The organism is Micromonospora sp. URMC 103 (assembly GCF_051386435.1).
Taxonomy (GTDB): Bacteria; Actinomycetota; Actinomycetes; order Mycobacteriales; family Micromonosporaceae; genus Micromonospora.
Map to the genome: position 1 here is coordinate 1,019,463 of NZ_JBPQTR010000006.1, position 56,800 is coordinate 1,076,262.

The window sequence follows — 56,800 nt, forward strand, 5'->3', positions numbered from 1 at the left end:
CCGGGGTGGCGCCGGTGGGCGGCAGCTCGACGAGCCGGCCCGGCGACCACGGCCGGGTCCAGCCGCCCATATCGAGGAGGGCGCTCAACACCCCGGCCGTGAAGCCCCACACGAGCATGCCGCGCACCGCAAACGCCGGGCCGACCCAACCGCTCGGATGGCGTACGCGTACCCGGTTGGCCGGGTCGACCAGCTCGGCGATCGGCAGCCGCGCCACGTGCGCCACCTCGGCCGGCTGGCAGGGGTGGACGGGGTGCGGCGCGTGCCACCACGCGAGCACCGGCGTCACCACGAAGTCGCTCACCGGGATCCAGAGCTTCGGAAGCTCGGCCAGGACGGTCACGCTGGCCGGGTCAAGACCCACCTCCTCGTTCGCCTCGCGCAGCGCGGTCGCCGGGGCGTCCGCGTCCTCCGGGTCGGCCGCGCCGCCGGGAAAGGCCGGCTGGCCGGCGTGGTTGCGCAGGTTGGCCGCCCGCTGCAGGACCAGTACGTCCGGGCCGGTGCCCGGTTGCTCGCCGAGCAGCACCAGGACGGCGCTCTCCCGACCGCCGCTCTCCGGCGTGGCCAGGCGGGTGAAGTCCTCGGTGCGGGCGGTGTCGAGCCGACCCAGCAGCGGCCGCATCCACTCCGGTGGCCTCATGGTCACGCCGGCACCGCCACCCCGAGATGCTCGTCGACGAGTGCCTCGAGACGGGCGTCGTCCAGGGCGCCGGAGACGTCGGTGTGCCGGACCCGCCCCTGCCCGTCGACGAAGAGGGTGAGCGGGAACGCGTTGCGGTTCAGCGCCCGTTGCAGCGCCTCGCCCTGGTCGACCAGCATCGGGAAGCGGACACCGAAGTCCTCACCGATGGACTGGGCCGCGCTGCGGGTGTCCCGGCTGTTCACGCCGATCACCCGGAGGCGGCCGTCGGCCCGCTCGCTGAGCCGTTGGAAGGCGGGCAACTCCTTGCGGCAGGGCGCGCACCAGGACGCCCAGATGTTGACGACGGCCGGCCCGCGTACGTCCCGGAGGGCGACGGGGCCCCCGCCCGTGAAACAGGAGAGGGTCAACTCGGGCAACCGGTCGCCCGCCGTGGCGTCCGCGTCTGCGGCCGGTGCCGCGGGGGGACTCGACGGCGCGGTGGTGAGCGCCGCGCAGTCGCCGAACGGCGAGGGGCGTTCGGCCCGGGGCCCGGCGGGCGCCGGCCCGTCGGCGCCCGTGGCCGTGCAGCCCGCCGCCGTGGCGAGCAGCAGCGGAAGGACCAGTGCGGCGAGGCGGCGGATCACGGCACCTCCGCGGCGACGGCCTGGGCTGGCACCAGCTCCGGGTCGATCCCGGCGGCGACGGCCAGGTCGCGGGCCCGGGGCCCCTTGAGCAGCTTCACGGCGACGGTCGGGTCGGTCGGCCCGGTGCCGTACGCCGGGCAGAGCTTGGCCAGCGTGCACGCGCCGCAGGCCGGCTTGCGGGCGTGGCAGACCCGCCGGCCGTGGAAGATCACCCGGTGCGAGAGCATCGTCCAGTCACGCTTCTCGTAGAGCGCGCCGACCGCGTGCTCGATCTTCACCGGGTCGGTCTCGGCGGTCAGCCGCCAGCGGTGCACGAGGCGCTGGAAGTGGGTGTCGACCGTGATGCCGGGCACGTCGAAGGCGTTGCCGAGGATGACGTTGGCGGTCTTGCGGCCGATCCCGGGCAGCGTCACGAGGTCGGCCATCCGGCCGGGGACCTGCCCGTCGTAGCGCTCGACGAGCGCCTGGCCGAGCTTGATCAGCGAGTCGGTCTTGTTCCGGAAGAACCCGGTCGGCCGCAGCAGCTCTTCCAACTCGGCCCGGTCGGCGCCCGCGTAGTCGGCCGGGGTCCGGTAGCGCGCGAAGAGCTTCGGGGTGACCTCGTTGACCCGCTTGTCGGTGGTCTGGGCCGAGAGGATCGTCGCGACGGCCAGCTCCAGGGCATTGGAGTGGTCCAGCTCACAGTGCGCGTCGGGGTGGGTCTCGGCCAGCACCCGGCCGATCCGCCGGGCGCGGCGCTTGCGTCCGAGGTCGGTCTCGGTGGCGCCGGGGGAGCTACTGGTCACGCCGGCCAGCCTACGTCGCCGCACCGACTCCTTTCGGAGCCGATGCCGTACGCGCCCGCGGCCGGTCAGGCGGCGGGCGGGCTGATCTTTCCGGCGTCGTCGAACCGGGCCCCCGTCCGCGGGAAGTCGCTGCGCGTGAGCTGCTTGACGAGCCCGAGGCCCCGGTCGGCGGAATCCATGGTCGGCCTGCCGGCCCCGTCCATGTACGTCGAGGTGAACGAGCCGCCCGCCCAACTTCCGTCGGGCCGCAGCGACACCTTGAGCACGCCGCCCCAGCCGAGCCGGCCGGCGTTGCTCAACGAGTTGCCCCCGCCGGCGAAGTTCCCCAGGCTGTACGCGATCAGCCGGCCCTTGTAGAACTCCATCCCGCGCAGCACGTGCGGGCCGTGCCCCACGATCAGGTCCGCCCCGGCGTCGATCATCGCCTTGGCGAACCCCACCGGATCGCCGCGGTTCTCACCGAGGAACATCTCGGTGCCCGGCCGGACCCGCGTCTTGTCGGCGCCCTCACCACCCATGTGCACCTGCACCACGACCAGGTCGGCCATGGTGGCGGCCCTGGCCACCACCCGCTTCGCGGCGGCGATGTCGACGAGGCTGTTGGACCACACGTACGACGAGAAGCCGGCCACCGCCACCTTGACGCCCTCGACCTCGACCACGGTGATCTCGTCGGGGGCGCCGGTGTGCGCCAGGTCGTAGCGCTCCAGCGCCTTCTGGGTGTTCTCGTAGCCCTTCGGGCCGTAGTCGTACCCGTGGTTGTTGGCCTGGTTGAGCAGGTCGAAGCCGGCGTCGCGCAGGTGTGCCGCGTACTCCGGCGGCGCGCGGAACTGGAAGCAGCGGGTGGAGTTCGCCCCGCACTTGCCGGTGCCCGTGTCCACCGTGAGCGGCTCCTCGAGGTTGCCCATCACGAGGTCGGCCGCGAGCGCCTTGGTCACCGAGTCGAAGAAGCCCTTGCCGCCGTTGGCCGGGAGCCGGCTCGGCGCGTTGCCCATGATGATGTCGCCGGTCGCGGAGAGCGAGATGGTCTTCCCGCCGGCCGCGGAGGAACCGCCCGCCGACGGCGCGGCGCTGGTCACCGGGTCGCCCGTGCCGCCACCACCCGCGCCGGTCTGCCACACCGGGCCGCCACCGGGCTGCCCGCAGCCGGCGAGGAGCACGGCGAGCAGCGCGCCGAGCGCGAGGGCGAGGCGGCGGCGAGGCTGGGCGGGGGCGGCAGCGTACATCGCCCGCGACCCTACCGGGACGGAATCGGCCCGACGAGGGCCGATCGGCTGGAAGTTCAGCCGGTCAGCCGGTCCGACCAGGGCACCACGGGAGCGGTCCCGCCGGCGAGCACGGCCGCGTGCACCGCCCGGGCCAGCGGCGCGCCCCACGTCGAGCGCGGCCCGCCGTACGCGGATTCCGGCCCGTCGACCGGGCAGAGCACGGTCACCGCGTCCGTCGGGGTGCCGGTCGCCGCGAGCCCCAGCTCCGTGATCGCCTGCGCCTTCGCCTCGGTGGCGGTGGCCACGGCGTTCACCAGGGCGGCATCGCCGAGCCGCACCGGCACGTGGACCACGATGTTCACCGTGCCGAGCCGCTCCACGAGGGCGGCCGGCGCGGGCTCGGCGGCCAGGACCGGGGTGCCGAGGCCGACGGTGGCCCAGGCCCGCACGCCCGCGTCGGTCCGGGTGATCACCTCGGCCACGTCGACCCCGGTCAGCAGGCCCACCCCGGGCCCGTCGAGGCCGAGGTCGGCGGCGAGCGCGGCCAGGTGGTCGGCCGGGTCGTCCCGGTCGTACGACATCGGCACGGTCGCGTTCACGACCCAGTGCCGTACGCCGATCCCGCCGCCCAGCGGGGCGGAGCTCACGGCGCGCAGCGGCGCGGCGGAGCGCCACACGAGCGTCGGGACGTCCCGCCCGCCCTCGCGGCGACTGGTCAGCAGCGGCTCGCTCAGCACGCCGGTGACCCTACGGCCCGCCCGGTCCCCGGCGGCGGTGGCCCGCGGAGAGGCCGCCGCCGGCCCGGGGAGGCGCGATTTTACTGGTCACGAGGACCGGAGGTGTTACGCCCAACGATCAAGTTTCCAGGGGTGCAGCTCTGATTCCCGCTCACGTGCGCCTAGACTTGGCGGCGCGCGAGGGGACCAGCGGACGGCGGACCCGGCCGAGGGACGGCGACGCGCAACCGGAGGTGCGCGATGGACGAGGTACTGGCCCGCAGCGGGATCTTCCAGGGTGTCGACCCGGAGGCTGCCGAGGCGCTCGCCAAGGAGATGGAGACGATCGAGGTCCGCAAGGGCGAGGTCGTCTTCAACGAGGGCGAGCCCGGCGACAGTCTTTACATCCTGCTGTCCGGCAAGATCAAGGTCGGCCGCCGTGCGGCGGACGGCCGGCAGAACCTGATCGCGGTGATGGGCCCGTCGGACATGGTCGGCGAGCTGTCACTCTTCGACCCGGGTCCCCGGACGGCGACGGCCACCGCGGTGACCGACACCCGCCTGGTGCGGCTGCGGAAGCAGGCGCTGCGACCGTGGCTGAACAACCGGCCGGAGATCGCCGAGCAGCTGCTGCGGGTGCTCGCCCGGAGGCTGCGCCGGACCAACGACTCGCTGGCCGACCTGATCTTCACCGACGTGCCGGGTCGCGTGGCGAAGAACCTGCTCCAGATGGCCGGCCGCTTCGGCACCCGCGACGGCGGCGTGCTGCGCGTGACCCACGACCTGACCCAGGAGGAGATCGCCCAGCTCGTCGGCGCCTCCCGGGAGACCGTCAACAAGGCGCTGGCCGACTTCGCGTCGCGGGGCTGGCTGCGGCTGGACGGCAAGAGCATCATCATCCTCGACCCGGAGCGCCTGGCCCGCCGCGCCCGCGTCTGACCCGGCCGGGGCTCGTCCCCGTCCCCGAGCTGCCCGGCCCGGACCGCGCCGTCGGTCCGGGCCGGTTCGGTTCCGCGCCCTGTCTGCCCGGCGCAGAATTCCTGGACCGGTGGCTGGCGGACGGGCAGGCTGAGGCGATGCTGAACCGCGTCGCCGTCCTCTCCGACATCCACGGCGTGCTGCCCGCGCTGGAGGCGGTGCTGGCCGAACCGGACGTGGCCGCCGCCGATCTCATCGTGCTCACCGGCGACATCGCGGCCGGCCCGCAGCCGGTCGAGGTGCTCGACCTGCTCGCCGGCCTGGGTGACCGGGTGTGCTGGGTGGGCGGCAACGCCGACCGGGAGCTGGTCGAGGCCCGGGCCGGCCGGAAGCTGCCCATCGAGGTCTCCAACTGGGCCGCCCAGCAGCTCCGGGCCGACCACCTCGACCGGCTGGCCGCCCTGCCGCTCTCGGTGACCCTGGAGGTCGACGGGCTGGGCCCGGTGCTCTTCTGCCACGCCACTCCGCGCGACGACGAGGAGGTCGTGCTCGTCGACACCCGCATGTCCCGCTGGGCGGAGGTCCTCGCCGACGTGCCGGCGGAGGTGCGCACCATCGTGTGCGGGCACACGCACATGCCGTTCACGAGGCTGGCGGACCGGCGTCTGGTGGTCAACGCGGGCAGCGTCGGGATGCCGTACGGCGGGCAGGGCGCGTACTGGGTGCTGCTCGGGCCGGGTGTGCAGCTGCGCCGGACCGACTTCGACGTGGACGCCGCCTGCGCCCGGGTGACCGCCGAGTCGACCTTCCCGGACGCTGCCGGCTTCGCCGACGAGTACGTGCGCTCCCCGCACAGCGACGCCGAGGCGCTGGCCGTCTTCGCCCCGCGCGACGGCCGCTGACCCGGCTCTCCCGGCCACTTTCGAGCGCCGACCACAACGACTGGCCCGGAAGCGGGCGGCCCGGAGACACCCCTCACGCCCTGTCGAGCTGCCCCAGACATGGGGCGGGCCCAGTCGGCGGGGCCGGACGGGGTGGAGACGCAGAACCGCCGCGCCCCAGATATGGGGCAGGTCGACAGGGCACGAGGGAAGCCGTCCCGGCCGCACCGCCCTCGACCGCCGGCCCGAACCGCCGGGGTAGCCGCCCCGCGTCGCTCTGCGGCAAGAAAAAGTCAGGCTTGACTGTTTGTTTCGTGGGCGGCACGCTGTCCCCGTGCCCGCCGCATCGACCCGCGTCCCTCAACAGGAGCGCAGTCGCGTCACCCAGGCCCGCCTGCTGGAGGCGACCGTCGACTGCCTGGTCGAGCACGGCTGGGCGGGCACCACGACCACCCTCGTGGCCGCCCGTGCCGGGGTCTCGCGCGGGGCGCAGTTGCACCACTATCCGACCAAGGCCGCCCTCGTCACGGCGGCCGTCGACCATCTCGCCGAGCGCCGGGCCGCCGAGCTGCGCTCCGAGGCGGAGGCCCTGCCGGCCGGCCCGCAGCGGCTCGACGGGGTGGTCGACCTGCTCGCCGCCGCCTTCACCGGCCCGCTCTTCGTCGCGGCTCTCGAACTGTGGGTCGCCGCCCGCACCGACCCGGAACTCCGGGAGGCGTTGGTGCCGCTCGAGGCCCGTGTGGGCCGGGAGATGCACCGGCTGACCGTCGCGCTCCTCGGCGTCGACGAGCGGCGTCCCAACGTCCGCGAGGCGGTCCAGGCGACCCTCGACCTGCTGCGCGGCCTGGGCGTCGCCAACCTGCTGACCGACGACTCGTCGCGTCGGGCCGCGCTGCTCAACACCTGGAAACGCCAGCTTTCCACGCTCCTCACGCCCTGACCGGCCCCGCTCCCCGGGGGCTCGACCAGACCGGAGGCACCATGGTCGACCTGACGGACCTGCTCGCGGACCTGGCCGACGAGTCCGAGGCACTGGACGTCCTGGTACGCCCGCTGCCGCCGGCGGCGTGGGCCCGACCGACCCCGGCGCCGGGCTGGACCATCGCCCACCAGATCGCCCACCTCGCCTGGACCGACCACGTGGCGCTGCTCGCCGCGACCGACGCCGACGCCTTCCTCTCCTCGGTCACCTCGGCCCCCGACCCGGCCCGGCTGGTCGACCACGGCACCGAGGAGTTCCTCGCGCCGCCGGCCGAGCTGCTTACCCGGTGGCGGGCCGGCCGGGCGTCCCTCGCCGCCGCCCTCGCCGCCGTCCCGCCCGGGCGGAAGATCCCCTGGTACGGCACCCGGATGTCGGCGGCGTCGATGGTCACCGCGCGGATCATGGAGACCTGGGCGCACGGGGAGGACGTCGCCGACGCGCTCGGCGTCCGCCGGCCCGCCACGAACCGGCTCCGGCACGTCGCGCATCTCGGCGTGCGTACGCTCGGCCACGGCTTCGCGGCCTCCGGCCGGGCCGTGCCGACGGCGCCCGTGCGCGTGGACCTGACCGGGCCCGACGGCGACACCTGGAGCTGGGGCCCGCCGGACGCCGCCGACCGGCTCGCGGGGCCGGCCCGGGATTTCTGCCTGCTCGTCACCCAGCGGCGGCACCGCGCCGACCTGGCGCTGACGGTCACCGGGCCGGTGGCCGACGAGTGGTTGGACGTGGCCCAGGCGTTCGCCGGGCCGCCCGGCGCCGGTCGCGAGCCACAGGCGGACGGGGTGTCGGCGTGATCCGCATCGGCAACGCGTCCGGCTTCTACGGCGACCGGTTCTCCGCCTGGGGGGAGATGCTCGACGGCGGCGAGCTGGACGTGCTGACCGGCGACTACCTGGCCGAGCTGACCATGCTGATCCTCGGCCGGGACCGGTTGCGCGACCCGGCGCTGGGCTACGCGAAGACGTTCCTCCGGCAGCTCGAGACCTGCCTCGGCACGGCGTTGGACCGCGGGGTGACGCTCGTGACCAACGCCGGCGGGTTGAACCCCTCCGGGCTGGCCACCGCGATCGGCGCGCTCGCCGACCGGCTCGGCCTGACCGCCCGGGTCGGGTACGTCGAGGGCGACGCGCTCCAGCGGCCGGACGCGCTCACCGCGAACGCGTACCTCGGCGGGTTCGGCATCGCGGCCTGCCTCGACGCCGGCGCCGACGTGGTGGTCACCGGCCGGGTCACCGACGCCTCGCTGGTGGTCGGGCCGGCGATCGCGCGGTACGGCTGGGGGCGCGACGACCTCGACGCACTCGCGGGCGCCACGGTCGCCGGGCACCTCGTGGAGTGCGGAGCGCAGGTCACCGGAGGCAACTACAGCTTCTTCACGGAGCTGCCCGACGGCGGGCACCGGCCGGGCTTCCCGATCGTCGAGGTGCACCCGGACGGTTCCTGCCTGGTCACGAAGCACCCCGGCACCGGTGGCGCCGTGACCGTGGAGACCGTGACGGCCCAACTGCTGTACGAGGTGAGCGGGCCCGCGTACCTCGGGCCGGACGTGGTGACCCGCCTCGACACCGTCACCCTGCACGCCGACGGGCCGGACCGGGTCCGGGTCGCCGGCGTCCGGGGAACCCCGCCACCGGACACGCTGAAGGTGGGCGTCACCAACCTCGGCGGCTTCCGCAACTCGATGACGTTCGTTCTCTGCGGGCTGGACGTCCCCGCGAAGGCGGCCCTGGTCCGGGGCCAGATCGAGGAGGCGGTGGGCAAGGACGGGCTGGAGTTCACGCTCGCCCGCACCGACCATCCGGACTCGGCCGACACCGAGACGGCGAGCGCGCTGCTGCACGTACACCTGCGCGACCGCGACCGGGCGCGGGCCGGGCGGGCCTTCTCGGCGGCCGCCGTGGAGCTGGCGCTCGCCTCCTACCCCGGCTGCACCCTGACCACTCCGCCGGGGGACGCCACCCCGTACGGCGTGTTCCGCGCGGACGCCGTACCGCAGGACGCCGTCGCGCACGTCGCCGTGCTGCCGGACGGGACGCGCGTGCCGGTCCCGCCGCCGGCCCGGACCATGCCCGTGCCCGCGGTCGTACCGGTCGCGGCGCCACCGCCGGCTCCGGACGGCGACCGGCCGACCCGGCGTGGCCCGCTCGGCGAGCTGGTCGGCGCCCGGTCCGGCGACAAGGGCGGCGACGCGAACCTCGGCGTCTGGGCCCGGACCGACGCGACCTGGGCGTGGCTGCGCGGCTGGCTCACCGTCGAACGGCTCGCCGAGCTGCTGCCGGAGACCGCGCCGCTGGCCGTGGAGCGGTACGAGCTGCCGAACCTGCGCGCCGTCAACTTCGTGATCCGGGGGCTGCTCGGCCCGGGGGCGGCCGCCTCCACCCGCTTCGACCCGCAGGCCAAGGCGCTCGGGGAGCTGCTCCGTTCCCGCGTGGTGGACCTGCCGATCCCGGGGGACGCCGTATGACGATCCTGGACACGCCGGAGCGGCGCCAGCTCCGCGAGCTGACCCGGGCGTTCGTGACCCGGGAGGTGCTGCCGCACCTCGACGACTGGGAGCGGGCCGGTGAGGTGCCCCGGTCGCTGCACGAGACGGCCGCGAAGCTCGGCCTGCTCGGCATCGGCTTCCCCGAGTCCGTCGGCGGCAGCGGCGGCGACCTGCTCGACTCGATCATCGTGACCGAGGAGATCATCCGTTCCGGCGGCTCCTCGGGGCTGGTGGCGGCGCTCTTCACCCACGGGATCGCGCTGCCGCACATGGTGGCCGCGGCCGGCGCGCGCAGCGGCGGCACGCTGGGCGGGCGGTTGCCCGCCGACCGGAACGCGGCCGCCGACCCCCTGGTGGAGCGGTACGTCCGCCCGACGCTGGCCGGCACGATGATCGGCGCGCTGGCTATCACCGAACCGGACGTCGGCTCCGACGTGGCGGCCATCCGCACGTGTGCCCGCCGCGACGGCGACCACTACGTGGTGAACGGGTCGAAGACCTACATCACGAGTGGGATCCGGGCGGATTTCGTGACCACGGCGGTGTGCACGGACTTCCCCGGCTCCGGTTCGCTCAGCCTGCTGGTCGTCGACAAGGGCACGCCCGGCTTCACGGTGGGCCGGCGGCTGGAGAAGCTCGGCTGGCACTGCTCGGACACGGCCGAGCTGTCCTTCTCCGACGTCCGGGTGCCGGTGGAGAACCGGATCGGCGAGGAGAGCACCGCCTTCCTGGCGATCATGCAGCACTTCGCCACCGAACGGCTCTCCCTCGCCACGCAGGCGTACGCCACCGCGCAGCGCTGCGTCGACCTGGCCGTCCGGTGGTGCCGGGACCGGTCCACCTTCGGCCGACCGCTGGCGAGCCGGCAGCTCGTCCGGCACCGGCTGGCGGAGATGCACACGCGGGCCGAGGCGGCCCGGGCGTACGTGCACGAGGTGGCCGCACGGGTGGCGGCGGGCGAGCCGGTGGTAACCGAGGTGGCGATGGCCAAGAACGTGGCGGTGGCCGCCTGCGACCAGGTCGTCGACCAGGCGCTCCAGTTGCACGGCGGCTTCGGCTACCTCCGCGACGCCGAGGTGGAGCGGCACTACCGGGACGCCCGCATCCTCGGCATCGGCGGCGGCACCACGGAGATCATGAACGAGATCGTCGCGAAGGGCTTGGGGCTGTGACCGTACTGGGCAGCGCGATCGACCCGGCCGCACCGGGCTTCGCCGAGAACCGCGCGGCGCTGCTGGACCGGCTCGCGGAGCTGGAGGCGGCGCTGGACCAGGCCCGGGCCGGGGGCGGTGAGAAGTACGTGACCCGGCACCACGCCCGCGGCAAGCTGCTCCCCCGCGAGCGGATCGAGCTGCTGCTCGACAGGGACAGCCCGTTCCTGGAGCTGTCGCCGGTGGCGGCGTACGGCACCGACTTCCCGGTCGGGGCGAGCGTGGTGACCGGCATCGGCGTGGTCGAGGGCGTCGAGTGCCTGATCGTGGCGAACGACCCGACGGTACGCGGCGGCGCCGTGAACCCGTGGTCGCTCGCGAAGACGCGGCGGGCCGGCGAGATCGCCCTCGCGAACCGGCTGCCCATGGTGAACCTCGTGGAGTCGGCGGGCGCCGACCTGCCCACCCAGGCGGAGATCTTCATCCCGGGCGGGCGGGTCTTCCGCGATCTGACCCGGCTCTCCGCGGCGCGGATCCCCACGGTCAGCGTGGTGTTCGGCAACGCCACGGCCGGCGGGGCGTACGTGCCGGGAATGTCCGACCACGTGATCATGATCCGGGACCGGTCGCAGGTGTACCTGGCCGGGCCACCGCTGGTGCGGATGGCCACCGGCGAGGTCACCGACGACGAGTCGCTGGGCGGCGCGGCCATGCACGCCACGACGTCGGGGCTCGCGGACTTCCTCGCCGAGGACGAGCGGGACGGCATCCGGCTGGCCCGTCGGTGCGTACGCCGGTTGAACTGGCGCAAGCAGGGTCCGCCGCCGCGCACCCCGGTGCCGCAGCCGCCGAAGTACGACCCGGAGGAGCTGCTCGGCATCGCGAGCGCCGACCTGAAGGTGCCGTTCGACCCGCGCGAGGTGCTGGCCCGGATCCTGGACGGCAGCGAGTTCGACGAGTTCAAGCCCGGCTACGGCAGCGCGCTGGTCACCGGCTGGGGCGAGCTGCACGGGTACCCGATCGGTGTGCTGGCCAACGCCCGGGGGGTGCTGTTCAGCGAGGAGGCGCAGAAGGCGGCGCAGTTCATCCAGCTCGCCAACGCCCGGGACACTCCGCTGCTGTTCCTGCAGAACACGACGGGCTACATGGTCGGCACCGAGTACGAGCAGCGCGGCATCATCAAGCACGGCGCCATCATGATCAACGCGGTGTCGAACTCGACGGTGCCGCACCTGACCGTCAACCTCGGCGCCTCCTACGGCGCGGGCAACTACGGCATGTGCGGCCGCGCGTACGAGCCCCGGTTCCTGTTCACCTGGCCCAACGCGAAGTCGGCGGTCATGGGGCCCGCGCAGTTGGCCGGCGTGCTCTCGATCGTGGCCCGGCAGGCCGCCGCGGCGCGGGGCCGGGAGTACGACGAGGACTCCGACGCCGCGATGCGGGCCATGGTCGAGCAGCAGATCGAGTCCCAGTCCGGGGCGCTCTTCCTCTCCGGCCGGCTGTACGACGACGGTGTGATCGACCCCCGCGACACCCGCACCGTCCTCGGGCTCTGCCTGTCGGCGATCCACAACGGACCGGTCGAGGGCGCCGGTGGTTTCGGCGTCTTCCGGATGTGAGAAGGCAGGTCATGATCAGTCGGCTGCTGGTTGCCAACCGGGGGGAGATCGCCCGCCGGATCTTCGCCACCTGCCGGGCGCTCGGCGTCGAGACGGTCGCCGTGCACTCGGACGCGGACGCCGGCGCGCCCTTCGTGGCCGAGGCGGACCTGGCCGTACGCCTGCCGGGGAACGCGCCGGCCGGGACGTACCTGCGGATCGACGCGATCCTGGACGCGGCCCGCCGGTCGGGCGCGGACGCCGTGCACCCGGGCTACGGCTTCCTCGCGGAGAACGCTGAGTTCGCGGCGGCGGTGGCCGACGCGGGGCTGACGTGGGTGGGTCCGCCGGCGAAGGCGATCGCCGCCATGGGCGACAAGATGGCCGCGAAGGCGTTGCTCGCCGACGCGGGAGTGCCCATGCTGCCCACGTGGACGGACGCCGACCAGGTCACCGACTTCCCGGTGCTCGTGAAGGCGGCGGCGGGTGGCGGCGGGCGCGGGATGCGCGTGGTACGCGACGCGTCCGGGCTCGCCGACGCCGTGGCCTCGGCGCGCCGCGAGGCAGCCGCGGCGTTCGGCGACGGCACGGTCTTCCTGGAGCGGTACGTCGAGCGCGGCCGGCACGTCGAGGTGCAGATCCTCGGCGACACCCACGGCGCTGTGGCCGCCCTCGGTGTGCGGGAATGCTCGATCCAGCGCCGCCACCAGAAGATCGTCGAGGAGTCGCCCGGTGTCCTGCCCGGCGAGGTGCGGCAGCGGCTGCACGAGGCGGCGGCGGCCGCCGGCCGGGCGGTGGAGTACGTGGGCGCCGGCACTGTCGAGTTCCTGCTCGCGCCCGACGGGGCCATCCACTTCCTGGAGATGAACACCCGCCTCCAGGTCGAACACCCCGTCACCGAGCTCTGCACGGGGTTGGACCTGGTCCGGCTGCAACTGCGGATCGCCGAGGGCGAGCCGCTGCCGGAGGAGGCGCTGGCGCCGCGGGCGCGCGGCCACGCCATCGAGGTACGCCTCTGCGCCGAGGACCCCGCCGAGGATCACCGGCCGGCCACCGGCACCCTGCACCGGTTCGCCGTGCCCGGCGTGGACCGGGAGTTCGGCAACCTCACGCGGGCGGGGCTGCGACTGGACTCGGGCGTGGTGAACGGTTCGGTGGTGAGCGTGCACTACGACTCGATGCTCGCCAAGGTGATCGCGTGGGCGCCCACCCGCGCCGAGGCCGCCCGTACGCTGGCCGGCGCGCTGGCCCGGGCCGAGCTGCACGGCGTGACGACCAACCGGGACCTGCTCGTCCGCGTCCTGCGCAGCCCGGAGTTCGCCGCCGCCGAGATCGACACCGGGTTCCTCGACCGGCACCCCGAGGTGTTCGCCCCGCTCGTGCCGGCCGAGCGCGTGCCGCTGTTCGCGCTGGCCGCGGCGCTGGCCTCGGCGGCCGCCCGCCGGGCGGACGCCCCGGTGCTCGCCGGGCTTCCGTCCGGCTGGCGGAACGTGCCCGCGTTCCCGCAGGTCAGCCGCTTCTCCGGCCCGGCCGGCGAGGTCGAGGTCCGCTACCGCCACGACCGGGGTGGCGCACTCGCGGAATGGTCCACCGACCTGTCGAGCGACGCCGCCGTGTCGCTGGTCGAGGCGACGCCGGCCCGCGTGGTGCTCGACGTCGACGGGGTGCGGGAGTCGTACCGGGTCCACCAGGTGGGGCCGGCGGTCTTCGTCGACGGCCCGGGCGGCTCGGTGACCTTCGCCGAGCTGCCGCGTTTCCCGGAGCCGACGGCCGAGCTGGCCGCCGGCTCGCTCGTGGCGCCGCTGCCCGGCACGGTGGCCCGGCTGCACGTCGCCACCGGCCAACGGGTCGCCGCCGGTGACCTGCTGCTCACCCTCGAGGCCATGAAGCTGGAACACCCGGTGGTCGCCCCGATCGACGGCATGGTCGCCGAGCTGCCCGTGCCGGCCGGCGGGCAGGCCGACACCGGCGCCGTGCTGGCCGTCGTCAACCCCCTGGAGGACGCACGATGAACTTCGACCTCACCGACGAGCAGGAGCAGCTCCGCGACGCCGTACGGGCGCTGGGCCGCCGGTACGGGCACGACTACTTCGTGGCGAAGGCCAAGGCCGGCGAGCACACCACCGAGCTGTGGTCGGAGGCCGGCCGGCTCGGCTACCTCGGCGTCAACATCCCCACCGAGTACGGCGGCGGGGGCGGGGGCATCACGGAGCTGGCCATCGTCTGCGAGGAGTTGGCCGCCGCGGGCTGCCCGCTGCTGCTGCTCGTGGTCTCCCCCGCCATCGCCGCCACGGTGATCAACCGGCACGGCACCGAGGCCCAGCGCAAGCGGTTCCTGCCCGGGTTCGCGGACGGGTCGTTGACGGTGGTCTTCGCCATCACCGAGCCGGAGGCCGGGTCGAACTTCCACCGGCTCGGCACGGTGGCCCGCCGCGACGGCGACGATTGGCTGATCTCCGGCCGCAAGTGCTACATCTCGGGTGTCGACGAGGCGCGGTACGTGCTCGTGGTGGCCCGGACGGAGGACGCCTCGACCGGCCGGCTGAAGCCCGCGCTGTTCGTGGTGCCCACGGACGCGCCCGGCCTCACCCGCTCCAAACTGGACATGGAGATCGTCTCGCCGGAGAACCAGTTCCTGCTCTACCTCGACGACGTCCGGGTGCCCGCCGACGCGCTCGTGGGCGAGTCGGTGGACGCCGGGCTCCCAGCCCTGTTCGCGGGGCTCAACCCGGAGCGCATCACGGTGGCCGCCATGGGCGCCGGCACGGGCCGGTACGCGATCGAGCGGGCGTCGGCGTACACGGCGAGCCGGACGGTGTGGGGCGGCCGGAGCATCGGCTCGCACCAGGGCGTGTCCCACCCGCTCGCGCACGCCGCCGTGCAGGTCGAGCTGGCCCGTCTCATGATCTACAAGGCGGCGACCCTCTACGACGCGGGCCGGGACCTGGAGGCCGGGATGGCCGGCAACATGGCGAAGTACGCGGCCGGCGAGGCCGCGGCGCTCGCCGTGGACACGGCCGTCCAGGCGCACGGGGGCGCCGGCATGACCACCGAGTACGGGGTGGCCACGCTGCTCGGCGCCGTCCGGGCCGGCCGGATCGCCCCGGTGAGCCGGGAGATGATCCTGAACTTCGTGGCCCAGCATCTCCTCGGTCAGGAGAAGTCGTACTGATCGCGATCGGTTCGGGGCGGGCCGGGGGGCGACATCGCCTGGAGCGTGATGCCTCTGAGTCATAAATATGCCTCTGAGGCATCAACCTCATCCGCGATGGTAGGCCTTCCCCGTGCCCTCACCAGCGCGCTTCGAGGCGAGTCCGAGGACGGCGGAGCCGGGTGCGGCGGGCGCCCGATCGCCCGCCGCACCCCGGGGTCGCAGCGGACGATGGGAACGCCCACCGCCATGCTCGACCCCCCGTCACTCTAGGGATCACACGCCACGCACGCGGCCCGCAAAACGCCTACGAAACGGACAATCGCCCGACGCATGTAACGTTTTCGTCTTCACCGACGCTCCCGAGGCTCGCGCGTGGGACGGTTGACACCCACCCGGGCCACGACATGCTGAACGGGTGAACCGGTTGACCAGATTGGACATACGGGTGCTGGCGGCGGTCTCGGCGCTCGCGGCACTCGCCCTGCTGGTTACGCTCGCCGTCTGGCGGCGGCAGGACTTCCTGGGCGTCGCGCTGGCCCTGCTCGGTCTCCTGCTCGCCATCGTGGCCGGGGTGTCGCTGTCCGCGGCGCGGCAGGCGGCCGAGCGGACGGCGGAGAACGGCGCGCGGATGGCGCCGGTGCCGCCGCTGCCCGAGCCGCCGGGGATCGACGCCGACACCCTCGACGCGCTCGACAGCCGGGACGCGCTGCGCGCGGTCCGCGACCGGCGCGGCCCGGGCGGGCCTTCAGTGACCGGTGAGCGTGGGCCCCACCAGCGCGTCGACCCCGCGCCCGGCCAGGCACCGGAACGTCCGGTCGACGTCGCCCTCGACGGGCGGCAGCACCTCGAGGTGCCACCCCGCGACTGAGCCCATGCGGGTCGTGAGCCGGAACGTGGTCGGGCTGCACACCTTCTGGACGGCCGGATGGGCGGCCACGTCGGGGTAGCCGGCCCCCACCAGCTCCACCGGCAGCACGCCCTCGGCGTACGTCTCCCAGGTGTGCCGGCCGCTGCAGGAGACCTGGGTCGCCTCGGCCCGGACCCCCCGCACCCGCACCGGCCCGAAGCACTCGAGGTCGGGGAGGCACCGGGCGCCGTCGGGCAGCACGGCCGCCGCGCCGGACTCCGTGTAGCAGCCGGGAAGCATTCCCTCGGCCGGGGCGGCCACCCGGCTCACGGACGGCGACGGGGCGGGCGGGCCGCCCGCGTCCGCGACCCAGGCGCCGAGGCTGGCCGCCGCGGCCACGGCGAGGACGCCCGCCCCACCGAGGAACCAGCGTCGGCGCCACCGCCGGCCACCGACCGGGGCGGGCCCGGGAAGGGTGGGGTGCGCGTCCTCCGCGGGTGGGCGGGGCAGCGGCTGCGCGGCACGGCCGGTGGCGTACGGGTCGGAGGAGCGGGAACCGCCGCTCACGGGCACGCCGGTCGGGGTGCCGCTGACGGGCGCCACGGTCGGCTCGATGGGCAGCGCCGAGAGCATGGCCCGCAGATCGACCGCCGAGGGGCGGTCGGCGGGGTCGTTCGCCATGCCGGCGCGCAGCACGTCGACCAGTTCGTCGGGCACACCGGGCAGCCCGGGGATCGGCTGGTTGAACATCTCCAGCACGGTCACGAGGCTCGGGTTGCGCTCGGACTGCCAGCGCGGCGGCCGGCCGTGCATCACCGCGTAGAGGGTCGCGCAGAGCGCGTAGACGTCCACGGCGGGGGACGGCGGGCTGTGGTTGAACATCTCCGGCGGCGCGTACGCCGGGGTCAGCACCTCGAGGGTGACCGTGGGGTCGCGCACCTCGGCGAGGACGGCCAGCCCGAAGTCGGCGAGCACGGCGGGGTTGAAGTGCGAGAAGAGGATGTTCGCGGGTTTCACGTCCCGGTGCAGCACGCCGGCGGCGTGCGAGTGGGCGAGCGCGTCCGCGATCTTGATGCCGAGGTCGCGTGCCTCGGCGGCGTCCAGCGGGGAGGTGCGCATCCGCTCCGCGTACGACCCGTCGCACAGCTCCATGATCAGATAGGGGTGCTGGTCGACGGTGACGCCGACGTCGAAGAGGTCGACGACGTGCGGGTGGGACGACATCCGGCCGGCCGCGCGGGCCTCGCGGAGGAACCGGGCCTGGTCGCGTTCGCTGTCGAGCGTGCGGTTCTCCACCTTGACGGCGACCTCGCGGCCCACCGAGATCTGGGTGGCCTGGTAGACGGTGGCGTAGCCACCCCGGGCAAAAACCCGCAAATCAGTCAGACCGGGCACGACGGGTACCGGCAGGCTGCCGGACGGGGTGTCGGTCACAGCTTCGAAAATACCCAACCGGACGGACGACTCAGCGGACCGCGTCGGCCGCGGGTGCCTCGCCGGTCGCTTCCGACCCGCCACCACCTGCGCCGACGCCCGGCCGGACGGCCTCGGATCCCGAGGCCGGACCGGCGGCGCGGCGGGCGTCCCACCACAGGCCGACAGCCGTCGCCACGGCGCCCAGGCCCTCCCAGGCGGCCACCCCGAAGAACCGGCCCGGCGCGATGTCGGCCAGCACCGCGATGCTGAACACGGTGAAGGTGACGAGCCGGAACACGACCGTGAACCGGTAGAAGGAACGCCACTCGGTGGCCGTGGCGAGCAGGTAGTAGACGCCCATGTTGAACGAGGCCATCGACGACGCCATGAGGAAGGTGCCGGTGTGGTCGCCGGCAGCCCGGCTGGGCGGCACCTCGAAGCCGAGCGAGCGCAGCATGGCCTCCGGCCAGATCAGCCCGACCGCGCCCATGACGAGTGCCAGCACGCCGAACACGGCGATCGTCCAGCCGGCCACGGAACGTGGCAGCTTCATGTCGGTCCTCCCCAGGTACCGGTACGGCCGCCACAGTGGACGGCGCGTCGACGCCGCCACGCTAGCCGCCGCCCGACCGGGACACCATCGGCGAAACCGGCAGACCGTGCGCGGCTCAGCCGCTGGCGAGGCGCGCCCGGAGGGCCTCGGCGGCGCACCGCTCGCTGCGCTGCTCGGTCGCGTACGCCAGGCGCACCGCCTCGTCGGCGCAGGCCAGCGCGTCGGCGCGGCGACCGCAGGCGGCGAGCGCCTCGGCCAGCACGCTCGCGCCGATCACCTGGCTGCGGACGTCCTCGGCCGGCGCCGCCACCGCACGTCGCGCCCAGTCCAGCGCCTGCTCGCGCTGGCCGTGGGCGAGCAGGGCCGCGGCGTACCGGGCCATCGTCTGGCGGCGGGAGAAGAGCAGGGAGGGCGTGTCGCCGGCCGCCGACGTGGCCACCGGGGCGAGCAGCCCCACGGCGGTGCCCGGGTCACCGGCGGCGAGCCGGGCGGTGGCCAGCAGCACCCGCGGGCCCACCTGGGCGGGGGCCTGCGGATTGTGCGGCTCGACCGAGGTGAGCACCGCCCGGGCGTCCCGCTCGGCGGCCGCCACGTCGCCCATCTCGAGCGCCACGAAGCCGCGCAGCGTGCCCGCCATCCCGGTGAGCAACGGGTGAGCCGTCCGGGCCGCGTACGACAGCGCGTCGGTGAGCAGGTCGGCCGCGTGCTCCGGCTCGCCCAGCCCGCGCGCCACCACGCCCCGCACCACCAGCGCGAACCCGCGCCCCCAGTCGTCCGAGGCGGCCGCGAACTCCCGGTACGCCCGCCGGGCCTCCCGGTCCGCCTCGGCCAGCTCGCCGAGCTCGGCCGTCGCGAACGCCTCGACGGCGCGCAGCGTGCCGACCGCCCACGCCTCACCGACGCGCTCCCCGAACGGCAGGAAGACCCGGGCCATCCGGCACGCCTCGCCCAGCCGCCCGGCCAGCAGCCGCGCGTACGCCGTGGTGCCGCGCAGCCAGGCGCGCCCGTACGGGTCCCTCAGCTCGGCGAAAAGCCGCGCGGCGCGGCCCAGCACGGCGTCCGTTCCGCCGAAGTCGCCCCGGGTCGTGGTGACCCAGGCCAGGTTCTGCAGGGACCACGCCTGGCCACGCCGGTCCTCGGCCGCGAGGCTCACCTGGTAGGCGGCCGCGAGCCGGCTGCTCGCCTGGCTCAGCCGTCCGGCCACGAAGTCGGCCATGCCGAGCCGGCGCATCGCCGAGGCGCGCAGCGTGGGCAGCTGGCCGGCGGTGGCCACCTGCAGGGCCTCCTGCCACGCGGCGACCGCGCGGGTCTGGTCGCCGAGCGTCTGGTGGGCCTGCCCCGCGAGCAGCAGGGCGCTGGCCCGGGTGGTCTCCTCGCCCGCGTTGGCGGCGATCTTCTCGGCCGAGGCGAGCGCGTCGGCCACCCGGCCGATCTGGAGCAGGGCCCGGGCGTGCACCACCCGGTCGGCGGCCGGCACCTCGTCGGGGGCCAGCTCGGCGGCGCGCTCGGCGTACTCGACGGCCAGCTCCGGCTCGCCCGCGGAGAGCGAGCGGCGGGCGGCCCGGCCCAGCGCGGCGATCCCGAGCGGCACCACGGCGCGTGCCGGCGCGTCCGGGCGCAGCTTCACGGCGTCGGCGAGCGCGGCGGCCCGCTCGACGTGCGACGCCACGAAGAGGTCCCGGTCCGGGTCCGTGAAGGTGCCGGCCGGAATCGGCGCCGGCTCGTCCCCGGCCGGGCCGGGCGCCGCCCAGCGGGCCAGGGCCGCGTGCCGCTCGGCCAGCTCGGCCTTGCTCACCCCCGTGTACGCGGCCTCCCGCATGAGCGGGGTGGCGAAGGCGTACCCGGTGCGGGTGCGGTGCAGCATGCGCCGTTGCAGCAGCTCGTCGACGGCCCGCTCGAACTCCACGGTCACCACGGCGGCCGGCCGTCCGTCCCGTCCGGCACGCTGGTCGCGCAGCGCCTCCAGGGCGCCGGCCGGCACCGTGTCGCCGATGACCGCGGCGTCTCGCAGCACCGACCGTGCCTCGGCGGGCAGGGCGTCGATGCGGGCCGCGAGCACGGCCGCGAGGTCCCGCGAGAGCAGCCGGCTGCCCAGCGAGCCGGGCACCAGCCGCCAGGTCGCGCCGGAGGAGCCGTCGCGGTCGCCGATTTCGGTGAGCGCGCCCCGCTCCCTGAGCAGGGTGACCAGTTCGGCCAGGTAGAACGGGTTGCCCTGGGCGGTGGCGAGCAGCCGGTCGGCGTCGGCCTGGGGCAGCTTGCCGCCGCCGAGGTAGGTGGTCAGCAGTCGGGCCGCGTCGGCGCCGCGCAGCGGCGGCAGCCCGTGCACCTCGGCGTCCGCGACGCGGGTGAGCGCACCGGCGGTGCGGACCAGCTCGGGCCGGCCCAGCAGCAGCACGAGCACCGGGCCGGTGAGCCGGGACAGGGCCGTGCCGAGCGCCCGGATGGTCTCAGCCGTCGCGTCGTGCAGGTCGTCCACGATCATGACGAGCGGCGCCTCGACGGCGAGCGCGCTCAGCAGGTCGGCGACCGCGTTCGGCACCGTCTCGGCGTCGGCGGGCGGCGCGGCGGCGCTCCACTCGCCCTGGTCGGTCGGGCCGCCGGCCGGCAGCTCCGCGTAGCCGAGCAGCGCGAGGAGGTGGTCGGTGGCGATCGGGGCCGCATCGCCGCCGCGGGAGAGCCGCTGGCCGAGCCGGCGCAACCGCTCCTCGACGGCCGGCCGCGTGAGGGCGGTCGCCGGGTCGTTGGGCAGGCCGACCGCGGCGCGGACCAGGTCGGCGAGGGGAGCGAGCCGGCGCCGCTCGCCGAACGCGGCGCAGCGCACGGACAGGACCCGGGCGCCGGTGTGCGCCGCGAACCGGCCGGCGCCCACGTCGTAGCCGGCCGCGAGGCGCTCCACCTCGGCGGCGAACCGGGACTTGCCGATGCCGGCCTCCGCGGTCATCAGCAGCACCCGCGGCTCGCCGCGGTCGATCACCTCGGCGAGCCGGCCGGCGACCCGCCCGATCTCCGTCTCCCGCCCCACGAACGGGGCCTCGTCGCCGAGGCCGGACCGGGTGCCGGGGGCGTCGAGGAGGCCGAGCAGCTCGTACGCCTCGACCGGCTCGCGCTTGCCCTTGAGCCGCAGCGGCCGCAGCGCCCGCCAGGAGGCGACGTGCCGGGTGGCGGCCGCGGTGCGGGCGCCGGCGTAGACGGCGCCCACGGCGGCGGCGTCGGCGAGGCGGGCCGCGGTGTTCACCGTGTCGCCGATGACCGTGTACTCGATGGCGGCCTGGATGCCGGCGATGACGTCGCCGGTGTTCAGGCCGACCCGCAGGCCGAGCGGCGCCCCGCCGCCGCGCTCGTCGTCGAGCACGCGGCGCACCGCGCGCTGCATCGACAGCGCGGCGCGTACGGCCCGCTCGGCGTCGTCCTCGTGCGCCACCGGCGCGCCGAACACCGCCATGATCCCGTCGCCGGTCAGCTTGTCGACGTGCCCGCCGAACGTCTTCACCGCGCCCGCGAGCGCGGCGAGCACCCGGTCGGTCACCGCGCCGACCCGTTCCGGGTCGAGGTCCTCGGACCAGGAGGTGAAGTCTGAGAGGTCGCCGAAGAGCACGGTGACCACCCGACGCTCGGCGGCCGGCAACGTGGCGGCGGCCGGCAGCGCGGCGCCGCAGTTGTGGCAGAACCGGGCGCCGGGGACGGCGACGGTTCCGCACACCGGGCAGGTCACGGCTTCTCCAACTCCGTGTCCCCCGTCACGCATTCCCCGATCTCGGGTGCGAGGTACTCGAGCTGCGCCCGCACCGACCACTCGGCCGCCCACCAGAGCGACCGGTCCACGTCCGCGTACACCGCGGCCACCACCTCGGCCGGGGTGCGGGCGCCGGCGGCCACCGCCGCCCGGACCTGATCGAGCCGCGCCCGCCGGTGGGCCAGGTAGAACTCGGCCGCCGCGCCGCAGTCGGCCAGCGCCGGGCCGTGCCCCGGCAGCGCCGGGACGCCGCGGTACGCCGAGAGCAGCTCCAGGCTCGCCAGGTAGTCCCCGAGGTGGCCGTCCGGGTGGGCGACCACCGTGGTGCCCCGCCCCAGGATCGTGTCGCCCGTGAACACCGCCCGCTCGCCGGCGTGCTCGACCAGGAAGCAGACCGAGTCGGCCGTGTGCCCCGGCGTCGGCACGACCCGTACGGTCAGCCCCGGCACGTCCGGCACGGCGCCGGAGGCGAGGGGCTCGCCGGCGACGGTGTGCGCCGCGTCGGCCGCGCGCACCGGCGCCCCGCCGAGCAGCTCGCTGAGCCGGCGGGAGCCCTCGGTGTGGTCCGGGTGGCCATGGGTGATCAACACCAACCCCACGGGCCCGCGTGCCGCGATCGCGGCGAGGTGCTCCTCGTCGAGGGGACCCGGGTCGACGACGACGGCGTGCGCGGCCCCGGGCGCGCGCAGCACCCAGGTGTTCGTGCCGTCGAGCGTCATCGGCCCCGGATTCGGGGCGCGCAGCAGCGTCACCCAACCCGGCAACCGATCGGCGAGCGCCGCCGCCGGCGCGGTCACGTGCCCGGTCATGGCTGCGATCGTACGGCCCCGCCCGCCACTCCCCACGATCTCGTGGGCGTCACCTCCCGGTTCGTGCCCGTACACGGCGTTCGTCGCCGAACGGCCGCACGAGGGAAGCGGCGGGCGGGACCGGTCAGGTCAGCTGACCTCGACGATGACCTCGACCTCGACCGGCGCGTCGAGGGGCAGCTCGGCCACGCCGACGGCGCTGCGGGCGTGCCTCCCGGCCTCGCCGAAGACGGCGCCGAACAGGTCGGACGCGCCGTTGATCACGCCCGGCTGCCCGGTGAAGCCCGGCGCGGACGCCACGAAGCCGGTCAGCTTGACCACCTTCACCACGTTCTCCAGGCCGACCAGCGAGTCGATCGCGGCGAGCGCGTTGAGCGCGCACCGCTGGGCGAGGTCCTTGGCCTGCTCGGCCGAGACGCCGGCGCCGACCTTGCCGGTGGCGAGCAGCTTCCCCTCGGCCAGCGGCAGCTGACCGGAGACGTAGACGTGCTTGCCGGACTGCACGGCCGGCACGTAGCTCCCCGCCGGGGTCGCCACCTCGGGCAGCTCGTGCCCGAGTTCGGCGAGCTTGGTGTGTGGGCCGTTGCTCATGCCTTGGGCCGCTTCAGGTAGGCGACGAGCTGGTCCGGGTTAGGACCGGGCACCACGGACACGAGTTCCCACCCGTCCTCGCCCCAGTTGTCGAGAATCTGCTTGGTCGCGTGGACCAGCAGGGGGACCGTGGCGTACTCCCACTTCTGCATCGGTGCAGGGCTCCCTCGATACGCGGATCGTTCGAGGGACAGCCTACGGGCCGGCGGACGGGCGGGGTGCGGGACGCTGCTCGGGCGTAGACGGCACCTCGCCGCAGGGTCCGCCGTGCTCGTACCGCTGGGGGCAGCGGGAGCGGTCGGGCAGCAGCAGGTCGCAGAAGACCCGGTACCGGTTGTTCTGGTCGTCGGCCTTGGACACGGTGGTCTCCCCGGCGTCCAGCTCCGGAAGGAAGCCGAGGGAGACCGCGATCCGCCCGGCGAGGGCGGTGGCCGAGGCGAGGTCGGGAACCCGGATCGGCAGGTGGATCACGTAACCGGGCTCCTCGTCCTCCCGGCCCTGCTCGGACGGGCGGGTCAGCGTCCGCACCACCTCGACCGGCTCCGGGATCCTGCGGTACGACCGCTCGTTGACCGGCAGGCTCCCGACCGCCGTCCCCCCGCCCTCGCCGGCGTCGTTCCGGCGCGACCGATCGTTCGCCGGGAACGGGGCTCGAGGGATGTTGTCCGCGTCGCGCATGCACTGCCTCCGGGCGTCGTACCTGGTCGAGTCCCTGCCACGCCGGTCCGGGAACTGCACGCCCGGCCGGGTTCCCCCGCGCCGGCACGACCGTAGGTCCCCGCCGGAGTCCCGCCAACAGGACGCGCGCGCGTCGCCGCGCCCCAGTCACATATGTGACAGATGCCGCGTACTCGTCGCGCCTGGCCGCGCTCCCAAAACGGCCGGGCGCCACGGGACACAGCATCGTCCGGATCGACCGCTACCCTTCCGGTCGGGCGGCACGCGGCGCCGCCCGCTCGACTTCACGCTCGGCGCCGGGTGGCGCGAGCGACGCACCCTCGGGGGAAGAGATGACCCAGCCACCCAGCGGCGACCCGACCGGCTCGCCGGCGGTGCCACCGTCCCGCCCCGACGCCGCCGGGCAGTCCCCCGCACCGGCCGCGCCGGGTCAGCCGGCCGCCGCGCCGCCGGCGGGCGAACCGGGCGGTCCCCCCTCGCCGGCCGCACCGCCGCCGGCCGGCCCTCCACCGGCCGGCCCTCCACCGGCCGACCCGCCGCAGTTCGTGCCGCCGCACGTCGGCCCCCCGGTCGTCGGGGCGCCACCGCACGCCGGGCCGCCGCCGGTGGCCGACCAGGCGGCGGTTCCGGCGCCACCGCCGGGCCAGCCGCCCCTCGCGCCGCCCGCCGCGCCGCGGAAGAAGCGCGGCGCGTTGATCGCGGCGATCGCGCTCGTGGTGGTCCTCGTGCTCTGCGTCGGCGGTGGGGTCATCGCGTTCCTCACCCTGCGGAACGTGGAGACCGGCGAGGGCGCGAAGGAGCCCGCGGTGGCCGTCGACGAGTTCCTCACGGCCGTGTACAAGGAGCGGGACGCGGCGAAGGCCGCCACGCTCGTGTGCGCCTCGGCGCGGGACGACGACAAGATCGCCGCCAAGGTCGCCGAGGTGCAGAAGTACGCCTCCACCTACCAGAACCCCCGCTTCCGCTGGACCACCCCGAAGGTGGAGAACCAGACCGGCGACCGGGCCACCGTCACCACGAAGGTGACGATGACCACCACCGACGAGAAGGTGGCCGACCAGGATCTGCGCGTCACCGTGGTGCGGAAGACGGGTTGGTGGGTCTGCGAGGTCGCCTGACGGCCGTGGCTGGATAGGCTCGACGGGTGCGAGCAGCTGAGCGGCCGGCCGACCCGGCCAGCACCGCGTGGCCGTCCCGACTGCACGTGGTGACCGGCAAGGGCGGCACCGGCAAGACGAGCGTGGCGGCGGCGCTGGCGTTGGCGCTGGCCGCCGGCGGCCGGCGCACCCTGCTGGTCGAGGTCGAGGGACGGCAGGGCATCGCCCAGCTCTTCGGCACCGACCCGCTGCCGTACGAGGAGCGGCACCTCACCGACGCCCCGGGCGGCGGCGAGGTGCGGGCCCTCGCGGTGGACGCCGAGGAGGCGCTCCTCGAGTACCTGGACATGTTCTACAAGCTCGGCGCGGCCGGGCGGGCGCTGCGCAAGTTCGGTGCCATCGACTTCGCGACCACCATCGCCCCCGGGCTGCGGGACGTCCTGCTCACCGGGAAGGTGAAGGAGGCCACCACCCGGACGGTCGACCAGCGCCGGGTGTACGACGCGGTGGTGCTCGACGCGCCGCCGACCGGCCGCATCGGCCGCTTCCTCAACGTGACCACGGAAACCGCCCGGCTGGCCAAGGTGGGCCCCATCAAGACGCAGAGCGAGGGCGTCTCGGCGCTGCTCCGCTCGCCGATGACGGCGGTGCACGTGGTCACCCTGCTCGAGGAGATGCCGGTCCAGGAGACGGTGGACGCCATCGCGGAGCTGACCTCCCACGGCTTCCCGGTGGGCCGGATCATCGTGAACGGCACCCGGCCGCCGCTCCCGGCCGGGCGGGCGGTGACCGTCGCCGAGTTGCGCCGTGGGCTGGTCGCCGCGGGGCTGCCGGCCGACCGGGAGATCGTGGCGGGCCTGCACGACGAGGCACGCGACCAGGTCATCCGCCGGGAGCTGGAGGATTCGCTCCGCGCCGACCTGGTCGAGTTGGGGCTGCCGTTGACGGAGTTGCCGCTGTTGCCGGACGGGGTCGATCGGGCGGGGCTCGCCACCCTCGCCGACGCGCTGCTGCGCGCCGATTGACTCACACCTGCCGTCGGCACGGCGCGCGGACCGGGTCGGCCCGATACGCTCGATTGGTGCCTTCCGAAGACGCGGCGCCCCGGCTGGACGTCGACCAGATCCTCGCCGATCCGGGCGTCCGGATCGTGGTGTGCTGCGGCGCCGGCGGGGTCGGGAAGACGACCACGGCAGCCGCGCTGGCACTGCGGGCCGCCGAGCAGCACGGCCGCCGGACGGTGGTGCTCACCATCGACCCGGCCCGCCGGCTGGCCCAGTCGCTCGGCCTCACCGAACTGGACAACACGCCGCGCCAGGTGAAGGGCATCGACGTCGAGGCCAGCGGCGGTGAGCTGCACGCCATGATGCTCGACATGAAGCGCACCTTCGACGACGTGGTGCTCCAGCACACCGACCCGGCGAAGGCGGCGGAGATCTTCGCCAACCCCTTCTACCAGGCGATGAGTTCCACCTTCGCCGGTACGCAGGAGTACATGGCCATGGAGAAGCTGGGCCAGCTGCACGCCCGGGGCGAGTGGGACCTCATCGTGGTCGACACCCCGCCGTCCCGCTCGGCGCTGGACTTCCTCGACGCGCCCGCCCGGCTCTCCCGGTTCCTCGACGGCCGGATGCTGCGGCTGCTGCTCGCGCCGGCCCGCAGCGGCGGGCGGAGCATGTTCAGCCTGGTCACCGCGTCCTTCGGGATGTTCTCGAAGGTCGTGCAGAAGGTGCTGGGCGCCCAGCTGCTCACCGACCTGTCCGGGTTCGTGGCCGCGCTCGACTCCATGTTCGGCGGCTTCCGGCAGCGCGCCGAGCAGACGTACCGCATCCTCCAGGCCCGGGAGACGGCGTTCCTGCTCGTCGCGGCGCCGGAGTCGGACGCGGTCCGGGAGGCCGCCTACTTCGCGGGCCGGCTGCGCGAGGAGCGGATGCCGCTGGCCGGCCTGGTGCTCAACCGGGTGCACCGGCCGGCCGTGCCCCAGCTCGACGCGGCGGGCAGTCGCGCCGCCGCGGACCAGCTGGCCGAGCTGGGTGGGCACGAGGCCACCGTCGACGTGCTGCGGGCGCATGCCGCGCTGGTCCGGCAGGCGGGGCGCGAGCAGCAGGTGGCCGCACGGTTCACCGAGGCGTTCCCCGAGGTGCCGACGGTGTCGGTGACGGCGCAGCCCGCCGACGTCCACGACGTCGACGGGCTGCGAACGATCGGCGCGGCGATCAGCCGGTCGTGACCAGGATCTTGTCCTTCCCGGTCTTGTCCTTGGCGTTCTTCTTCATGGCCGCCTCGAACATCTTGCGCCAGCTCGTCACCTGCGGGTGACGGCGCAGCAGCGCCCGCCGCTCGCGTTCGGTCATGCCACCCCACACACCGAACTCGATACGGTTGTCGAGCGCGTCGGCGAGGCACTCGTACCGAACTGGGCAGCTCCGGCAGATCCGCTTCGCCACGTTCTGTTCGGCGCCCTGGACGAACAGCGCGTCCGGGTCCCCGTTCTGACACGCCGCCAGCGACGGCCAGTCGGCAATCATGCCCATGTGTAGTCGTCCCCCCTTGCAGTACCTACCGACCCCGTTACGCGTCAGCCGGCAATCCCCCCGATCGCCCGCACGGCCTTCCCCCAGGCGGCACGGACGACATGTGGCGCTGTCGCCGCCCCCCATCATGCTCTGTAGTCACCCGATTACGCAACGTTGTCGGCCAAATCCATCATTCCGGACAGTCCCGGCTTCTCGGGCCGTCGATCGCCGCTTACCCCGCCCCAGTACGTGAAAACGCTGCGGGGGCCGCTCCCGCCAGGGAGACTTCGCACCGGGTCAGACGCAACCACACACCGGGGGTCGTGCGTTTAGCACAACGAGGGCAACCCGCGCAGGAAATGGGGAAAGAACGCCCCAGCGCCCCTCGTTCCCTGTACGCGTACCCTGTCGAGGTGACCTGGATGCGGAAACGTGACCACAATGTGCTGACCAACACCGCATCGCTACTCATATGTGGCCTCTTGGCCGGCGTGGTGGTTGCAGCGGCGGCCTTCCCCGCGGTGGCGATGTCGGGACTGGCCGCGAAGGCCGGCGCCGAGACATTCGGCGCACTCCCCAAGGAGCTGACGGTGGCCCGCGCCCCGCAGATCAGCTACCTGCTCGCCTCGGACGGCAAGACACCCCTCGCCACCATGTACGACGAGAACCGCCGCGACGTGAAGCTGGCCGACGTCTCGCCGTACATGCAGAAGGCGATCATCGCCGCCGAGGACCACGACTTCTACAAGCACAACGGCGTCGACTTCAACGGTGTCGCCCGCGCGTTCGTCAACAACCAGAGCGATGGCGCCGGCCGGCAGGGCGCCTCGACGCTCACCATGCAGTACGTGCGGCTGGCCATCGCGTACTCGGCCACGCACCCGGCCGACGTGGTCGCCGCGACCGAGGACACCAGCGCCCGCAAGCTCCGCGAGATGCGCTACGCGATCCAGATCGACAAGGAGCTCTCGAAGGACGAGATCCTCGAGCGCTACCTGAACATCGCCTCCTTCGGCAACGGCGCGTACGGCATCTACGCCGCCAGCCAGGTCTACTTCGGAAAGTCACCGAAGAACCTCAAGATCGAAGAGGCGGCGCTGCTCGCCGGCATGGTGAAGGCCCCCACCACCAACGACCCCACGACCAAGGGCGGCAAGCCGCTCGCCCTCAACCGGCGCAACTACGTCATCGACAACATGGTCGAGATCGGCGCCATCAACAAACAGGAGGCCGAGGCGGCCAAGGCCACCAAGATGGAGGTCAAGGGCAAGCGGGCGCCCAACGGCTGCGTGGCCACCAACGTGCGCGAGTGGGGCTTCTTCTGCGACTACTTCTACCGCTGGTGGCTCCAGCAGGAGACGTTCGGGTCGACCTCGTACGACCGGGAGCGGCGGCTCAAGAGCGGCGGCTACACCATCGTGACGACCCTCGACGCGCAGGCCCAGCGGGGCGCCGACAAGGCCGTCCGCAAGGCGAAGAGCGTGAACAGCAAGGAAGCCGCCATGGTGGCCGTGGTCGAGCCCGGCAGCGGCCGCGTGCGGGCGCTCTCGGTCAACCGGGTCTTCAAGCTGGACGACCCGGAGCACCCGCAGAACAAGCCGCACAGCGACCCGAGGCAACGTCGGAACGGCAAGCTCGGCAACTACCCCAACACCGTGAACCCGCTGCTCAGCGGCGGTGACGGCATCGCCGGCTACCAGGCCGGCTCGACCTTCAAGATCTTCACGATCGTCGCGGCGCTCGAGAAGGGCATTCCGCTCAGCTACACCATCAACGCGCCGCAGACGTTCAAGTCCGAGTACATCATCGACAGCCGCAGCCCGGCCGCCTGCCCGGGCACGCACTTCTACTGCCCGAAGAACTCCGGCGGCAAGGCCGGCGGCCCGCAGAACATGTGGAGCGCGTTCGCCGCGTCCATCAACACCTACTTCGTGCCGCTGCAGCAGCAGGTCGGCGCGGAGAACGTGGTCGACGTGGCCAAGCGGCTCGGCATCCAGTTCCGGGCCAGCAACGACGCCGACTTCGCGAGCACCAAGGACAAGGCGCACCAGTGGGGCGCGTTCACGCTCGGCGTCTCGGCGACCACCCCGCTCGAGCTGGCCAATGCCTACGCCACCCTCGCGGCGGACGGAAAGTACTGCGAGCCGATTCCCGTGCAGGAGATCCGCGACCCGGACGGCAAGAAGCTCGACATCGCCAACCCGCGCTGCGAGAAGCGGATCAGCACCGATGTGGCCCGGGCCGCCGTCGATGCCGCCCGCTGCCCGGTCGGTGACAACTCGAGCACCAGCCACTGCGGCAGCAGCCGCACCGCCCGGAACGTGCGGGGCATCGTCGACGCGCCGGTGGCCGGCAAGTCCGGCACCACCGACTCCGAGAAGACGTCCGCCCTGGTCGCGATGACCAAGCAGTACTCGGTCGCCGGCATCATGGCCGACCCGGACTGGGCGCAGACCAACGTGAAGATGGGCCACGACGTCCCGAACGGCATCAACCCGCCGGTGTACGAGACGCTCCGCGACGCCATGAAGAACAAGCCGCGGATCAACTTCGAGCCGCCCGGCCAGAAGATCTCCGAGGGTGACCAGCGGTCCATCCCCGACGTGAAGTGCCAGCCGCTCGACACCGCGAGGTCCCGGATCCAGGGCGCCGGGTTCGAAGCGGTCGTCTCCGACGCGAGGGTGGCGTCGAGCTGCCCGCCGGGCACGGCGGCCGGCACCAGCCCGAACGGCCGCACCATCAAGGGCGGCGTGGTGACCATCCAGGTCAGCAGCGGGGGCGCCAAGCCGCCGGCCAACAACACGCCGGGGGCTCCCCCCGGTGGTGACCAGCCCGGCCGGCGCGGCGGCGGTCGCCCCAACCGCTGAGCCACCCGGGCCCGACGAGCGAACGGGCGGGCACCCACGAGGGGTGCCCGCCCGTTTCATGTCCGGCGCAGGTCGTGCGGCACTACCGAAGGGACGCCGTTCACCGCGAAGCCGACCGCCGTGAGAGGTATCGGACGGCCGCCCGGCCGAGTTCGGCGGCGACGGTCAGGACCGCCAGGGCGGCGCAGGTCAGCATCCCCAGCAGGCCGTTCAGCCACCAGTCGACCGCCGTAATGGAGAAGCAGCGGATGTCCGGCGTGCATCCCGGGTCGTCCACCTCGGCGCTCCCGGCCATCGCGCCGATCGGAAAGCACAGGATCGCCAGGCAGAGGGCCAGGACGGGAAACCAGAGCGGGACCCGACGACGGACCGCCCACAGGGAAAGCCAGGCCACCACGAGCAGCGCGGGGAGGATCCAGCCGACCGGCGTCGCGTCAGTCAGGCCCACGGGCGGATCCGATCGTTGTGCACACCGGCATGCGTCAGATGGACAGCTGCCGGCGTACCTCGGCGGCCACCCGGCCCCCCTCGGCCCGGCCGGCCACCGCGGCCTGCGCCGCCTTCATGGCCGGGCCCATCTGCGCCTTCCCCGTGAACCCGCCTCCGGCGAGCGCCTGCGACACCAGCTCGGTCAACTCGGCGTCGGAGAGCTGCTGCGGCAGGTACCGCTCCAGCACCTCCCCCTCGGCGGTCTCCTTGGCGGCCTGCTCGCCGCGACCGGCGTCGGCGAACGCGGTCGCCGCCTCCCGGCGCTTCTTCGCCTCCTTGGTCAGCACCGCGAGCACCTCGTCGTCGGTGAGCTCGCGCTTCGCCTTGCCAGCGACCTCGGCGTTGCCCACGGCGGCCAGGGCCATCCGCAGGGTGGACGTGGTCAACTCGTCACGCGCCTTCAGCGCGTTGCGCATGTCCGCGGTGAGGCGGTCCTTCAGCGTGCTCATGGAGGGTGAAACTACCCTGAACGGCATGCGAAAGCGCACAGTATTGCGGCTCGCGGCCGCCACCGCCGCGGTGGGCGGCGCCACCCTGGCGTACGCGTCGCTCGTCGAGCGCAACATGTTCACGCTGCGCCGGTACGACGTGCCGGTGCTGCCGACCGACGCGGAGCCGCTGCGCGTCCTGCACCTGTCGGACCTGCACATGACCCCCGACCAGGCGCGCAAGCAACGCTGGGTGGCGTCGCTGGCCGCCCTCGACCCCGATCTCGTCGTGGTGACGGGCGACAACATGGCACACCCGGACGCCGTGCCGGGGGTGCTGCGCGCCGTGCAGCCTCTGCTCGACTACCCGGGCGTCTTCGTCTTCGGCTCCAACGACTACACCGGGCCGGTGTGGAAGAACCCGTTCACCTACTTCCTCCCCGACCGGGAGTACGTCGAGGGCGTCGAGCTGCCGTACGAGGAGCTGCGCGAGGTGTTCACCGGCGCCGGCTGGATCGACCTCAACAACGCCCGGACCACGCTCAAGGCGGGTGGCCGGACCATCGAGGTGGTGGGCGTCGACGATCCGCACGTCGAGCGGGACGACTACCCCTCGGTGTCCGGCCCCGTCCCCCCGTCGGCCGACCTGTCGATCGCGCTGACCCACTCCCCGGAGCCGCGCGTGCTCGACCAGATGGCCGCGGACGGCTTCGACGTGCTGCTGGCCGGGCACACCCACGGGGGTCAGGTGTGCGTGCCGGGGGTCGGCGCGCTGGTCACCAACTGCGGGCTGCCCCGGTCGATGGCCCGCGGGCTGCACCGCTGGCCGGGGTCGGACTCCTGGCTGCACGTCTCCGCCGGTCTGGGCACCCACCCGACCGCGCCGGTCCGGTTCGCGTGCCCCCCGGAGGCGAGCATCCTGACGCTCATCGCCCGCTGACGGGCTGCACGGGCGCCAAGATCTCGCAACTTCCCGGAAGTAGTGGTCTCCGCGGCCGTCGAGACCGCTACTTCCCGGATGCTGTCTGGATCTTGGGTGTGAGGCGCCCGACGGCAGGCCGTCGCGCCCGCACGGTCCCTCGTGACCGGCGGGGGTACCGAGTTTGACCGTCGGGGCGGGTGGGCTACTATTTGTCGGCACGCCACGGGGTGTGGCGCAGCTTGGTAGCGCGCTTCGTTCGGGACGAAGAGGTCGTCGGTTCGAATCCGGCCACCCCGACCAGTGGTAGCAACGAATCAAGGCCCCTCACACGAGGGGCCTTGATTCGTTTCCGGCATCACTGCATTCCCTGAGGCGGCCGATCAGCTGAGGGGCTCGTCTACCGCTACCGACGTGAAGAGTGAAGCGACGACTGCCCCGCCCGACCGGTGCGGATCCATCAGGAGCACCCGCCTTCGCTAGCATCCGACGGCATGCTGCGGAATTGGTGGCTCGCCGGCCTGATGCTGCTGTGTGGCGTGTTCCTCTTGTTCGCCCAGACACGGCCGGGCCTCGGCGCCGTCTGGCTCGTGATCTTCGCGGTGCTGGCGCTCCTCGTGTCTCCGGTGGCCTTCCCTCGCTCGGTGACGGCCGAGCAGGCGCAGGCGCGCAGCGCGTCGGACGGCCGGCCCGTCGTCTACTGGCGGCCCGGCTGCCCCTACTGCATCCGGCTGCGGCTCCGGCTCGGTCTCGGCGCCCGGCGAGCGTACTGGGTCAACATCTGGCGTGACCCGGCCGGAGCGGCAGCGGTCCGCGCCGTCACCGGTGGCGACGAGACGGTGCCCACCGTGACGGCGGGCGGCGAGTCGGCCGTGAACCCCGCCCCGGAGTGGGTCCGGCAGCGGTTGACGCGGTAGCGGGCGGCGGAGCGCCTCGTTCGTCAATCCGGCGGAACGCGTATCGGGCGGGACAACGGCGGCCCGGTCGGCCGCATACCGTACTCGTCATGATCTGTGTCGAACTCGCCTTCAGCGACGATCCGCGGCGCCTCGAAGCCCGCCCAGCACACCGGGAACGGTTGCAGGCGCTGTACGCGGCCGGCGAGGTGCTGGCCGCCGGCCCCTGGGCCGACGACTCGGGCGCCCTGCTCATCTTCACCGGCGACCGGGCTCGGGTGGACCAGATCCTCGGCGAGGACCCGTACTACACCGCGCCGGGCGTCACGGTGGTGTCGGTACGCGAGTGGTCGCCGGTCGTCGGCCGGGGCCAGCCGACGGCAGCCTGAGTCAACCCGACGGTTCCCCTCCGGGCCCGTCGACCCCCGGTGCGCCGTCGGTCAGGTCGCCGGCTGGCTGTCGCGCACGGCCGGCCGGCGTACCTCCACCGCGACCTGCACGGCGAGCGCCGTCACCAGGAGCGCGAGCGCCGCGAGCGCCGGCAGGAGGCCGGCCACCGGCAGGAGCAGCAGGAGCAGGCCCGCCCCGACGAGCGGTGGCAGCGTGACCCGGCCCGTCGAGAGCCGCGCGACCAGCGCCCGGCCCGCGAGGTACGTGGCGGCTCCGGCGTAGAGCGCGACCACCCCCGGCATTCCCAGGGTCCCGTGCGCGTTCACCGGGGCCGCGTGGCTGAGCGCGGCGAGCGCCTGCTCGATGCCGAGCGCCACGTACATGATGCCGGCGATCAGGGGGAAGTGCGCGAGGCTGTAGGTGTCACTGGCGACCGTGCCCCGGCGTGGGGTCGGCGTCCCCGCCAGCGCGTCCTCGAGCGCGGGCGCGAGCCGGTCGAAGTAGAGCCGCCACAGGCCGACCGCCGTGGCGAAGCCGAGCAGTGCCGCCGCGAGCACCGCCCAGGTCGTCATCCGGGCGCCCGCCCCGGCACCGATGGAGATCAGCGCTTCCCCGATGGCGATGATGAGGACCAGGCGGTGCCGCTCGGCGAAGTGACTGGCACTCCGCAACAGCCAGGGGCTGTAGCGGTTGGCGAAGCGGCCGCCGCCGACGTCGACCACGAAGGCCAGCGCCCAGAGCGCGGTCTGCGTGGACCCGTCGCCGGCCAGCGCACCGACCACCAGCAGGAGCCACCCCAGCACCCCCGGAATGGCGCTCTGCCGCAGCGTACGGGTGAGTTGCGGGCTGTGGGAGACGTGCAGGTAAAGCAGGAGGTGCAGCAGCCGGACCGCCGCGTAGGAGAGGGCGAGGACCAGCGGCGCGGGTACGCCGCCCGTCGAGTCGCGCTGCCACGCGTCGGGGATGACGAGGGCCGCCACGAACATGGCCGTCATGGCGGCCAGGGTGCCGGTGCGGACCACGCCGACGTCCGCCCGGACCTCGTTGCCCAACCAGGCGTACGCGGACCAGGAGAACCAGAGCAGCAGGAACAGCAGCAGCCCGCGGCCCATGGTGACGGCCGTGGCCGGCTCCGCCATGAACGCGACGATCCGGGTGAGGGCGAACACGAACACGAGATCGAAGAAGATCTCGAAGCTCGTCGTACGGTGCGTCTCCCCGGTCTGCTCGTACCTGGACCGGAGGATGCGCATGCCGCCATCTTCCTGCCGCGACGTGGCACGCCACGCCCGTTCCGCGAACCGGCCGGCGCGGCACGGCCCGCCGGCGGTCAGTCCTGCCGTTCGGCGCGCTCGATCTCGGCGAACGCCGCCGTGAGGTAGCCGTCGAGCGGCCGGCCCGTGGCGGCGAGCAGGTCGGCGACGAGCAGCGGAGCGTGCGCGGCGAGCGCCGGCGGCCCCGGCGGGGACTCGTCGCCGTCCGGGTCGTACACCCCCAGAGCGCCGGCGAGCAGCACCAGCAGCACGTGGGGGTCGACGTCGGGACGCCACTGCGCGGCCCCGCGGACGCAGCGTTCCAGGACGCCGCGCACGTCGTCACCGTCCAGGCCGTCCGGGTGGCTCTCCTCGAGCAGCAGCCGGACCACCGCGCCGAGGACCAGACCGGACCGGTCGGCCGCCGCGAGCCGGGCCACGGCCTCGTCGTACGCCGGCACGTCCCGTCGCCCGGCGGCGCCCACGGCGTCGGCGGCGCTCACGGCGATCTCGCGGGCGGAGGCGGGCAGATGGCGCCAGGTGGTGGTCACGGGGTCAGCATCGCAGGCCGCACCGACACCGACCGGCGTGGGCTTCGTCACGCGCTGCGTGCCACCCCGGAGCGGAGGACGGTAAACCGTTCGCACATCGTCGTACCCGCCGAAGAGAATCGCCCCATGCTGCGCCGCGCCCTACCCCGCCGCCCGGAAGCCCGCCGGATCCTCGTCGGCACACTGCTCTCCGCGGTCGGGCGCGGCCTCACCCTGCCGTTCCTGTTCATCTATCTCACCGACGTGCGGGGGCTCACCGACGCCCGCGCCGGCCTGGTGATCGGCTGGTACGGCGCCGTCACCCTCGTCCTGTCGCCGCTGGGCGGCACCCTCATCGACCGGTTCGGCGCCCGCCGGGTGGTGCTTCCCTGCCTGGTGGTCGAGGCCGTGGGCACCGGCGCGCTGGGGCTCGTCCACTCGACCGCGTCGGCCTTCCTCGTGATGACCGTGATCGCGATCGGCAGCTCGGCCATCTGGTCGGGGCAGAACACCATCCTCGCCTCGCTGACCGACGACGGCGAACGGCAGCGGGTCTTCGGGCTGAACTTCGCCCTGCTCAACCTCGGCATCGGTGTCGGCGGTCTGATCTCGGGCGCGGTCGTCGACACCACCCGGCCGGTGACCTTCCAGATGATCTACCTGCTGGACGCGGTGAGCTACCTGATGCCGGCGCTCATCCTGCTCACGCTCCCCACCGTCGGCCACCGGCTCACCGCCGGCCCGTCGGAGGGCCAGTCGTCGAGCGGGGGCTACTTCACGGTGCTGCGGGACCGCCCGTTCCGTCGCCTCGTGATCTTCGGCTTGGTGCTCACGACCTGCGGCTATGCGCAGATCGAGGTGGGCTTCACGGCGTACGCCGTGCGGGTCGCCGAGGTGAGCCCCCGGATCGTGGCGTGGGCTCTCGCCGCCAACACCGTGATGATCGTGCTCGCCCAGCTCGTGGTGATCCGTCGTCTGGAGGGGCGCAGCCGCACCCGTGCGCTCGCCGCCGTGGGTGCCGTCTTCGCCGCCGCCTGGCTGGTCCTCGGCGCCGCCGGCCTCGTGGGCACCCGCAACGCGCTGGTCGCCGCCCTCTGCGTGGTGGCCTGTTCCGCGATCTTCGGGTTCGGCGAGACCATGCTGTCCCCCATGATGCCGGCGCTGACCAACGCGCTCGCCACCGACGAGTTGCGTGGCCGCTACAACGCCATGAGCTCCATGATCTTCGGCATCAGCGGGGTGGTCGGCCCCGTGACCGCCGGCCCGCTGATCGGCGCTGCCGACGGAAAGGTGTGGGTGGCGGCCGTCGTCGGTGGGTGCCTGGTCGCCTCGCTGGTCGCGCTCTCCCTGCGCCGGCTGCTGAATCCGAGCCAGGACGGGCTGCGCCCGCTCGTCGCGCCGTCCACCGAACCCCAGCCCGCGCACGCCTGACCCACGAAGCGGGGCGGCCACGGCCGCAGGCCCTGTCGCCCCGCCGCGCCCCGCCGCATGCGCTGCTGCATGCGCTGCTGCATGCCCCGCCGCAAGCGCTGCCGCATGCGCTGCTGCAAGATCCGAGCACTTTCCCGGAAAGTGCTGCCTCCCTGGCCTCCGAGGCAGCACTTTCCGGGAAGTTGCTCGGATCATTGTGCCCACGCCCACCGCCCGCGAGGCACTCCCGCTCCCGCCGCGCCCTCGCCCGCACCCGCACCCGCAGCCGCACCCGCACCCGCACCCGCACCCGCACCCGCAGCCTGCCGCACTCACATGCGCGCGCACGGATGCGCGTCACAGCCACAGCCACAGCCGCGGCCTCAGCAAGATCGTGCTCGATCCTGGTAGTAGTGGCCTCGGAGCGGGCAGAAGGCCACTACTTCCGGGATCGAGCACGATCATGACGGGCCCAGGTCGACAAAGGAGCCCGGTTGCCCGGTCGAGAGGGGCCCAGGTCGACACAGGAGCCCGGGTGCCGGTCGAGACGGGCCCAGGCCGAGAGGAGCCCGGGGTGCCCGGTCGAGACGGGCCCAGGTCGACACGGGAGCCCGGGTGCCCTGTCGAGACGGGAGCCCGGGACCCCGTCGACATGGGAGCCCGGGCGGAGGGTCGGCAACAGAGCCCGTACACGAATCGGGCCCCGGAGCGTGTGCTCCGGGGCCCGTTCGGTTGCGGGGGCCGGCCGTCAGGCGGGCTCGGCGGTGGTGCGGATCCGGTCCAGCGCCGGGGCGGAGACCGGGGACTCGGCGGTCAGGTACGCCACGAAGGCGTCCAGGTCGATCATGCCGGTGACCAGGTTCGTCCCGGCGGTGAGGGCGCTGAAGCCGTCGCCGCCGCCGGCCAGGAAGTTGTTGACCGTCACCCGGTAGGTGGCGGCCGGGTCGACGACCGTCCCGCCCAGGGTCAGGCTGCCCCGGACCACGCGGGTGCCGGCGCACGGGTCGGTTGCGGGAGCGGTGGTGCCGTTGACGTCGACGACGTAGCGCACCGTCGACGACGGGTAGAGGATGCGGCCCGTGACGAACTGCTGCTCGAGCACGCAGTAGAGCTGCGCGCCGGTCAGGTCGAGCGTCACGAGGTTGTTGGCGAACGGCTGGACCGTGAACGCCTCCTCGTAGGTGACGGGACCGGCGTCGAGGTTGGCCCGGACACCACCGGGGTTCATGAAGGCGGCGACCGCGTTCTGCTCGTCGTCGGTGGCCGCGAGCTGTGCGTCGGCGATGAGGTTGCCCAGCGGCGACTCACCGCAGGAGGCGGGCACCTGGACCGAGCACGGGCCGAGGAGGCCCTCCTGGTCCTTGGTGATCGCCGTGGTGGTCTCGCCGACCTCCCGGTCGGCCACCGGGCCGAGGACCGTCGTGTAGCGGTCGATCAGCGCGGTCTGCGCCGGGTCCTTGGCGACGTCCCGGGTGACGACGACGTTCTCGGCCTGTGCGCTGAGCACGTCGCCGCTGCGCCGGTCGATCTTCAGGTCGATGTCGGTGACGAGGCGGCCGAACGAGCTGGCGCTCGTGACCAACTTGTTGTTGATTTTGCAGTTGTACGCCTGGTGGGTGTGCCCGCTGACCACCACGTCGATCGACGGGTCCATCCGGTTGGCGATGTCGACGATCGGGCCGGTCATGCCGACGCAGTCGTTGATGCCACCGGTGGCCGCCTGCGCGCCGCCCTCGTGCAGCAGGACGACGATCGTCTGGACGCCCTTGCGGCGCAGCTCGCGCGCGTACCGGTTGGCGGTCTCCGCCTCGTCGGCGAAGCTCAGCCCGGCCACGCCCTCCTGGCTGACGATCTGCGGGGTGCCCTCGAGCGTCATCCCGATGAAGCCGACCTTCACACCGTCCACCTTGTGGATGGCGTACGGCGGCAGCAGCGGCCGGCCCGTCGCGGTCTTGAACGCATTGGCCGACAGGTACTGGAACCCGGCGCCCTTGTACGGGGTGCCGTCCGCGCAGCCGTCCACCGGGTGGCAGCCGCCGTTCTGGATCCGCAGCAGCTCGTCGGCGCCCTCGTCGAACTCGTGGTTGCCGACGCTCGCGTAGTCCAGCCCGGCCATCGAGAGCGCCTCGATGGTGGGCTCGTCGTGGAACGCGGCGGAGAGCAGGGGCGACGCGCCGATCAGGTCACCGGCGGCCACCGTGATGGTGTTCTTCTTCTTCGTGGCCGCCTCGCGCAGCTCGGCGAGGTGGGTGGCGAGGTACTCGACCCCACCCGCGGTCTGCCCGGCGATGGTGCCGCTGGAGCCGGCCGGGGGTTCGAGGTTGCCGTGGAAGTCGTTGAGCGCGAGCAGGGTGACGTCGACGGGCTTGGGGCCCGCCTCGGCCTGGTCGGGGGTGCTGGTGACCGCACCGAACGCGGCCACCGCCAGTGCGGTCAGGCCGACGGCGGCCCGACGCATCCCGGGGATGGACATGGAACTCCTCATGGGACTCGGCGCGTACGGTGCCCGGACGATGGGTCGACCGGGCGCCGACCGGCACCGTCGGAAGGATCGGTCTCGGCGGCAGCGTGCGGGGGTTGCTGCTCCGTCCGGGGACAGCCTCTCATCTTCCCGGTCGCCGGTCGACTCAGGGAAGCACATCAGACCTGCGGATACGCCGATCAACCGGCGCCGCACGGCGGGGCGGGCCCGGCGTGGCCGCCGGGTTACGGGACGCCACGCCGGCCTCCACAGGGGAGGGCGGAACGGCGAGCGCCTCGGCGACCAACGCCTCGACGTCGCCGCGTTCCCAGGCGTCGGCCACCCCGGGACGCCCGCCGAGGTAGTCGGCGACGCGTGCGGCCGGCCAGCCGTGCGCCTCGTGCAGGCCACGGGCGATCGTCCCGAGGTAGTGCCGTGCCGGCGCTGTCCAGGGCACCGCGGACGCCGGGCCGGGTGCGGTGAACGTGAGCAGCGGCAGGTCGTCCCGCCGGCCGGGGCAGACCAGCGTCTCGTAGCGGCCCGGCCCGAGCGTGGCGCGGCCGGTCGTCACCGCCTCGCCGAGAAGGTCGAGGTCGGCGCCGGGCGGCCGGTGCATCTCCTGTGCGGCGACGTCGGCGAACTGCCCGGCCGTCAGCAGGTACGCACGGGCCGCCGCCCGGCCGGGCAGGTCGGGGTCGTAAAAGGCCATGCCGCCGGTCCACGCCCGGGACTCGCCCGCGAAGTAGACGCCGCCGGGCAGCCAGACCGGTGTGGTGCGCCGGGGTGGTCGCGGGTCGCGGCAGCCCGGGTACGTCCGCCGGGCGCCGGGCGGGCAGCCGCCCGCGAGGTACGTGGTGAGCCGCGCGGCGAGCATGTTGGACCCGTACGCGACGTACCAGACCTGCGTGGGCGGACGCACGGCGTGGCGCCTTTCCTAGAAGCCGCAGGTCTGCCCGGCGGCGTGGCTGACCTGGATGGTGTGGGTCACGCAGCCGCCGCCGTCGACGAGGTGCAGGAGGAACGCGGTGGGCTCGGCCACCCAGCCGATCTCCTCGTCGGGACGCATGTCGAAGGACACCTGCCGCCAGGTGCTGGGCGCGGTGGTGAGGACGGTGCCGGCGAACGCCGCGGTGACCGCCCGGTGCAGGTGACCGGCACCCACCCGGACCACGTGCCGGTGCCGGCCGACGACCTCGGCGAGCGCGTCGGCGTCCGCGAGCCCGAGCGCGTCCATGGCCGGTACGCCCACCACCACCGGCGGATGGTGCAGGAACACCAGCGCCGGCGCGTCCGGCCGGCCGGCGAGTACCCCGTCGAGCCAGCCGAGCTGCTCCTCGCCGAGCCGCCCGCCGTCGGAGCCCGGGACCAGGGTGTCCAGCACGACGACGGTCGCCGCCGCGTGGTCGACGTGGTAGTACGCCGAGAAGCCGCCGCCGAGCCAGGGCGTCCCGCCGAAGGTGTCGAGCAGCGACTCGCGGTCGTCGTGGTTGCCGGACACGAGGTGCACGGGCAGCGGGAAGCGGCCGATCACGTCGCGCAGCGCGAGGTACTCGTCGGGGCGGCCGTTGGCGACCAGGTCGCCGGTGATCACCACGCAGTCGGGGCGGGGTCGCAGCGCGAGCACGCGGCCGAGCGCCCGGTGCAGGCCCGCCGCGGGCTCGGCGGCGAGCGGGCCGGTGGTCAGGTGCGGATCACTGAGCTGGGCGATCAGCATGGGGCCTCCTCGCGGGCGTGGACTTCACGCTATCGCCGCGCCGGCCGCCGGTGGGCCCGCGCTGTCCACCGGTGGTGTCCACAGCCTGTGGATAGAACATGTGTACGAACATCCTGCGCGATCATGAGTGGGCCGGCAACGCTCACGCCATGAGTACGCTTGATCGCAGGTTCGGTACCGGCCGACCCCCACCCCTACCTGGACGACGAGCGAGTGGATCACCAGCGGATCATCCGTGACGTCACGGCAAGCCTGCCCGCGGCCTCGACCGCCATCGAGGCGTGCCAGCGGACGGTCGCCGCGCTCGCCCGGCACACCCCCGCCACCGTCTCCGTGCTGCTCCTGGCCCAGGACCGCCTGCGCTGCGTCGCGGCCACCGGCGCCTGGCAGGTCTTCGCGACCGTTCCGCCCAAGACCGGGATCGTCGGCCGGGTGTACGCCTCCGGCGAGACCGCCGTCGTGCCGGACGTCTCGGCCGACCCCGACTACCTTCCGGTCCGCCCGGACGTGACCGCCGAGATCTGCGTACCGATGCGGGACCCGGCCGGACGGCCGATCGGGGTGCTCGACCTCCAGTGGGGCACGGCCGTCGACGTCACGCCCTGGCGGGCCACCGCCGAGCGGCTGGCCGACCGGCTGGGCGCGTGGATCGTGGCGCTCGGCGGCCCACCCGCCGAGAGCCGGAGCGAGAAGCTGCTGCGGCACGCCACCGCGCTCTCCGCCGCGCCGACCGAACGGGACCTGCTCACCGCGGTCATCTGCGCGGCGCGGGACGTCTCGACGCTCTCGGCGGCCGTGCTGGTGCTCGCCGACAGCGACGGAACCCGCCTCGGCGCGCCGCCGCGCGCACCGGGTGAGTTGGAGGGCCGCATCCGTGCCGAGCTGGCGGAGGCGGGTCCGGCGGCGCTCGGGCGCATCGTGGGCCGGGTCCACCGCTACGGCGCCGGCTACACGCTCGGCGAGGCGGGCCACCGGCCGACCGAGGAGTACGCCCCGCTGGCCCGCGCCGGTGTGCGCACGCTCGTCGCGGTCCCGTTCGGCCCGCCGGACGGCGGTGGCGTGCTGCTCGTCGCCGACGAGCGGCTGCTGCGGCCCGACCCGACCACGGTCAGCCTCATGGAGCTGCTCGCGGGGCAGACCTGGAACAGCCTGGACCGGCTGCGCACGCTTCACCAACTGCGGAAGCAGGCCAGCTCGGACCCGCTCACGGGGCTGCGGCACACGGGGCCGTTCGGCAAGCGGATCGCGGCGGCCACCCCGGGGCGTACGGCCCTGCTCGCCATCGACGTGGACGGCTTCAAGACGGTCAACGACACGTACGGCCACCAGGCCGGTGACCGCCTGCTCATCGGCCTGGCCCGAGCGCTGGAGGGGGCGCTGCGGCACGGCGACGAGCTGTACCGGATCGGCGGCGACGAGTTCGTGGCGGTGATCGAGGTGAACCGCCCGGAGGAGGCGGTCCGGATCGCCGAACGGCTGACCGAGGCGGCGCGGCGTACCGGCCGCACCATCAGCGTGGGGGTGGCGCTTCCCCGTCCCGGCGAGTCCGCCGACCTCACGCTCCGCCGCGCCGACAAGGCTCTCTACACCGTGAAGCGCCAGGGCCGCGACGGCGTCCACCTAGCCCCCGCCTGACCCGCCCGGGGGTCAGCGGGTCAGTTCGGCGGCGAGGAGTTCGGCGATCTGGGCGGTGTTCAGCGCGGCGCCCTTGCGGAGGTTGTCACCGGTCACGAAGAAGTCGAGGGCGCGCGGGTCGTCGACGGCCCGGCGGATCCGGCCCACCCAGGACGGGTCGGTGCCCACCGCGTCGATCGGCATCGGGAACTCGCCGGCGGCCGGGTCGTCGACCACGATCACGCCGGGGGCGTTGCGCAGCACCTCACGGGCGCCCTCGGCGTCCACCTCGGTGGCGAACACCGCGTGCACGGCCACCGAGTGGCCGGTCACGACCGGCACCCGTACGCAGGTGGCGGAGACCTTCAGGTCGGGCAGGCCGAGGATCTTCCGCGACTCGTTGCGGACCTTCATCTCCTCGGACGACCAGCCGCCGTCGGCGGGTGAGCCGGCCCAGGGCACCACGTTGAGCGCCAGCGGGGCCGGGAACGGGCCCAACTCGTCGCCGACCGCCTGGCGGACGTCGCCGGGCCGGGAGCCGAGCACCCGGTCGCCGGCGATCTTGCCGAGCTGGGCGTGCAGCGTGTCCACACCGGCCTGGCCGGCGCCGGAGACCGCCTGGTACGAGGCGAGCACCAGCTCGCGCAGGCCGTACTCGCGGTGCAGCGGGGCGACCGCGATGATCATCGCGAGCGTCGTGCAGTTGGCGTTGGCGATGATGCCCTTCGGGCGGTTGCGCACCTGCTCGGGGTTGATCTCGGGCACCACGAGCGGCACGTCCCGGTCCATGCGGAAGGCGCCGGAGTTGTCCACCACCACGGCGCCGTGGCCGACCGCCGTGGGCGCCCACCGCGCGGAGACCTCGTCGGGCACGTCGAACATGGCGACGTCGACGCCCTCGAACGCCTCCGGGGTCACCGCCTGGACGGTCAACTCCTCGCCCCGGCAGCGCACCCGCCGCCCGGCCGAGCGCTCGGACGCGAGGAGCCGGATCTCTCCCCAGACGTTGCGCCGCCCCGTGAGCAGCTCACACATCACCGTGCCGACGGCGCCGGTCGCCCCGAGCACGGCGAGTGTGGGCAGACCTGCCACCGGCGCTACCGCCCGGTCCCGGCGTAGACGACCGCCTCGGTGTCGCCGCCGAGGTCGAAGGCCTCGTGGATGGCGCGGACCGCCTTGTCGAGGTCGGTGTCCCGGCAGACCACGGAGACCCGGATCTCGGACGTCGAGATCATCTCGATGTTCACGCCGGCCGAGCCGAGGGCCGCGAAGAAACCGGCCGCCACACCGGGGTGCGAGCGCATGCCGGCGCCGATGAGCGAGACCTTGCCGACGTGGTCGTCGTAGAGCAGGCCCTTGAACTTCACCGACTCCTGGATCTTGCTGAGCGCGGCCATCGCCGTGGGACCGTCGGTCTTGGGCAGCGTGAACGAGATGTCGGTGCGCCCGGTGCCCTCGGTGGAGACGTTCTGCACGATCATGTCGATGTTGATCTCGGCGCCCGCCACGGTGTCGAAGATCGACGCGGCGGCGCCCGGCTCGTCCGGCACCCCGACGATCGTGATCTTGGCTTCGCTGCGGTCGTGGGCGACCCCGGTGATCAGTGCTTGCTCCACAGGAAGGTCCTCCATCGATCCGGTGACCATCGTGCCGGTGTTGGTCGAGTATGACGAACGGACGTGGATCGGCAACCCCGCGCGCCGGGCGTACTCCACGCTGCGCAGGTGCAGCACCTTGGCGCCGCAGGCGGCCAGCTCCAGCATCTCCTCGTAGGTGATCTGCTTGATGTGCCGGGCGTTCGGCACGATGCGCGGGTCGGCGCTGAAGATGCCGTCCACGTCGGTGTAGATCTCACAGACGTCGGCGTGCAGCGCGGCGGCCAGCGCCACGGCCGTCGTGTCCGAGCCGCCGCGACCCAGCGTCGTCACGTCCTTGGTGTCCTGGCTGACGCCCTGGAACCCGGCGACGATCACCACCGAGCCCTCGTCGAGCGCGCCCTTGAGGCGGCCCGGGGTGACGTCGATGATCCGCGCCCGGCCGTGCACCGAGGTGGTGATCACACCGGCCTGCGAGCCGGTGAACGAGCGGGCCTCGTACCCCAGGTTGTGGATGGCCATGGCCAGCAGCGCCATCGAGATCCGCTCACCGGCGGTGAGCAGCATGTCGAGCTCGCGGCCCGGCGGGAGCGGGCTGACCTGATTGGCCAGGTCGAGCAACTCGTCGGTGGTGTCGCCCATGGCGGAGACCACCACCACGACGTCGTCGCCGGCCTTGCGGGCCGCCACGATCCGCTCGGCCACCCGCTTGATCCGCTCGGCGTTGGCGACGGAGGACCCGCCGTACTTCTGCACCACGAGTGCCACGACGGTGCACTCCCTCCCGGTGACCCTGAGCGTGCCGACGCCGCCGGACGGGGCCGGCGGCGCGTGTCAGACCTCCTCAGGGTATCCGGCCGGTCGCTCCGCCGGGTCAGGTGATCCCACCATCCGGCCCACCCCGGGGTCCGCCGGTCGCGGGCGCCGCAGGTCGGCCGCCCCGCACGCCGTCGGCACGACACGCCGGTCCCGTGCGGGTGCGCCGGGCCACCGCGGGGCGCGCGGGCACCGCAGAATGGGCCGGTGTCCGCCCTTCCCCGCGCGGCCCGGCGTACGACCGACCGGCCCGCCCTCGCCCGACGTACGACCGAGCGGCCCGCCCTCGCCCGGCGTACGACCGGCCGGGTCCGGCCCGGATCGCCCGCCCGCGGCGCTCGCGCGCTCGGCGCGTCCGCGCTCGCCCTGCCGCTGCTGCTGGCCGCCTGTGCCGCCGACCCGCCCCCGGCGCCCCCGCCGAGCGATCCGGCGCCGGTGACCGTGGACGCGGCCCGGGACGAGCTGGCCGCGCTCGCGGCCGCCGCCCAGGACCGGCACCTCACCGCTCGCTACACGTTCACCCGGGACGGGGAGACCGCCCGGACGATCCTGGTCACCAGCGCGAACGACGGCAGTTGGCGGGTCGACGTGCCCGGCGGCGCGCTCGGCGGCGCCGCCGACGTCTCGCTGGCCGCCACCGCGGACGGGCTCTTCCAGTGCGCCCTGCCCTCGGCCGCCCGTGCCGAGCCGCCGAGCTGCGTACGCCTCGGCGACCGCGACGACACCCTTCCCCGCCGGCTCGACCCCCGGGTGCAGCACCCCTTCACCGACTGGCTGGACGTGCTCACCGACCGGCGCGCCCCGCTCGCGGTGTCGCCCGCGCAGGCACCGAACGGCGTGGCGGGGGTCTGCTACTCGGTGGAGACCACCTCGGCCTCGCTGAACGCCCCTCTGGACGTGGGCATCTACTGCTACGACCAGGACGGCACCCCGACCGCCGTGAAGACCGAGTACGGCACGCTCACGCTTGCCGGTCCACCCGGCCCGGCGCCCGCGTCCGTCGAGCTGGCCGGGCCGGTCGTCGAGGGCGAACCGCTCGGCACGGCGTCGCCGCCGCCACCCGATCCGTCCGGCAGCCCGAGCGCCGGAACGCAGTGATCTTCATACCGTTACGGGTGCCGTTGCCCACATTTGGGCAGCCCCGCCAGAGGGGCGAAACGGCCATAGGGGACGCTTCTCCCATGGCCGACCTCACCCCGCTGCTCGCCTTCCGCTGGAGCCCCCGGGCATTCGACCCGTGCGCCGAGCTGAGCCCGGATGAGGTGGTCTCGCTCCTGGAGGCGGCCCGCTGGGCGCCGTCGTCGGGCAACGGCCAGCCGTGGCGGTTCGCCGTCGGCCACCGCGAGGACGAGACGTGGAAGCGGATCCTCGTGAGCCTTCCGGACGGTGACCAGCGCTGGGCGCGCCGGGCCGCCGCCCTGCTGCTCGCGGCCCACGTCGTCACACCCGAGGACGGGACGGGCGACGGGCGCCCGGCACCGGACTCGCGGGCCGCGTACGACCTCGGGCAGGCGGTCGCGCACCTCACCGTGCAGGCCACCGCGCTCGGGCTGCACGTCCGCCAGGTGACCGAGATCGACCGCGCCGGCCTCACCGCCGACCTCGACCTGCCGGGCGGCGTCCGGCCGTACGCGGTGGTCGCCGTGGGTCAGCTCGGCGACCCGCTCAGCCTCCCGCCCGACCTGCTCGTCGCGGAGACGGCGCTGCGCCGGCGGCGGCCGCTCGCCGAGCTGCTGCTGGCCTGAGCTGCGCAGAGGCGCCCCGGGTGCGACTCCCGTCTCAGATCCCGGACGTTCGTTCCCAGATCCATCCCAGGACCCGTAAGGTGTCCGTGTCATGTGGCGGGCGTTTCTTCTTCTTCGCTGCCGCGACGAGGCCTGACCGGCCGGCACCTCGTCGCGGAGTTGAACCGCGCCGTCCAGCACATCCGAACTTCTTCTCGGCCCCGCCGGAGCATCGTCGCCCGGCACCACGCCGACACCTTCCGATCTGCTGACGCCACATGTTCCCAGGGAGCACTCCGAGATGGCTCAACCCGTCGTCGACGTCGAAACCGATCCGATCGCCCGGCAGCGCCCCAGCCGGATGCCGTACGCCCGCTACGAGCCCTACCAGCAGCAGTTCCGCATCGACCTGCCGGACCGCGCCTGGCCCACCCGGCAGGTGGCCGCCGCGCCGCGCTGGTGCGCCGTGGACCTGCGCGACGGCAACCAGGCGCTCATCGACCCGATGTCGCCCGAGCGCAAGCGGCGCATGTTCCAGCTGCTCGTGCAGATGGGCTACAAGGAGATCGAGGTCGGCTTCCCGTCGGCGAGCCAGACCGACTACGACTTCGTCCGGCAGCTCATCGAAGAGGACCTGATCCCGGAAGACGTGACGATCCAGGTGCTCACCCAGTGCCGGGAGCACCTGATCGACCGGACGTTCGAGTCGCTGCGCGGGGCCCGGCGGGCCATCGTGCACTTCTACAACTCGACGTCGACGCTCCAGCGCCGCGTGGTCTTCGGCCTGGACCGCGACGGCATCACCGACATCGCCACCACGGGCGCGCGGCTCTGCCAGAAGTACGCGGAGATCCACACCCCGGACACCGACATCTACTACGAGTACTCGCCGGAGTCGTACACGGGCACCGAGCTGGAGTACGCGCTGGAGGTCTGCGCGAAGGTCATCGAGGTGATCGACCCGACGCCGGACCGGAAGCTGATCATCAACCTGCCGGCGACCGTCGAGATGGCGACGCCGAACGTGTACGCCGACTCGATCGAGTGGATGCACCGGCACCTCCCGCGCCGGGACAGCCTGGTGCTGAGCCTGCACCCGCACAACGACCGGGGCACCGGCGTGGCCGCCGCGGAGCTGGGCCTGCTCGCCGGCGCCGACCGGATCGAGGGCTGCCTGTTCGGCAACGGCGAGCGCACCGGCAACGTCGACCTCGTGACGCTGGGCCTCAACCTGTTCTCCCAGGGCATCGACCCGATGATCGACTTCTCGCACATCGACGAGGTGAAGCGCACCGTCGAGTACTGCAACCAGCTGCCGGTGCACGAGCGCCACCCGTACGCGGGCGACCTCGTCTACACGGCCTTCTCGGGCTCCCACCAGGACGCCATCAAGAAGGGCTTCGACGCGCTCGCGGCGGACGCCGCGGCGGCCGGGGTGCCGGTGGACGAGCACGCGTGGGCGGTGCCCTACCTGCCGATCGACCCGAAGGACCTGGGCCGCACCTACGAGGCGGTCATCCGGGTCAACTCGCAGTCCGGCAAGGGCGGCGTCGCGTACATCATGAAGAGCGAGCACCAGCTCGACCTGCCGCGCCGGCTCCAGATCGAGTTCTCCGGCGTCGTCCAGCAGGTCACCGACCACGACGGCGGCGAGGTCGACCCCGGCGCCATGTGGGAGATCTTCGCCCGCCACTACCTGGTCGACCACCAGCCCGACCCGGCCGTCACGCTCGCTGGCTACACAATCGGCACCGCCGAGGGCAAGGTCGAGATCGACGCACGCGTCGGCGTGGACGGCCAGCAACGGTCGCTGACCGCTGTGGGTAACGGCCCGATCGACGCGTACGTCAACGCGCTCCAGTCGGTCGGCGTGGGCGTACGGGTGCTCGACTACCACGAGCACGCGCTGTCCTCCGGTGGGGACGCGCAGGCCGCCGCGTACGTGGAGTGCGAGGTGGACGGCGGCACCGTCTGGGGCGTCGGGGTCGACGCGAACATCGTGACCGCGTCGATCAAGGCGGTGACGAGCGCCGTCAACCGGGCTCGAGGCTGACCCGGGGCCGAGGGGTCCCTCACTGGGCCCCTCGGTCACGCCCCGGCGGCCGGTGGACGAGCAGTGCGGCCAGCCCGGCGCCGACCACCAGCAGGCCCGCGCACCAGAGCAGCGCGCCGCGAAACGCGCTGGTCAGCGCCGCGTGCTGCGCGTACCCGCTGCCGGAGAGCCCGACGAGCAGCGGCAGCGCCGCGATCGCGAGCAGGCCACCGGCCCGGGCGGCCGCGTTGTTGAAGCCGCTCGCCACTCCCGAGAACCGGTCCGCCACGGCGCCCAGCACCGACGCGGTCAGCGGCGCCACCACGAAGGTGAGGCCGAGACCGAAGAGAACGACCCCCGGCAGCACGTCCCGCCAGTACGACGCGCCGGGGCTGACCCCGCGCAGGACCAGCAGCCCGGCGGCGGCCACCACCGGCCCGACGGTCAGCGGGAGCCGCGGCCCGATCCGCGCCGACAGCGCCCCGGCGCGGGACGAGCCCACCAGCAGCAGCAGGGTCATGGGCAGCAGCGCGACCCCGGTGCGGAGCGCCGACCAGCCGACCACGTTCTGGAGGTAGACGGCGAAGAAGAACGTGAATCCGTTGAGCGCCGCGTACACGATCACGGTGAAGACGTTCAGCACCGAGAAGAGCCGGCTGCCGAACAGCATCGCGGGCAGCATCGCCGTCTCGCCCCGGCGCCGTTCCAGCAGCACGAAGGCGACACCCGCCGCCAGGCCGACCAGCGCGGCCCCCCACACCAGCGGCGCGCCGATGCCCCGGCCGGGCGCGTCGACCAGCGCGTACGTGATGCCGCCCAGCGCGAGCGCGCCGAGCAGGGCGCCCGCGATGTCGAACCGCCGGTGCCGCCGGCCCGTCCGCGTACGCGAGACGTCCTCGTCCCGGCTCTCCGGCACCCAGCGCAGCGCGGCCAGCACCACGAGGACGGCCAGCGGCACGTTGAGGAAGAAGATCCAGCGCCAGGAGAGCGCGTCGACCAGCCAGCCGCCGAGGAACGGGCCGAGCGCCGTGGACACGCCGGACAGCCCCGACCAGGCGCCGATGGCACGGCCCCGGTCGTCCGGATGGAAGCTCGACTGGAGGACCGACAGCGAGCCCGGGGTCAACAGCGCGCCGCCGGCGCCCTGGAGGAACCGGGCGCCGATCAGCCAGCCGGTCCCCTCGGCGAGGCCGCACAGCACGGACGCCGCGGTGAACCACACCACGCCCAGCAGGAAGACCCGGCGCCGGCCGAACCGGTCCCCGAGCGCGCCGCCGAGCAGCACGAACGCGGCGAGCATCAGCAGGTACCCGTTCACCGTCCACTGGAGATCGGCGACGGTGGCGTGCAGGTCGGCGCCGAGCCGCGGCAGCGCCACGTTGACGACCGTGCTGTCCAGGAACACCATTCCGGAGGCGAAGACCGCGGCGAGCAGGGTCCCCCGGCCCGCGGCGGTGCCCATCCGAAGCGCGGGGGCGGGCTGGGTCACGGGTAACCATCATTCCCGCACCATGTGGGAGACGCCACGAAACGCCGAAACCATGCTTGGGTACTGTGCGGGATCGCCAGGAGCCCGCAAGCTGGAAAGGTGTCGTCTGTGCGTACCAGATCAGGACCGCCCGCGGCGCTCGCGGCCGCGCTCGCCGCGGCGCTGGCGCTCGGCACGGCCGGCTGCCTCGCCGTGGACGAGCCGAACCCGGACCTGTCGCCGAGCACCGGCGGCAATGCCATGCAGAGGCTGGGCCAGCTCACCGTGGCCGGCGCCGGGTCGATGAAGGGTTACAGCCGGGAGCGGTTCCCGCACTGGCGTGACACCGGCACCAACTGCGACGTACGCGACACCGTGCTGAAGCGCGACGGGAAGAACATCAAGCTCTCCGGCTGCAACGTGGTGGCCGGCCGCTGGGAGAGCGCGTACGACGGCCGCGTCTTCACCGACCCGTCCGACGTGGACATCGACCATGTGGTGCCGTTGGCCAACGCGTGGCGCTCGGGCGCCGACGAGTGGGACGACGCGAAGCGGAGCGACTTCGCCAACGACACGACGAGACCGCAGCTCATCGCGGTTTCCGCCTCCTCCAACCGGGCAAAGGGTGACCAGGACCCGTCCCAGTGGAAGCCGGCGAACCGGTCGTACTGGTGCCAGTACGCCGAGAACTGGGTGACGGTCAAGCACCACTGGCGGCTCACGGTGACGAGCGCCGAGAAGGCCGCCCTGACCGACATGTTGGAGGGCTGCACATGGGCGAGCAAGCCGTGACCGGGCCGGGGCCGACAACGGCCGGCATGAGCGCGGACGGCGGCACCGCACCCGGGACGGTGCCGGGCGCCGGGATGAGCGCCGACGGGCCCCCGGCGGCCACCACGGCGGTGCCCGGCGCCGGCATGCAGGCGGACGCGGAGAGCGGCACCGCGGGGGGCGGCACCGCCGTCGCCGGCGCGCCGCAGAGCCGCACGACCGACATCGTGGCCGGCCCGGGCGGGGTGATGACCGACGAGGTGGGCGTCGTCACGGGCGACCTGACCCTGCGCAGCGAGTACGTCGACGGCCGGGTGCGGCTCACCGTCCAGTACAAGGACGCCGACGAGTGGTACGCGCTGACCGGCGGCAGCGCCGCGCTGGCCGACCCGGCCGGCCTGGACGCCGTGCACACGATCGCCGTGGCCCTGCTCAACCGCCCGGAGGGCTGAGCCCCCGGGCCCGTGCCCGGCCCCCCGTCGATCATGCACTTGTGGTGGGGGACGAACGGGGTGTATCACCCCACGCCAGGCACCACAACTGCATGATCGCCGAGGTGATGCACGAGGGCCCGGGCCGGCCTGCTCGGGCCGCCCGGGCCTCGTGCGCCCTCAGGGCGTCGGGATCAGCTCGCCAGGGTCGCCCGGAAGCTCGCCGTCGACCGGCCGGACCAGCTCCGGCTCGACCTCGTGCGGCCGGATCCGCCCGGCGGCGATGTCCTCGGCGTAGTGGCACGCCACCCGGTGGCCGGTGACGACCTCCCGCAGCGCCGGCCGCTCGTCGGCGCACCGCGTCGGCTGCGCCCACGGGCACCGGGTGTGGAAGCGGCACCCGGCCGGCGGGTTGGTGGGCGAGGGCAGGTCCCCGGCGAGCAGGATCCGCTCGCGGCGGTCCTCCACGAGCGGGTCCGGCACGGGCACCGCCGACATGAGCGCCCGGGTGTACGGGTGCAGGGGTTCGCGGTAGAGGTCGTCGCTGGACGCCTCCTCCACGAGCCCGCCCAGGTACATGACGCCCACCGTGTCCGCGATGTGCCGGACCACCGCCAGGTCGTGCGCGATGATCAGGTACGTGAGGCCACGCTCGGCCTGGAGGTCCTCCAGCAGGTTGAGCACCTGCGCCTGGATCGACACGTCGAGCGCGGAGACCGGCTCGTCGGCCACGATGAGGTCCGGGTCGAGCACGAGCGCCCGGGCGATGCCGATCCGCTGGCGCTGGCCCCCGGAGAACTCGTGCGGGTACTTGCTGAGCGCCGACGGGGGCAGGCCGACCGCGTCGAGGGTCTCGCGCAGCCGCCGGGCCGTCTCGACCTTGTCGTTGGCGAGCCCGTGCGCCTTGAGGCCCTCGACCAGCAGCGACTCCACCGACTGCCGCGGGTCCAGGCTGGACAGCGGGTCCTGGAAGATCATCTGCATCCGTCGGCGGGCCCGGCGCATCTTCTCGCCCTTGAGCGAGCGCACGTCGGTGCCGTCGAAGATGACCTCACCGTCGGTCGGCTCGACCAGCCGCAGCAGGCCCCGCCCCAGTGTCGACTTGCCGCAGCCCGACTCGCCGACCAGGCCGTACGTCTCACCCGCGTTGATGGACAGCGAGACGCCGTCCACGGCGTAGACGTGGCCGACGGTGCGGTCGAAGAGCAGACCGCTCTTGATCGGGAAGTGGACCTTGAGGTCGCGCAGTTCGACAAGTGGTCCGGTCCGCTCGGTCACGGTACCGCCACCTCCTCTGAAACGGGGTTGTTGCAGCGCAGGTCGCCGCCGGTCGCCGTGGGTTCGAGCGGCGGTGGACCCTCCAGGCAGGCGTCCACGACGTTCTCGCAGCGCGGCGCGAAGGCGCAGCCCTCGGACCACGGGATGTTGTCGGCCACCGAACCGCGGATCGCGTGCAGCCGCTCGCCGCGGGGCGAGTCGAGCCGCGGCACGGAACTCAGCAACCCGTGGGTGTACGGGTGCCGGGCGTGCGCGAACAGGTCGTGCCGCCGGGCCCGCTCCACCACCTTGCCGCCGTAGAGCACGTTGACCGTGTCGCAGAGGCCGGCCACCACACCGAGATCGTGGGTGATCATGATGAGTGCGGTCCCGGTCTCGTCGACCAGTTGCTTGAGCAGCGTGAGGATCTGCGCCTGGATGGTCACGTCCAGCGCCGTGGTCGGCTCGTCCGCGATGAGCAGGCGCGGCTTGCAAGCCAGCGCGATGGCGATGAGCGCCCGCTGCCGCATGCCGCCGGAGATCTGGTGCGGGTACTCCTTGAGCCGCCGGTCCGGGTCCGGGATGCCCACGGCGTCCAGCAGCTCGCGGGCCTCCCGCAGCGCCTGCTTGCGGTCCCGCCCCTGGTGCCGCTCGAGCACCTCGGCCACCTGGATTCCGATCGGGATGACCGGGTTCAGCGAGGACAGCGGGTCCTGGAAGATCATGCCGATGTCCCGGCCCCGCCGGTCCCGCATGTCGTCCGGCCGCAGCTTGAGCAGGTCGGTGCCGTCGAAGAGCACCTCGCCGCCGACCTTGTTGCCCCGCTTGGGGAGCAGGCCCATGATCGCGAGGCTGGTCACGCTCTTGCCGCAACCGGACTCGCCCACGAGGCCGACGGTCTGCCCCGGCTCCACCGTGAAGCTGACCTTGTCGACCGCCGTGAACGGCCGCTCACCGCGCCGCTGGAACACGACGCTCAGGTCCCGTACGTCGAGCAGGCTCATCGGGTCACTTCCTCACCGTGCTGTTGCGTGGTCCGTCGCACGACCGTCACCGCCGGTTCTTCGGGTCGATGGCCTCGCGCATCGCCTCGCCCAGCAGGGTGAAGCCGAGCGCCACGACGATGATGGCGAGCGCGGGGTAGTAGGCCAGCTCGGGGCGTACCTCGAAGTAGCGCTGGCCGTCGACGCCGAGCATCAGGCCCCACTCGGCCCGGTTGATGTCCGGGTCGCCGAGACCGAGGAACGAGAGCGCCGCGGCGTCCAGGATGGCCACCGCGAAGGTCAGCGTCGCCTGCACGATCACGGCGGTCAGCGAGTTCGGCAGCATGTGCCGCAGCACGATGTTGCGCTCCTTGACGCCCAGCGCCCGCGCCGCGAGGACGTGGTCGCTCTCCCGCTGCGCGAGCATCGAGCCGCGCAGCAGCCGCGCGAAGATGGGCACGTTCACGATGGCGACCGCGAAGATCACCGTCCACTGGCTCGACTTGCTCGCCATGGCGACCAGGGTGATCGCCAGCAGCAGGCTCGGCAGGGCCAGCATCACGTCCGTGACCCGCATGAGCACCACGTCGATCCAGCCCCCGAAGGCGCCGGCCAACGCGCCGAGCACCACGCCGAGGGCGAGACCGATGAGCGTGGCCAGCACGCCCACGAAGAGGGTCTGCCGGGCGCCGTGGATCATGCGGGACAGGAAGTCCCGTCCCAGCGGGTCGGACCCGAACGGGAACTCGCTGCTCGCGCCCGGGATGTTGTCGACGGTCAGGTTCCGGGTCAGCTCGTCGAACCGCTGCACCGGGTCGTGCGGGGCGATCAGTGGGGCGAAGATCGCCACCAGCACGAACAGCCCCACGATGGTGGCGCCCACGATGGCCACCGGGTTGCGGCGCAGCCGCCGGGCCGCGTCCCGGACGAGGCTGACCCCGCCCTTGTCCGCGCTGGCCTGGGCCAACTCCTGCAGCCGCGCCTTCTTCCGCTCACCGAGCAGACCGATACTGCGCTCGCTCATGCCGTCGCCTCGCTTCGTTCGCCGCCGCGCCGGGGTCCGTCGATCGTCCGCCCGCTCATCGCACACGCACCCGAGGGTCGATGAATGCGTAGGAGAGGTCGACCAGGAGGTTGACCACCACGAAGACCAGCGCGGCGAGCAGGATCAGCGCCTGGAGCACGGGGTAGTCGCGGCTACCGCTGATGGAGTCCGTGATCAGTGTGCCGAGACCGCCCCAGTTGTAGACCTTCTCGGTGAGCACGGCGCCGGAGAGCAGCGCGCCGGTCTGGAGGCCGATGGTCGTGACCACCGGCAGCAGGGCGTTGCGCAGGATGTGCCGGCCCCGGATCGTACGGTGCCGCAGGCCCTTGGCCTCCGCCGTGCGGACGAAGTCCTCGTTGAGCACGTCCAGCACGCTGGCCCGGGTGATCCGGACGATCACCGCCAACGGGATGGTGGCGAGCGTGATCGCGGGAAGGAGCAGGTGCCAGAGCGCGTCCGCGGCGGCGTCGAACTCCCGGGTGAGCAGGCCGTCGAGGACGAAGAAGCCCGTGACGTTCGTGTTGTCCAGCCCCGTGCTGACCCGGCCCGACGGCGGGAACCAGTGGATGTTCTGGGTGAAGACGTCCTTGAGCAGGTAGCCCAGGAAGAAGATCGGGATCGAGATGCCGAGCAGGGTGCCGGCGATCGTGAGGTTGTCGAGGGACCGGCCACGCCAGCGGGCGGCCAGGTAGCCGAGGGGTACGCCCAGCCCGACCGCGATGACCAGCGCGGCGATCGCCAGCTCGAAGGTGGCCGGGAAGGCGCGACCGATCACCTCGGTGACGGGGTCGCCGGTGCGGATCGAGTTGCCGAAGTCACCGGTGAGGATCCGCTGCATGAACTTCCCGTACTGCACCAGGATCGGCTGGTCGTAGCCGAGCGCCCTGGTCAGCAGGGCACGGGTCTCGGGGGTTGCCCGTTCGCCGAGCAGCGCGTCGACCGGGCCGCCGGGCAGGTTCCGCAACCAGATGAAGATCAAAGCCGACAGCGCTATCAGTGTCACCACCAGCTGCAGCAGGCGGCGGACTATGACTCGCAACATCTCTCACACACCAGACTCTCGATGGTCGCGGAATCGGCCCGGGCGGGGAAAACCCCCAACCCGGGCCGATTCCGCCTACGGCGTCAGCCGATCGGCGTCACTGCTTGACGCTGACGGTGTTGAACCGCTCGTCGGTCAGCGGGCTCGCCACCAGGCCGTCGACGTCCTTGGTGACGACGATGGCCGGCGGGGCGTGCCACACCGGCACGGCCGGCAGCCACTTGCTGGCGATGTCCCGGTTGACCTGCTCCCAGGCCGCCTTCTTGCCCGCCTCGTCGACGGTGGCGTCGGCCTTGGTGATGGCGTCGAACATCTCGGTCATCGCCTGGTCGCCGAACTCGGCCTTGGCGCGACCGAAGAACGTCCCGACGAAGTTGCCCGGGTCGTTGTAGTCACCGGTCCAGCCGAGGATGTGCATGTCGTGCTTGCCGAACGTCTGCACGTCGTCCTTGAAGCCACCGTTCCACGGACGCGGCACGCCGTTGACCTTGATGCCGACGGCCTGGAGGTCGTTGGCCAGAACGGTGAAGATCTCCTGCGGGTTCGGCATGTACGGCCGGGTGACGTCCGGCGGGTAGTAGAAGTTCAGCGTCAGGTTCTCGGCGCCGGCCTCCTTGAGCAGCTGCTTGGCCTTGTCCGGGTTGTACTCGTACTTCTGCACGTCCGGGGCGTAGCCGAGCACGGTGTCCGGCAGGAACTCGTCGGCGACCTTCGCGCCGCCCGGGCCCTTGGTCTGCACCAGCTGCTGGCGGTTGAGCGCGTAGGCGATCGCCTGGCGCACCCGCAGGTCCTTCAGCTTCGGGTTCTTCTGGTTGAGACCCAGGTAGAGGATGTTGAAGGCCGGGCGGTCGAGGACCTTGAAGCCCTCGTCGGCGAGAGCCTTACGGTCGGCCGGGGCCGGGAAGTCGATGGCCTGGACGGTGCCCGCGCGCAGCTCCTGCTTGCGGGTGTTCTCGTCCTTGATGATCTTGATGATCAGCTTGTCGACCTTGGCCTTGTCGCCCCAGTAGTCGGGGTTCCGGTTCAGGGTGATCTCACCCTTGGCCTTGTCCCAGCCGCCGAAGGTGAACGGACCGGTGCCGACCGGGTGGTCGGTGGCGAACGCGCTGTACGCGAACGAGTCGCCGTTCTGCGTGACCGTGTCGGCGTCGTACTTCTTGAGCGCCTCGGGGCTCGCGATCGACAGCGAGGTCAGCGCGAAGGCGCCCGGGAACGCGCCCTTGTACTTGTTGAGGGTGAGGACGGCGGTGTTGTCGTCCTTGGCCTCGCACTTGTTGTAGA

At 73.4% G+C, this 56,800-nt stretch carries 51 protein-coding genes and 1 tRNA gene (2 of these 52 only partly in view); 24 read left to right on the forward strand and 28 right to left on the reverse strand.

The window, feature by feature from the left end; translation table 11 throughout:
* The 5 genes in view from ACSNOA_RS31075 to ACSNOA_RS31095 are tightly spaced (at most 56 nt apart) and all read right to left on the reverse strand, a layout consistent with a single transcriptional unit that may run on beyond the window.
* Positions 1-640, reverse strand: partial view of an NUDIX hydrolase gene (locus tag ACSNOA_RS31075; RefSeq protein ID WP_436663433.1) — the 5' portion only. It extends 47 nt beyond the left edge of the window; the window shows 640 of its 687 coding nt (coding positions 1-640); it begins with the start codon at positions 638-640; its stop codon lies off the left edge, out of view.
* A gap of 2 nt (positions 641-642) precedes the next feature.
* Entirely contained in the window at positions 643-1,266 is a 624-nt protein-coding gene (locus ACSNOA_RS31080; protein ID WP_436663316.1) for a TlpA family protein disulfide reductase, read from the reverse strand.
* Positions 1,263-2,075 (reverse strand): endonuclease III, encoded by an 813-nt coding sequence (gene nth / locus ACSNOA_RS31085; protein ID WP_436663317.1) that lies wholly within the window; start codon positions 2,073-2,075, stop codon positions 1,263-1,265. Before nth ends, ACSNOA_RS31080 begins: the two co-directional genes overlap by 4 nt.
* A 41-nt stretch (positions 2,076-2,116) precedes the next feature.
* Positions 2,117-3,277 (reverse strand): CapA family protein, encoded by a 1,161-nt coding sequence (locus ACSNOA_RS31090; RefSeq protein WP_436663318.1) that lies wholly within the window; start codon positions 3,275-3,277, stop codon positions 2,117-2,119.
* Positions 3,278-3,333: 56 nt separating this feature from the next.
* Positions 3,334-3,996 (reverse strand): adenosylcobinamide amidohydrolase, encoded by a 663-nt coding sequence (locus ACSNOA_RS31095; protein ID WP_436663319.1) that lies wholly within the window; start codon positions 3,994-3,996, stop codon positions 3,334-3,336.
* A gap of 240 nt (positions 3,997-4,236) precedes the next feature.
* Between ACSNOA_RS31095 and ACSNOA_RS31100 the strand changes: the two genes are divergently transcribed.
* From ACSNOA_RS31100 to ACSNOA_RS31140, 9 genes are all read left to right on the forward strand, one after another.
* Positions 4,237-4,914 (forward strand): Crp/Fnr family transcriptional regulator, encoded by a 678-nt coding sequence (locus ACSNOA_RS31100; RefSeq protein ID WP_007073398.1) that lies wholly within the window; start codon positions 4,237-4,239, stop codon positions 4,912-4,914.
* A 137-nt stretch (positions 4,915-5,051) separates the two neighbouring features.
* Entirely contained in the window at positions 5,052-5,795 is a 744-nt protein-coding gene (locus ACSNOA_RS31105; RefSeq protein ID WP_436663320.1) for a metallophosphoesterase family protein, read from the forward strand.
* A gap of 313 nt (positions 5,796-6,108) precedes the next feature.
* A complete protein-coding gene (locus ACSNOA_RS31110; protein WP_436663321.1) occupies positions 6,109-6,714 on the forward strand; it encodes a TetR/AcrR family transcriptional regulator in 606 nt (201 codons plus the stop codon).
* A gap of 41 nt (positions 6,715-6,755) precedes the next feature.
* A complete protein-coding gene (locus tag ACSNOA_RS31115; RefSeq protein ID WP_436663322.1) occupies positions 6,756-7,550 on the forward strand; it encodes a TIGR03084 family metal-binding protein in 795 nt (264 codons plus the stop codon).
* Positions 7,551-7,606: 56 nt separating this feature from the next.
* Positions 7,607-9,220, forward strand: a complete 1,614-nt coding sequence (locus ACSNOA_RS31120) for an acyclic terpene utilization AtuA family protein (protein WP_436663434.1) — start codon at positions 7,607-7,609, stop codon at positions 9,218-9,220.
* Positions 9,217-10,413 carry an acyl-CoA dehydrogenase family protein gene (locus ACSNOA_RS31125; protein WP_436663323.1) on the forward strand — a complete coding sequence of 399 codons (1,197 nt, stop codon included), beginning with the start codon at positions 9,217-9,219 and terminating at the stop codon, positions 10,411-10,413. The genes ACSNOA_RS31120 and ACSNOA_RS31125 overlap by 4 nt, the downstream gene beginning before the upstream one ends.
* A complete protein-coding gene (locus tag ACSNOA_RS31130) occupies positions 10,410-12,011 on the forward strand; it encodes an acyl-CoA carboxylase subunit beta (RefSeq protein WP_436663324.1) in 1,602 nt (533 codons plus the stop codon). Before ACSNOA_RS31125 ends, ACSNOA_RS31130 begins: the two co-directional genes overlap by 4 nt.
* An 11-nt stretch (positions 12,012-12,022) precedes the next feature.
* Positions 12,023-14,002, forward strand: a complete 1,980-nt coding sequence (locus ACSNOA_RS31135) for an acetyl/propionyl/methylcrotonyl-CoA carboxylase subunit alpha (protein ID WP_436663325.1) — start codon at positions 12,023-12,025, stop codon at positions 14,000-14,002.
* The gene (locus tag ACSNOA_RS31140; protein ID WP_436663326.1) at positions 13,999-15,162 is read left to right on the forward strand and encodes an acyl-CoA dehydrogenase family protein; all 1,164 of its coding nucleotides are present in this window, start codon (positions 13,999-14,001) and stop codon (positions 15,160-15,162) included. The genes ACSNOA_RS31135 and ACSNOA_RS31140 overlap by 4 nt, the downstream gene beginning before the upstream one ends.
* Positions 15,163-15,889: 727 nt before the next feature.
* Here ACSNOA_RS31140 and ACSNOA_RS31145 read toward each other — a convergent pair.
* The 7 genes from ACSNOA_RS31145 to ACSNOA_RS31175 all read right to left on the reverse strand — a co-directional run bounded on the left by ACSNOA_RS31145 (position 15,890) and on the right by ACSNOA_RS31175 (position 23,771).
* The gene (locus ACSNOA_RS31145; RefSeq protein WP_436663327.1) at positions 15,890-17,425 is read right to left on the reverse strand and encodes a protein kinase domain-containing protein; all 1,536 of its coding nucleotides are present in this window, start codon (positions 17,423-17,425) and stop codon (positions 15,890-15,892) included.
* Between the two features lie 31 nt (positions 17,426-17,456).
* A complete protein-coding gene (locus ACSNOA_RS31150; RefSeq protein ID WP_436663328.1) occupies positions 17,457-17,960 on the reverse strand; it encodes a hypothetical protein in 504 nt (167 codons plus the stop codon).
* Positions 17,961-18,075: 115 nt separating this feature from the next.
* On the reverse strand, positions 18,076-21,672 hold the full coding sequence (locus tag ACSNOA_RS31155; RefSeq protein ID WP_436663329.1) for an adenylate/guanylate cyclase domain-containing protein: 3,597 nt from the start codon (positions 21,670-21,672) through the stop codon (positions 18,076-18,078).
* Positions 21,669-22,502, reverse strand: a complete 834-nt coding sequence (locus ACSNOA_RS31160) for an MBL fold metallo-hydrolase (protein ID WP_436663330.1) — start codon at positions 22,500-22,502, stop codon at positions 21,669-21,671. Before ACSNOA_RS31160 ends, ACSNOA_RS31155 begins: the two co-directional genes overlap by 4 nt.
* Before the next feature lie 129 nt (positions 22,503-22,631).
* On the reverse strand, positions 22,632-23,093 hold the full coding sequence (locus ACSNOA_RS31165; protein ID WP_436663331.1) for a RidA family protein: 462 nt from the start codon (positions 23,091-23,093) through the stop codon (positions 22,632-22,634).
* Positions 23,090-23,245 carry a DUF4177 domain-containing protein gene (locus ACSNOA_RS31170; RefSeq protein WP_091594229.1) on the reverse strand — a complete coding sequence of 52 codons (156 nt, stop codon included), beginning with the start codon at positions 23,243-23,245 and terminating at the stop codon, positions 23,090-23,092. Before ACSNOA_RS31170 ends, ACSNOA_RS31165 begins: the two co-directional genes overlap by 4 nt.
* Positions 23,246-23,288: 43 nt before the next feature.
* Positions 23,289-23,771, reverse strand: coding sequence for a hypothetical protein (locus ACSNOA_RS31175; RefSeq protein WP_436663332.1), 483 nt, complete (start codon positions 23,769-23,771; stop codon positions 23,289-23,291).
* 545 nt (positions 23,772-24,316) lie between these two features.
* Here ACSNOA_RS31175 and ACSNOA_RS31180 point away from each other — a divergent pair.
* From ACSNOA_RS31180 to ACSNOA_RS31190, 3 genes are read left to right on the forward strand one after another with little or no spacing between them, the layout of a single operon-like run.
* Positions 24,317-24,889: an Rv0361 family membrane protein gene (locus ACSNOA_RS31180; protein WP_436663435.1), complete on the forward strand. Its 573-nt coding sequence runs from the start codon at positions 24,317-24,319 to the stop codon at positions 24,887-24,889.
* A gap of 26 nt (positions 24,890-24,915) precedes the next feature.
* Positions 24,916-25,893 (forward strand): ArsA-related P-loop ATPase, encoded by a 978-nt coding sequence (locus ACSNOA_RS31185; RefSeq protein ID WP_436663333.1) that lies wholly within the window; start codon positions 24,916-24,918, stop codon positions 25,891-25,893.
* Positions 25,894-25,946: 53 nt separating this feature from the next.
* Positions 25,947-27,098, forward strand: coding sequence for an ArsA family ATPase (locus ACSNOA_RS31190; protein WP_436663334.1), 1,152 nt, complete (start codon positions 25,947-25,949; stop codon positions 27,096-27,098).
* Here ACSNOA_RS31190 and ACSNOA_RS31195 read toward each other — a convergent pair.
* On the reverse strand, positions 27,085-27,402 hold the full coding sequence (locus tag ACSNOA_RS31195; protein WP_436663335.1) for a WhiB family transcriptional regulator: 318 nt from the start codon (positions 27,400-27,402) through the stop codon (positions 27,085-27,087). The genes ACSNOA_RS31190 and ACSNOA_RS31195 overlap by 14 nt on opposite strands.
* Before the next feature lie 404 nt (positions 27,403-27,806).
* On the opposite strand from ACSNOA_RS31195, the gene ACSNOA_RS31200 reads away from it, so the two are divergent.
* A complete protein-coding gene (locus tag ACSNOA_RS31200; protein WP_436663336.1) occupies positions 27,807-30,251 on the forward strand; it encodes a penicillin-binding protein in 2,445 nt (814 codons plus the stop codon).
* 100 nt (positions 30,252-30,351) lie between these two features.
* On the opposite strand, the gene ACSNOA_RS31205 is transcribed toward ACSNOA_RS31200, so the two are convergent.
* Together ACSNOA_RS31205 and ACSNOA_RS31210 are read right to left on the reverse strand one after the other, a co-directional pair.
* Positions 30,352-30,699, reverse strand: coding sequence for a hypothetical protein (locus ACSNOA_RS31205; RefSeq protein WP_436663337.1), 348 nt, complete (start codon positions 30,697-30,699; stop codon positions 30,352-30,354).
* A 34-nt stretch (positions 30,700-30,733) separates the two neighbouring features.
* A complete protein-coding gene (locus ACSNOA_RS31210; protein WP_436663338.1) occupies positions 30,734-31,189 on the reverse strand; it encodes a GatB/YqeY domain-containing protein in 456 nt (151 codons plus the stop codon).
* A gap of 25 nt (positions 31,190-31,214) precedes the next feature.
* On the opposite strand from ACSNOA_RS31210, the gene ACSNOA_RS31215 reads away from it, so the two are divergent.
* From ACSNOA_RS31215 to ACSNOA_RS31230, 4 genes are all read left to right on the forward strand, one after another.
* Positions 31,215-32,108, forward strand: coding sequence for a metallophosphoesterase (locus ACSNOA_RS31215; RefSeq protein WP_436663339.1), 894 nt, complete (start codon positions 31,215-31,217; stop codon positions 32,106-32,108).
* 205 nt (positions 32,109-32,313) lie between these two features.
* A tRNA-Pro gene (locus ACSNOA_RS31220) sits at positions 32,314-32,390 on the forward strand.
* A gap of 191 nt (positions 32,391-32,581) precedes the next feature.
* Complete coding sequence (locus tag ACSNOA_RS31225) at positions 32,582-33,004, forward strand: glutaredoxin domain-containing protein (protein WP_436663340.1); 423 nt, start codon at positions 32,582-32,584, stop codon at positions 33,002-33,004.
* 89 nt (positions 33,005-33,093) lie between these two features.
* Positions 33,094-33,372, forward strand: coding sequence for a YciI family protein (locus ACSNOA_RS31230; RefSeq protein WP_436663341.1), 279 nt, complete (start codon positions 33,094-33,096; stop codon positions 33,370-33,372).
* 51 nt (positions 33,373-33,423) lie between these two features.
* On the opposite strand, the gene ACSNOA_RS31235 is transcribed toward ACSNOA_RS31230, so the two are convergent.
* Positions 33,424-34,626, reverse strand: coding sequence for a low temperature requirement protein A (locus ACSNOA_RS31235; RefSeq protein ID WP_436663342.1), 1,203 nt, complete (start codon positions 34,624-34,626; stop codon positions 33,424-33,426).
* A 77-nt stretch (positions 34,627-34,703) separates the two neighbouring features.
* On the reverse strand, positions 34,704-35,177 hold the full coding sequence (locus ACSNOA_RS31240) for a hypothetical protein (protein ID WP_436663343.1): 474 nt from the start codon (positions 35,175-35,177) through the stop codon (positions 34,704-34,706).
* Between the two features lie 126 nt (positions 35,178-35,303).
* On the opposite strand from ACSNOA_RS31240, the gene ACSNOA_RS31245 reads away from it, so the two are divergent.
* Positions 35,304-36,587, forward strand: coding sequence for an MFS transporter (locus ACSNOA_RS31245; RefSeq protein ID WP_436663344.1), 1,284 nt, complete (start codon positions 35,304-35,306; stop codon positions 36,585-36,587).
* A 727-nt stretch (positions 36,588-37,314) separates the two neighbouring features.
* Here ACSNOA_RS31245 and ACSNOA_RS31250 read toward each other — a convergent pair.
* The 3 genes from ACSNOA_RS31250 to ACSNOA_RS31260 form a co-directional block, all read right to left on the reverse strand.
* Complete coding sequence (locus ACSNOA_RS31250; RefSeq protein WP_436663345.1) at positions 37,315-39,039, reverse strand: bifunctional metallophosphatase/5'-nucleotidase; 1,725 nt, start codon at positions 39,037-39,039, stop codon at positions 37,315-37,317.
* Positions 39,040-39,193: 154 nt separating this feature from the next.
* On the reverse strand, positions 39,194-39,946 hold the full coding sequence (locus ACSNOA_RS31255) for a histone deacetylase (protein ID WP_436663346.1): 753 nt from the start codon (positions 39,944-39,946) through the stop codon (positions 39,194-39,196).
* Positions 39,947-39,961: 15 nt separating this feature from the next.
* Entirely contained in the window at positions 39,962-40,741 is a 780-nt protein-coding gene (locus ACSNOA_RS31260; RefSeq protein ID WP_436663347.1) for a phosphodiesterase, read from the reverse strand.
* A gap of 213 nt (positions 40,742-40,954) precedes the next feature.
* On the opposite strand from ACSNOA_RS31260, the gene ACSNOA_RS31265 reads away from it, so the two are divergent.
* The gene (locus ACSNOA_RS31265; protein WP_436663436.1) at positions 40,955-42,376 is read left to right on the forward strand and encodes a diguanylate cyclase; all 1,422 of its coding nucleotides are present in this window, start codon (positions 40,955-40,957) and stop codon (positions 42,374-42,376) included.
* A gap of 12 nt (positions 42,377-42,388) precedes the next feature.
* Here the strand turns inward: ACSNOA_RS31265 and ACSNOA_RS31270 are convergent, their stop codons facing one another.
* A complete protein-coding gene (locus ACSNOA_RS31270) occupies positions 42,389-43,447 on the reverse strand; it encodes an aspartate-semialdehyde dehydrogenase (RefSeq protein WP_436663348.1) in 1,059 nt (352 codons plus the stop codon).
* 5 nt (positions 43,448-43,452) lie between these two features.
* Positions 43,453-44,718, reverse strand: a complete 1,266-nt coding sequence (locus ACSNOA_RS31275) for an aspartate kinase (protein ID WP_436663349.1) — start codon at positions 44,716-44,718, stop codon at positions 43,453-43,455.
* Between the two features lie 255 nt (positions 44,719-44,973).
* Here ACSNOA_RS31275 and ACSNOA_RS31280 point away from each other — a divergent pair, with 255 nt between their 5' ends.
* The 3 genes from ACSNOA_RS31280 to leuA all read left to right on the forward strand — a co-directional run bounded on the left by ACSNOA_RS31280 (position 44,974) and on the right by leuA (position 48,543).
* Positions 44,974-45,864, forward strand: coding sequence for a hypothetical protein (locus ACSNOA_RS31280; RefSeq protein WP_436663350.1), 891 nt, complete (start codon positions 44,974-44,976; stop codon positions 45,862-45,864).
* An 83-nt stretch (positions 45,865-45,947) separates the two neighbouring features.
* Entirely contained in the window at positions 45,948-46,511 is a 564-nt protein-coding gene (locus ACSNOA_RS31285; protein WP_436663351.1) for a nitroreductase family protein, read from the forward strand.
* Between the two features lie 280 nt (positions 46,512-46,791).
* Positions 46,792-48,543: a 2-isopropylmalate synthase gene (gene leuA, locus ACSNOA_RS31290; protein WP_436663352.1), complete on the forward strand. Its 1,752-nt coding sequence runs from the start codon at positions 46,792-46,794 to the stop codon at positions 48,541-48,543.
* Positions 48,544-48,562: 19 nt separating this feature from the next.
* On the opposite strand, the gene ACSNOA_RS31295 is transcribed toward leuA, so the two are convergent.
* Entirely contained in the window at positions 48,563-49,984 is a 1,422-nt protein-coding gene (locus ACSNOA_RS31295; RefSeq protein ID WP_436663437.1) for an MFS transporter, read from the reverse strand.
* Positions 49,985-50,119: 135 nt separating this feature from the next.
* On the opposite strand from ACSNOA_RS31295, the gene ACSNOA_RS31300 reads away from it, so the two are divergent.
* Positions 50,120-50,782, forward strand: coding sequence for an HNH endonuclease family protein (locus tag ACSNOA_RS31300; protein WP_436663353.1), 663 nt, complete (start codon positions 50,120-50,122; stop codon positions 50,780-50,782).
* On the forward strand, positions 50,764-51,213 hold the full coding sequence (locus ACSNOA_RS31305) for a hypothetical protein (protein WP_436663354.1): 450 nt from the start codon (positions 50,764-50,766) through the stop codon (positions 51,211-51,213). The genes ACSNOA_RS31300 and ACSNOA_RS31305 overlap by 19 nt, the downstream gene beginning before the upstream one ends.
* A gap of 159 nt (positions 51,214-51,372) precedes the next feature.
* Here ACSNOA_RS31305 and ACSNOA_RS31310 read toward each other — a convergent pair whose 3' ends face one another.
* From ACSNOA_RS31310 to ACSNOA_RS31330, 5 genes are all read right to left on the reverse strand, one after another.
* Positions 51,373-52,470: an ABC transporter ATP-binding protein gene (locus tag ACSNOA_RS31310; RefSeq protein WP_436663355.1), complete on the reverse strand. Its 1,098-nt coding sequence runs from the start codon at positions 52,468-52,470 to the stop codon at positions 51,373-51,375.
* Positions 52,467-53,453, reverse strand: coding sequence for an ABC transporter ATP-binding protein (locus ACSNOA_RS31315; RefSeq protein ID WP_436663356.1), 987 nt, complete (start codon positions 53,451-53,453; stop codon positions 52,467-52,469). Before ACSNOA_RS31315 ends, ACSNOA_RS31310 begins: the two co-directional genes overlap by 4 nt.
* A 46-nt stretch (positions 53,454-53,499) precedes the next feature.
* Complete coding sequence (locus ACSNOA_RS31320) at positions 53,500-54,456, reverse strand: ABC transporter permease (RefSeq protein ID WP_436663357.1); 957 nt, start codon at positions 54,454-54,456, stop codon at positions 53,500-53,502.
* A 55-nt stretch (positions 54,457-54,511) separates the two neighbouring features.
* Complete coding sequence (locus ACSNOA_RS31325; RefSeq protein WP_436663358.1) at positions 54,512-55,519, reverse strand: ABC transporter permease; 1,008 nt, start codon at positions 55,517-55,519, stop codon at positions 54,512-54,514.
* Between the two features lie 97 nt (positions 55,520-55,616).
* On the reverse strand, positions 55,617-56,800 hold the 3' portion of the coding sequence (locus ACSNOA_RS31330) for an ABC transporter substrate-binding protein (RefSeq protein WP_436663359.1). 490 nt of this gene lie beyond the right edge of the window; 1,184 of the gene's 1,674 nt are visible here — the last part of the coding sequence; its start codon lies off the right edge, out of view; it ends in the stop codon at positions 55,617-55,619.

Excerpts from the sequence above, each read along its gene's own strand:
- ACSNOA_RS31090 (WP_436663318.1), bottom strand. The coding sequence starts at position 3,277 with ATGTACGCTGCCGCCCCCGCCCAGCCTCGCCGCCGCCTCGCCCTCGCG.
- ACSNOA_RS31100 (WP_007073398.1), top strand. The coding sequence starts at position 4,237 with ATGGACGAGGTACTGGCCCGCAGCGGGATCTTCCAGGGTGTCGACCCG.
- ACSNOA_RS31105 (WP_436663320.1), top strand. The coding sequence starts at position 5,052 with ATGCTGAACCGCGTCGCCGTCCTCTCCGACATCCACGGCGTGCTGCCC.
- ACSNOA_RS31115 (WP_436663322.1), top strand. The coding sequence starts at position 6,756 with ATGGTCGACCTGACGGACCTGCTCGCGGACCTGGCCGACGAGTCCGAG.
- ACSNOA_RS31120 (WP_436663434.1), top strand. The coding sequence starts at position 7,607 with ATGCTCGACGGCGGCGAGCTGGACGTGCTGACCGGCGACTACCTGGCC.
- ACSNOA_RS31125 (WP_436663323.1), top strand. The coding sequence starts at position 9,217 with ATGACGATCCTGGACACGCCGGAGCGGCGCCAGCTCCGCGAGCTGACC.
- ACSNOA_RS31135 (WP_436663325.1), top strand. The coding sequence starts at position 12,023 with ATGATCAGTCGGCTGCTGGTTGCCAACCGGGGGGAGATCGCCCGCCGG.
- ACSNOA_RS31140 (WP_436663326.1), top strand. The coding sequence starts at position 13,999 with ATGAACTTCGACCTCACCGACGAGCAGGAGCAGCTCCGCGACGCCGTA.
- ACSNOA_RS31150 (WP_436663328.1), bottom strand. The coding sequence starts at position 17,960 with ATGAAGCTGCCACGTTCCGTGGCCGGCTGGACGATCGCCGTGTTCGGC.
- ACSNOA_RS31160 (WP_436663330.1), bottom strand. The coding sequence starts at position 22,502 with ATGACCGGGCACGTGACCGCGCCGGCGGCGGCGCTCGCCGATCGGTTG.
- ACSNOA_RS31165 (WP_436663331.1), bottom strand. The coding sequence starts at position 23,093 with ATGAGCAACGGCCCACACACCAAGCTCGCCGAACTCGGGCACGAGCTG.
- ACSNOA_RS31170 (WP_091594229.1), bottom strand. The coding sequence starts at position 23,245 with ATGCAGAAGTGGGAGTACGCCACGGTCCCCCTGCTGGTCCACGCGACC.
- ACSNOA_RS31175 (WP_436663332.1), bottom strand. The coding sequence starts at position 23,771 with ATGCGCGACGCGGACAACATCCCTCGAGCCCCGTTCCCGGCGAACGAT.
- ACSNOA_RS31195 (WP_436663335.1), bottom strand. The coding sequence starts at position 27,402 with ATGGGCATGATTGCCGACTGGCCGTCGCTGGCGGCGTGTCAGAACGGG.
- ACSNOA_RS31200 (WP_436663336.1), top strand. The coding sequence starts at position 27,807 with ATGCGGAAACGTGACCACAATGTGCTGACCAACACCGCATCGCTACTC.
- ACSNOA_RS31210 (WP_436663338.1), bottom strand. The coding sequence starts at position 31,189 with ATGAGCACGCTGAAGGACCGCCTCACCGCGGACATGCGCAACGCGCTG.
- ACSNOA_RS31215 (WP_436663339.1), top strand. The coding sequence starts at position 31,215 with ATGCGAAAGCGCACAGTATTGCGGCTCGCGGCCGCCACCGCCGCGGTG.
- ACSNOA_RS31225 (WP_436663340.1), top strand. The coding sequence starts at position 32,582 with ATGCTGCGGAATTGGTGGCTCGCCGGCCTGATGCTGCTGTGTGGCGTG.
- ACSNOA_RS31230 (WP_436663341.1), top strand. The coding sequence starts at position 33,094 with ATGATCTGTGTCGAACTCGCCTTCAGCGACGATCCGCGGCGCCTCGAA.
- ACSNOA_RS31235 (WP_436663342.1), bottom strand. The coding sequence starts at position 34,626 with ATGCGCATCCTCCGGTCCAGGTACGAGCAGACCGGGGAGACGCACCGT.
- ACSNOA_RS31245 (WP_436663344.1), top strand. The coding sequence starts at position 35,304 with ATGCTGCGCCGCGCCCTACCCCGCCGCCCGGAAGCCCGCCGGATCCTC.
- ACSNOA_RS31250 (WP_436663345.1), bottom strand. The coding sequence starts at position 39,039 with ATGTCCATCCCCGGGATGCGTCGGGCCGCCGTCGGCCTGACCGCACTG.
- ACSNOA_RS31260 (WP_436663347.1), bottom strand. The coding sequence starts at position 40,741 with ATGCTGATCGCCCAGCTCAGTGATCCGCACCTGACCACCGGCCCGCTC.
- ACSNOA_RS31285 (WP_436663351.1), top strand. The coding sequence starts at position 45,948 with ATGGCCGACCTCACCCCGCTGCTCGCCTTCCGCTGGAGCCCCCGGGCA.
- leuA (WP_436663352.1), top strand. The coding sequence starts at position 46,792 with ATGGCTCAACCCGTCGTCGACGTCGAAACCGATCCGATCGCCCGGCAG.
- ACSNOA_RS31295 (WP_436663437.1), bottom strand. The coding sequence starts at position 49,984 with ATGGGCACCGCCGCGGGCCGGGGGACCCTGCTCGCCGCGGTCTTCGCC.
- ACSNOA_RS31305 (WP_436663354.1), top strand. The coding sequence starts at position 50,764 with ATGGGCGAGCAAGCCGTGACCGGGCCGGGGCCGACAACGGCCGGCATG.
- ACSNOA_RS31315 (WP_436663356.1), bottom strand. The coding sequence starts at position 53,453 with ATGAGCCTGCTCGACGTACGGGACCTGAGCGTCGTGTTCCAGCGGCGC.
- ACSNOA_RS31320 (WP_436663357.1), bottom strand. The coding sequence starts at position 54,456 with ATGAGCGAGCGCAGTATCGGTCTGCTCGGTGAGCGGAAGAAGGCGCGG.
- ACSNOA_RS31325 (WP_436663358.1), bottom strand. The coding sequence starts at position 55,519 with ATGTTGCGAGTCATAGTCCGCCGCCTGCTGCAGCTGGTGGTGACACTG.